At 49.6% G+C, this 47,024-nt stretch carries 46 protein-coding genes, 1 pseudogene and 1 other annotated feature; of the genes and pseudogenes, 3 read left to right on the top strand and 44 right to left on the bottom strand.

Annotated features, from left to right (window positions below; genetic code table 11):
- Positions 1-144: 144 nt before the first annotated feature.
- The 17 genes from ACMP1L_RS09425 to ACMP1L_RS09345 form a co-directional block, all read right to left on the bottom strand.
- On the bottom strand, positions 145-816 hold the full coding sequence (locus ACMP1L_RS09425; protein WP_418452826.1) for an acyltransferase: 672 nt from the start codon (positions 814-816) through the stop codon (positions 145-147).
- Between the two features lie 101 nt (positions 817-917).
- Positions 918-2,969: a DNA topoisomerase gene (locus ACMP1L_RS09420; RefSeq protein WP_418452825.1), complete on the bottom strand. Its 2,052-nt coding sequence runs from the start codon at positions 2,967-2,969 to the stop codon at positions 918-920.
- 25 nt (positions 2,970-2,994) lie between these two features.
- Positions 2,995-3,624, bottom strand: a complete 630-nt coding sequence (locus tag ACMP1L_RS09415; protein ID WP_418452824.1) for a peptidoglycan recognition protein family protein — start codon at positions 3,622-3,624, stop codon at positions 2,995-2,997.
- Positions 3,625-3,850: 226 nt separating this feature from the next.
- Entirely contained in the window at positions 3,851-4,702 is an 852-nt protein-coding gene (gene xerA, locus ACMP1L_RS09410; RefSeq protein WP_118732269.1) for a site-specific tyrosine recombinase/integron integrase, read from the bottom strand.
- 261 nt (positions 4,703-4,963) lie between these two features.
- Complete coding sequence (locus ACMP1L_RS09405) at positions 4,964-5,488, bottom strand: hypothetical protein (RefSeq protein ID WP_418452823.1); 525 nt, start codon at positions 5,486-5,488, stop codon at positions 4,964-4,966.
- Between the two features lie 72 nt (positions 5,489-5,560).
- On the bottom strand, positions 5,561-6,145 hold the full coding sequence (locus tag ACMP1L_RS09400; RefSeq protein ID WP_475544536.1) for an NUDIX hydrolase: 585 nt from the start codon (positions 6,143-6,145) through the stop codon (positions 5,561-5,563).
- A 32-nt stretch (positions 6,146-6,177) separates the two neighbouring features.
- Positions 6,178-6,975, bottom strand: a complete 798-nt coding sequence (gene proC / locus ACMP1L_RS09395) for a pyrroline-5-carboxylate reductase (protein WP_418452820.1) — start codon at positions 6,973-6,975, stop codon at positions 6,178-6,180.
- Between the two features lie 188 nt (positions 6,976-7,163).
- Positions 7,164-8,855, bottom strand: a complete 1,692-nt coding sequence (locus tag ACMP1L_RS09390; protein ID WP_418452819.1) for a DEAD/DEAH box helicase — start codon at positions 8,853-8,855, stop codon at positions 7,164-7,166.
- A 249-nt stretch (positions 8,856-9,104) separates the two neighbouring features.
- Complete coding sequence (locus tag ACMP1L_RS09385; RefSeq protein WP_418452818.1) at positions 9,105-9,893, bottom strand: hypothetical protein; 789 nt, start codon at positions 9,891-9,893, stop codon at positions 9,105-9,107.
- A gap of 82 nt (positions 9,894-9,975) precedes the next feature.
- Positions 9,976-10,668, bottom strand: coding sequence for a response regulator transcription factor (locus ACMP1L_RS09380; RefSeq protein WP_118732275.1), 693 nt, complete (start codon positions 10,666-10,668; stop codon positions 9,976-9,978).
- On the bottom strand, positions 10,643-11,758 hold the full coding sequence (locus tag ACMP1L_RS09375; RefSeq protein WP_118732276.1) for a sensor histidine kinase: 1,116 nt from the start codon (positions 11,756-11,758) through the stop codon (positions 10,643-10,645). The genes ACMP1L_RS09380 and ACMP1L_RS09375 overlap by 26 nt, the downstream gene beginning before the upstream one ends.
- An 88-nt stretch (positions 11,759-11,846) precedes the next feature.
- Complete coding sequence (locus ACMP1L_RS09370; protein ID WP_418452817.1) at positions 11,847-12,620, bottom strand: ABC transporter ATP-binding protein; 774 nt, start codon at positions 12,618-12,620, stop codon at positions 11,847-11,849.
- A complete protein-coding gene (locus ACMP1L_RS09365) occupies positions 12,613-13,497 on the bottom strand; it encodes an ABC transporter permease (RefSeq protein ID WP_418452815.1) in 885 nt (294 codons plus the stop codon). The genes ACMP1L_RS09370 and ACMP1L_RS09365 overlap by 8 nt, the downstream gene beginning before the upstream one ends.
- A 47-nt stretch (positions 13,498-13,544) precedes the next feature.
- Positions 13,545-14,636 carry an ABC transporter substrate-binding protein gene (locus ACMP1L_RS09360; protein WP_418452813.1) on the bottom strand — a complete coding sequence of 364 codons (1,092 nt, stop codon included), beginning with the start codon at positions 14,634-14,636 and terminating at the stop codon, positions 13,545-13,547.
- A gap of 52 nt (positions 14,637-14,688) precedes the next feature.
- Positions 14,689-14,947: a binding site (T-box leader), on the bottom strand.
- A 135-nt stretch (positions 14,948-15,082) separates the two neighbouring features.
- Positions 15,083-17,158: an ATP-dependent DNA helicase RecG gene (gene recG / locus ACMP1L_RS09355; protein WP_418452831.1), complete on the bottom strand. Its 2,076-nt coding sequence runs from the start codon at positions 17,156-17,158 to the stop codon at positions 15,083-15,085.
- 101 nt (positions 17,159-17,259) lie between these two features.
- Complete coding sequence (locus ACMP1L_RS09350; protein ID WP_418452812.1) at positions 17,260-18,957, bottom strand: DAK2 domain-containing protein; 1,698 nt, start codon at positions 18,955-18,957, stop codon at positions 17,260-17,262.
- Between the two features lie 13 nt (positions 18,958-18,970).
- Positions 18,971-19,327: an Asp23/Gls24 family envelope stress response protein gene (locus tag ACMP1L_RS09345; RefSeq protein ID WP_118732281.1), complete on the bottom strand. Its 357-nt coding sequence runs from the start codon at positions 19,325-19,327 to the stop codon at positions 18,971-18,973.
- Positions 19,328-19,654: 327 nt separating this feature from the next.
- Here ACMP1L_RS09345 and rpmB point away from each other — a divergent pair, with 327 nt between their 5' ends.
- Positions 19,655-19,840, top strand: coding sequence for a 50S ribosomal protein L28 (gene rpmB, locus ACMP1L_RS09340; RefSeq protein ID WP_118533668.1), 186 nt, complete (start codon positions 19,655-19,657; stop codon positions 19,838-19,840).
- A gap of 106 nt (positions 19,841-19,946) precedes the next feature.
- On the opposite strand, the gene ACMP1L_RS09335 is transcribed toward rpmB, so the two are convergent.
- From ACMP1L_RS09335 to ACMP1L_RS09290, 10 genes are all read right to left on the bottom strand, one after another.
- Positions 19,947-20,084 carry a hypothetical protein gene (locus ACMP1L_RS09335; protein WP_178716430.1) on the bottom strand — a complete coding sequence of 46 codons (138 nt, stop codon included), beginning with the start codon at positions 20,082-20,084 and terminating at the stop codon, positions 19,947-19,949.
- Positions 20,085-20,218: 134 nt separating this feature from the next.
- Complete coding sequence (locus ACMP1L_RS09330; RefSeq protein WP_118732282.1) at positions 20,219-20,635, bottom strand: GerW family sporulation protein; 417 nt, start codon at positions 20,633-20,635, stop codon at positions 20,219-20,221.
- A gap of 66 nt (positions 20,636-20,701) precedes the next feature.
- Positions 20,702-21,643: a DUF2953 domain-containing protein gene (locus tag ACMP1L_RS09325; RefSeq protein ID WP_418452809.1), complete on the bottom strand. Its 942-nt coding sequence runs from the start codon at positions 21,641-21,643 to the stop codon at positions 20,702-20,704.
- Positions 21,637-21,963: a hypothetical protein gene (locus tag ACMP1L_RS09320; RefSeq protein WP_118732284.1), complete on the bottom strand. Its 327-nt coding sequence runs from the start codon at positions 21,961-21,963 to the stop codon at positions 21,637-21,639. Before ACMP1L_RS09320 ends, ACMP1L_RS09325 begins: the two co-directional genes overlap by 7 nt.
- Positions 21,964-22,043: 80 nt before the next feature.
- Positions 22,044-23,291, bottom strand: coding sequence for a competence/damage-inducible protein A (locus ACMP1L_RS09315; protein ID WP_118732285.1), 1,248 nt, complete (start codon positions 23,289-23,291; stop codon positions 22,044-22,046).
- The gene (gene pgsA / locus ACMP1L_RS09310; RefSeq protein WP_118732286.1) at positions 23,292-23,834 is read right to left on the bottom strand and encodes a CDP-diacylglycerol--glycerol-3-phosphate 3-phosphatidyltransferase; all 543 of its coding nucleotides are present in this window, start codon (positions 23,832-23,834) and stop codon (positions 23,292-23,294) included.
- Positions 23,818-25,158 (bottom strand): 30S ribosomal protein S12 methylthiotransferase RimO, encoded by a 1,341-nt coding sequence (rimO, locus tag ACMP1L_RS09305; protein WP_418452806.1) that lies wholly within the window; start codon positions 25,156-25,158, stop codon positions 23,818-23,820. The genes pgsA and rimO overlap by 17 nt, the downstream gene beginning before the upstream one ends.
- A gap of 88 nt (positions 25,159-25,246) precedes the next feature.
- A complete protein-coding gene (gene rpoZ, locus ACMP1L_RS09300) occupies positions 25,247-25,573 on the bottom strand; it encodes a DNA-directed RNA polymerase subunit omega (RefSeq protein WP_118732288.1) in 327 nt (108 codons plus the stop codon).
- 67 nt (positions 25,574-25,640) lie between these two features.
- Positions 25,641-26,264, bottom strand: coding sequence for a guanylate kinase (gene gmk / locus ACMP1L_RS09295; protein ID WP_418452804.1), 624 nt, complete (start codon positions 26,262-26,264; stop codon positions 25,641-25,643).
- Positions 26,265-26,331: 67 nt separating this feature from the next.
- Positions 26,332-27,210 carry a YicC/YloC family endoribonuclease gene (locus ACMP1L_RS09290; protein WP_418452803.1) on the bottom strand — a complete coding sequence of 293 codons (879 nt, stop codon included), beginning with the start codon at positions 27,208-27,210 and terminating at the stop codon, positions 26,332-26,334.
- Positions 27,211-27,376: 166 nt separating this feature from the next.
- On the opposite strand from ACMP1L_RS09290, the gene ACMP1L_RS09285 reads away from it, so the two are divergent.
- Complete coding sequence (locus ACMP1L_RS09285) at positions 27,377-29,122, top strand: Rqc2 family fibronectin-binding protein (RefSeq protein WP_418452801.1); 1,746 nt, start codon at positions 27,377-27,379, stop codon at positions 29,120-29,122.
- Positions 29,123-29,193: 71 nt separating this feature from the next.
- On the opposite strand, the gene ACMP1L_RS09280 is transcribed toward ACMP1L_RS09285, so the two are convergent.
- Genes ACMP1L_RS09280 through ACMP1L_RS09270 form a run of 3 tightly spaced genes read right to left on the bottom strand, consistent with a single transcriptional unit; the run spans position 29,194 to position 33,176 of the window.
- Positions 29,194-29,727 carry a methylated-DNA--[protein]-cysteine S-methyltransferase gene (locus tag ACMP1L_RS09280; RefSeq protein ID WP_418452830.1) on the bottom strand — a complete coding sequence of 178 codons (534 nt, stop codon included), beginning with the start codon at positions 29,725-29,727 and terminating at the stop codon, positions 29,194-29,196.
- A gap of 45 nt (positions 29,728-29,772) precedes the next feature.
- Positions 29,773-31,440, bottom strand: a complete 1,668-nt coding sequence (gene cydC / locus ACMP1L_RS09275; RefSeq protein ID WP_418452800.1) for a thiol reductant ABC exporter subunit CydC — start codon at positions 31,438-31,440, stop codon at positions 29,773-29,775.
- Entirely contained in the window at positions 31,437-33,176 is a 1,740-nt protein-coding gene (locus tag ACMP1L_RS09270) for an ABC transporter ATP-binding protein/permease (protein ID WP_418452798.1), read from the bottom strand. The genes cydC and ACMP1L_RS09270 overlap by 4 nt, the downstream gene beginning before the upstream one ends.
- A 272-nt stretch (positions 33,177-33,448) precedes the next feature.
- Here ACMP1L_RS09270 and ACMP1L_RS09265 point away from each other — a divergent pair, with 272 nt between their 5' ends.
- Entirely contained in the window at positions 33,449-33,940 is a 492-nt protein-coding gene (locus tag ACMP1L_RS09265; protein WP_418452797.1) for an HD domain-containing protein, read from the top strand.
- Here the strand turns inward: ACMP1L_RS09265 and ACMP1L_RS09260 are convergent.
- The 14 genes and pseudogenes from ACMP1L_RS09260 to udp all read right to left on the bottom strand — a co-directional run bounded on the left by ACMP1L_RS09260 (position 33,937) and on the right by udp (position 46,474).
- Positions 33,937-34,509, bottom strand: coding sequence for an NUDIX hydrolase (locus tag ACMP1L_RS09260; RefSeq protein WP_418452795.1), 573 nt, complete (start codon positions 34,507-34,509; stop codon positions 33,937-33,939). The genes ACMP1L_RS09265 and ACMP1L_RS09260 overlap by 4 nt on opposite strands.
- Positions 34,510-34,561: 52 nt before the next feature.
- A complete protein-coding gene (locus tag ACMP1L_RS09255; protein ID WP_418452794.1) occupies positions 34,562-35,341 on the bottom strand; it encodes a copper homeostasis protein CutC in 780 nt (259 codons plus the stop codon).
- Positions 35,342-35,385: 44 nt separating this feature from the next.
- Positions 35,386-36,729 (bottom strand): MATE family efflux transporter, encoded by a 1,344-nt coding sequence (locus ACMP1L_RS09250; RefSeq protein WP_418452792.1) that lies wholly within the window; start codon positions 36,727-36,729, stop codon positions 35,386-35,388.
- Between the two features lie 80 nt (positions 36,730-36,809).
- Entirely contained in the window at positions 36,810-37,478 is a 669-nt protein-coding gene (locus ACMP1L_RS09245; RefSeq protein ID WP_418452791.1) for a CatA-like O-acetyltransferase, read from the bottom strand.
- A gap of 25 nt (positions 37,479-37,503) precedes the next feature.
- Complete coding sequence (locus ACMP1L_RS09240) at positions 37,504-38,898, bottom strand: ATP-binding protein (RefSeq protein WP_418452789.1); 1,395 nt, start codon at positions 38,896-38,898, stop codon at positions 37,504-37,506.
- 3 nt (positions 38,899-38,901) lie between these two features.
- A complete protein-coding gene (locus ACMP1L_RS09235; RefSeq protein ID WP_118732298.1) occupies positions 38,902-39,804 on the bottom strand; it encodes a hypothetical protein in 903 nt (300 codons plus the stop codon).
- A 36-nt stretch (positions 39,805-39,840) separates the two neighbouring features.
- Positions 39,841-40,230: an NAD(+) diphosphatase gene (locus ACMP1L_RS14075; protein ID WP_475544535.1), complete on the bottom strand. Its 390-nt coding sequence runs from the start codon at positions 40,228-40,230 to the stop codon at positions 39,841-39,843.
- 132 nt (positions 40,231-40,362) lie between these two features.
- A pseudogene (locus ACMP1L_RS14070) lies at positions 40,363-40,824 on the bottom strand (YbaK/EbsC family protein); the annotation flags it as partial.
- A gap of 147 nt (positions 40,825-40,971) precedes the next feature.
- Positions 40,972-42,261, bottom strand: a complete 1,290-nt coding sequence (gene serS / locus ACMP1L_RS09225) for a serine--tRNA ligase (protein WP_118732299.1) — start codon at positions 42,259-42,261, stop codon at positions 40,972-40,974.
- Between the two features lie 280 nt (positions 42,262-42,541).
- Positions 42,542-43,732 carry a phosphopentomutase gene (locus ACMP1L_RS09220; protein ID WP_418452785.1) on the bottom strand — a complete coding sequence of 397 codons (1,191 nt, stop codon included), beginning with the start codon at positions 43,730-43,732 and terminating at the stop codon, positions 42,542-42,544.
- A gap of 10 nt (positions 43,733-43,742) precedes the next feature.
- Positions 43,743-44,162, bottom strand: a complete 420-nt coding sequence (locus ACMP1L_RS09215) for a cytidine deaminase (protein WP_418452828.1) — start codon at positions 44,160-44,162, stop codon at positions 43,743-43,745.
- Between the two features lie 68 nt (positions 44,163-44,230).
- Positions 44,231-44,896 carry a deoxyribose-phosphate aldolase gene (gene deoC, locus ACMP1L_RS09210; RefSeq protein ID WP_418452784.1) on the bottom strand — a complete coding sequence of 222 codons (666 nt, stop codon included), beginning with the start codon at positions 44,894-44,896 and terminating at the stop codon, positions 44,231-44,233.
- 49 nt (positions 44,897-44,945) lie between these two features.
- Positions 44,946-45,656, bottom strand: coding sequence for a purine-nucleoside phosphorylase (deoD, locus tag ACMP1L_RS09205; RefSeq protein WP_373245410.1), 711 nt, complete (start codon positions 45,654-45,656; stop codon positions 44,946-44,948).
- A gap of 38 nt (positions 45,657-45,694) precedes the next feature.
- Positions 45,695-46,474 (bottom strand): uridine phosphorylase, encoded by a 780-nt coding sequence (gene udp, locus ACMP1L_RS09200; protein WP_418452783.1) that lies wholly within the window; start codon positions 46,472-46,474, stop codon positions 45,695-45,697.
- Between the last annotated feature and the right edge of the window lie 550 nt (positions 46,475-47,024).

Raw genomic sequence — 47,024 nt, 5'->3', positions numbered from 1 at the left:
TGAGCGTGCAGAGCACGCGAGTTTTGCTCGCAGGTCTGGCAATAGGCGGCGGAGCGAATGAAGTACAAAATTTCACAGCATCTGCTTATTCTGTATGGTCTGACCGAACCTTCGGACTCTATTGATTATTCATTATATTGTTATTTACTGTCTCTTCGCAACTTCTCCCTGCTGTTTGTAGATGGAGTCTGCATCGACTGCGGTGCGGACGCTGGAGAGCGGGTAGACGCTGCTGTTCTTTCCAATGACGGTCCCCGGATTTAATACAGAGCCGCAGCCTACTTCTACGCAGTCACCAATCATGGCGCCGAATTTCTTTAAGCCGGTTTCGATGTCGCCGTCTTCTGCGTGTACTTTGACCAGTGCTTTATCGGAACGAACGTTGGAGGTGATGGAACCTGCGCCCATGTGTGCTTTGTAGCCCAGAATGGAATCGCCTACATAGTTGTAGTGCGGTACCTGAACACCGTCAAACAGAATCACATTCTTTAATTCCGTGGAGTTTCCTACTACTGCTCCCTTGCCAACGATAACTTTACCGCGGATGAACGCGCAGTGACGCACTTCTGCCTCCGGTCCGATGATGACCGGCGCAATGATGCCTGCGGTCGGTGCGATGTGGGCAGATTTGTGAATCCAGATACCCTCTGCCGGGTTTGCGTACTCATCCTTCGGAAGGGTTTCGCCCAGGCGCTCTACAAAATCACCAATGTGAGCCAGAACTTCCCACGGATAAGTAAACTGTTCTAACAGTTCTTTCGCCACGGTGTTCTCCAGGCTGTACAGATCACTGATCTTCATTTCTTCTTTTTTCATGATCATATCCTCTTTTCTTTCTTAAAGATATATACTCAGCTGCCTTTGAAAAGTGCAGGAGGGTTTCTGTTCTGTATGATTCTTTTCCAGACCAGGCTGCCTTACTTTTTCGAGTAGTTCTGCCCGGCTGTCTCAAAATATTCCCGGAGCTGATACTGGTTGTTCAGGCGCAAAACCCCGTAGGTTCTTCCAGCTACGAAACGTTCCAGTTTTTCCATATACTCGTCCGGAGTGATGGAGCCCTCTGCCACATAGGTAAGCCCCTTCTCCCAGCTTGCCGTCAGTTCCGGATTCAGAAGCTGGCGGATGGATGCGCCGACCACATCAAACACCAGCTCTCCTAAAAGCGTTGGCGTGATGATCTGGGTCTTGCCATTTAACGCCAGGTATTTGATATTGACCAGCTTTTTGAGGATTTCCGCGCGGGTCGCGCTGGTGCCGATGCCGCTTCCCTTGATCTGGGCGCGAAGTTCCTCGTCCTCAATAAGCTGTCCTGCGTTCTCCATTGCCAGGATCATGGAACCGGAAGAATAACGTTTTGGAGGGGATGTTTCCCCTTCCTTGATGGCAAAGCCATCCACCGGAAGCTGCATGCCCTTTTTCAGGGAAGCCAGCATAGCAATGAATGCCGGATTTTCCATATCCTTTTTGTTGATTTCGGACTCGTCCTTGTCATCTGTCTCCCCGTCTGCCACCTGACCGCCGGATGCTGCGGTATCATCCGCTTTCTTCCGCTTCGGCACCTCGGCCACCTTTAAATAGCCCTGCTCTGTAAGCACACGGAAGCTGGTAAAGAAATGCTCCTGGCCACAGGTCAGCTCCAGCGCATACTTCTGATAAATCGCCGCAGGATAAAAAATGCTTAAAAATCTTCTGGCAATCACCTCGTAGATTTTCATGCACAATGGTGAAAGACTGCGCATGGCACCAAATCCCTGCCCCGTCGGTACAATCGCATAGTGGTCCGTGATCTGTTTGTCATTGACATATCGGGTCTTCATAATCCCCTGATAAGACCCCTGGTCCAGGATTTCCTGGGCAAAGCCTTTCATTGGCTCAAAATTTTTCAAACCTCCGATATTCTTTGTTATTTCTTTGGCTACAGCTGTTGAAAGTACGCGGGCATCAGTACGCGGATAGGTTACCAGCTTTTTCTCATACAGTTCCTGCACGACCTTCAACGTTTCATCCGGACTGATCTTGAACATTTTTGAACAGTCATTCTGAAGCTCTGCCAGATTATAAAGCAGAGGCGGGTTCTTGGTTTCCTTCTTGCGTTCCACCTTGCTTAAGGTCCCCGACAGCGGATCTGTCTCTCTAAGCTGGGCAATCAGTGCTTCCGCATCCTCACGCTTTTTAAAGCCATTCTCTTTATATAGCTTCGGAGACCGGAAATAGCGGGAGCCCTCCACACTTCTCCACTCCGCGTCAAACTTCATATCCTGGGATAAAAAGGTACCGATCACCCGGTAAAACGGGGTCTTCACAAACTCCCGGATTTCCCGCTCCCGGCGCACCACCATGCCTAACACACAGGTCATGACACGCCCTACAGAAAGCACCGTGCGGTCTGTCTTTAAAAAGGCTGAGATCGTGGGACCGTATTTTAAAGTCAGCAGACGGGAAAAATTAATTCCCATCAGATAATCTTCTTTCGCTCTCAGATAAGCAGAGGCTGCCAGATTGTCATACGCACTCCAGTCCTTCGCTTCCCGGATTCCGCGCAGGATTTCTTCCTCCGTCTGGGAATCGATCCAGACACGCTTTCTGATCTTGCCCTTTACCCCGGCCATCTGGTCCACCAGACGGTAGATGTACTCTCCCTCACGTCCAGAGTCGGTGCAGATATAGATGGTATCGATATCCGGACGGTTCAGCAGGCGGCTGACAATGGCGAACTGCTTCGAGACGCCGTCGATCACCTGATATTTAAACTCCTTCGGCAGAAACGGCAGTGTCTGCAGGCTCCAGCGCCGCAAAGCCGGGTCATATGCCTCCGGATAGCTCATGGTCACCAGATGTCCTACACACCAGGTCACGACCGCGGTATCGGACTCAATATAACCGTCTGACCGCCTCGCGGAAATCCTGAGTGCGTCCGCAAACTGCTGTGCCACACTTGGCTTCTCCGCTATGTATAATGATTTTCCCATAAAATCAGGATTCCTTTCTGCTGTTTCATTGTTGTATGCCGGCCGCCAGCTTCTTTTTCAATGTCCGCCAGGCATCTTGGTGTTCTACATAATATTTCGGGCAGTTCTTTCCGCTCACATCGTAATGGCGGATGATATGCTTTTCATTTAAAGAGAGTTCCCTGCAGAGCCACCCGGTCAGCCTGATCAGTGATTTGATCGTAGCATCCGTAAAGCGTCCGTCCGAATCCGGGTGACAGCACTCGATCGATACTGTATCGTCATTGCGCGGATAATTGCCGTAAGCCACTTCATCTAATGGGATACACTGCAAAATCGTCCCGTCAGAACCAATGATATAATGACTGCTGGCCGACACCGTCTTTGATCCGCTCTGATCCTTCAGGCCCTCAAAATAGTTCCGGTTCTGTTTCGCGCTTGTGCCCGGGTTAGCCACATAATGAATGACAATATCCCGCACATGTTCCCGCTTTGTTCCCGGCCTTGAATAAGGATTCACAGTAAGGAAATCCTGAGTATACCAGTCCGGCGCCTGAACCTGTGAAAGATGCTGCTCCGTCTCCCGGTTATGACTCCGGTAAAGCAGCAGACCGGACACCAGCAAAATGGCCGCAAGCAAAGCCGCATCCACAGCAAGAAGAATATGCATTCGCATGTTTCTCCTTCTGTTTCTTTCATTTTCCGTATCCCGTTCCATGCCGCATCCGCTCCTTTGTATGCAAACCTTGCTTCAGTATACCACAATTTCAGACCCGCGAGAACCATTTTCTTGCCAGACTCCTGCTTTCTGTCCCCTAAAATGAATTACAGGCGCACGCCCCCGCGCCGCCTGTATGTAATATGGAACTGCTCCGTGCCTTCACATTTACATGATCTGGCTTTTAGTGCTGTTTCTGGATATACCCCTGATAAGCCAGTGTGGTAGCCAGATCTGCATGTCCCAGCATGGTCTGCACAGCCTGAATATCCGCTCCGCTGCTGATGAGATGGGCGGCAAAGGAATGGCGCAGGGTGTGGGGAGTGATATCTGCCTGGATCCCGGCCTTGTCCCCGTAATACTTCACGATTTTCCAGAAGCCCTGACGGGACATCTGTTTTCCGCTGCAGTTGGTAAACAGCCAGGAAGAGTCATTTCCTTTTAAAAGGTCCGGTCTTGCCTTATCCAGATAAGCCCGCAGATACTGGTTCACCTTTTTATCAAATGGGATCACCCGCTCCTTTTCCCCGTCCCTGCAGGTGAGAAACCCAACTGCCAGATTCACATCCTGAAGTTCCAGTCCGATCAGCTCGGAAACCCGGATCCCGGTTGCATAAAGAAGCTCCAGCATTGCCTTGTCACGTACCTCTTTTGCACCTTCGCCCTCCGGCTGCTCCAGAAAACGGTTCACTTCCTCCACACTGAGGATCACCGGAATCTTTTTCTCGATCTTCGGTGTTTTTAAAAGCTCTGCCGGATCCCGACGGATGTTTCCCTCCATCAGCTCATAATGAAAGAACGCTTTCGTAGATGCCAGGATGCGGGAAATGGTCGTGGTGGCCTTTCCCTTCCGTTCCAGATAGGAAATATAAGAATTCAGACAGGTTCTGGTCACCTTGGCCGGTTCTTTAATTCCCTGGCGTTCCAGATACTCCTTAAGCTGCCTTAAGTCTCTCTGGTAGGATACCACTGTATTTCGGGATGACTGTTTCACATCCTCAAGATAATGAATGAAAGATTCTATTTCTGTCGTCATATTCTTAAACTCCAACTTTCCCCAAGCGATATTTCCCACCGTTTCCGCAGGAATGGACAAGAGCCGCTTTGCTGCCCCAAAATCCCATAAAACCTGTCTGTTTCGGTAATGTGAATACCATTATATCCGCATTTTCTCATAAAATCAAACACATATTTCCCACTTTTTTATCCGTTTCAGCATGATTTACATAAAAATACAACATGTTGGAAAAGCAGTTCTTTCTATCTCAACATGTTGTAAATTTTGTATTGTATTTTTTTAAAACAATTTCAAGATCAACGGACTGACGTAAAGCTCCATCCAGATCCCGGCTGCCAGCAGGATGATCGTGATACAAAACAGACGTTCTTTCTGCACAGGGCGGTCCGATCGTCCACAGATCAGCAGCAGAAAGAAACTGGGCAGATAGGCCAGATCCTGCGGAAAACCGGAAGCCAGAAATAGAAAGCCTCCAGAAACGCCGCGGCTCCATACCAGCAGACTTAAGAGCATTCCTCCGCAAACCCCCGCAGCAAGTCCGAGAAACAGGCTTGCTGATCTCCGAAGCCTGCTGCGCATCATGACATAGACGACTGCTGCCTGCAAAATCCGAACTGCCAGAAGCCAGATCCTCCTGGTACGATCCAGCTCAGATCCTTTCGACCAGCAGCCGGCTATTCCCTGATAAAGCACTTCATAATTTACAATATTCCGGTAAAACAGAACATTACACAAAAGTACCGCGATCAGCCATCCTCCCAGAACTGCTGCTGCCAGGACAGATAACGAACGTTCCATTCTCATAAACAGGCTCCACCGTTTTTTCTATCCTATGCAGACAGACAGTCCCCCTATTCTGCTTTTCCGTGTATCGTTTTACTTTCCGTATTTTGCGGCGTAAGCCATAATGCCTGCAACAGTCTTGGCATCTGTCATTTTTCCGGTATAGATCAGCTTCTGAAGGTCTTCGATGCTCCAGCGTTCTACATGGATGACCTCATCCTCGTCCAGATGCTGATGAGACGGAATCAGATTTCTGGCAACAAACACATCAATGGCTTCATCACAGAACGCAACCGTAGTATTCAGGCTCATCAGATATTCCAGCTTTTCACAGCGGTATCCGGTTTCCTCCTCCAGTTCCCGGTAAGCAGACTCGATCTTCGGTTCATCCGGCGCATCCAGCTTGCCTGCCGGAATCTCCAGCGTTTCCCGGTCCAGGGCATTGCGGTACTGGCGCACCATAAGAAGCTTTCCGTCATCCGCTACTGCCACCACTGCAGCCGCTCCGTCATGATGGATATAATCCCAGTGAGCCTCGTGACCATTGGCGATGACAGTGTCCTCATAGATTTTTAAAATATTTCCTGTATATTTCAGCTGACGGTCCTTGCGGATGACCGGTTCGATCTTTGCTCCGTTCTCCATCTGCCCTGCATTCTGATTCTGTGTTTCTTCCATGCTCATGATGAATTCCTCCGTTTTCTGATTTATTACTGGATTCCTTTACATTTTGCGTAGCAGGCATCGGTTGCCTTGAACACGGCGTTGCGCATGCCATACTCTTCCAGCGCTGCCACACCGGCTATGGTCGTTCCGCCCGGGGAGCAGACCTTATCCTTTAACAGGCCCGGATGTTCCCCGGTCTCCAGTACCATCTTCGCACTGCCAAGAACTGTCTGAGCCACCAGCTTGTATGCATCTGCGCGCGGGATTCCATATTTTACGGCACTATCGGCCAGTGCCTCAATGAACATATACACATAGGCCGGAGAACTTCCGCTGGCACATACCACCACATCCATCAGCTTTTCTTCTACTACAGTCATTCGTCCAAAGGAAGTAAAAAGCGTTTCGATCATCTGCTTCTCTTTGTCAGAAAACAGTGCCTTGTCATAGCAGACACCAGTCATGCCCTCTCCCACCAGAGCAGGTGTATTCGGCATAGCACGGACAATGCGGCACTTTTTCCCAAATCGTTTCTGAAGGTCCGCAATGGTAATACCCGGTGCAATAGAGATGATGATCTGTTCCTCTGTCACTGCATCCCGGATTTCTCCAATGACCGTATCAAACTGCTGCGGCTTTACTGCCAGCACCAGACAGGCGCTTTCCTTCGCGCAGGTTCTATTATCTGCAGCATAAGAAACTCCTGTTTCTGCTGCCACCTGTTCCATATGCTCTTTGTTTCTTGCTGAAAAGATGATCTGGTCCGGCACTTTGGACTTTAAAAGACCCTTTAAGATCGCATAGCCCATATTACCCATACCAATGAATCCAAACTGCTTCATGTCCGTATCCTCCTGTCTGCCTGTTAATGCGCTCGTTCCCGTGACTTCGTCACTTGATTTCCTCGCCGTTCGCCGTAACCGTGCAAGCACGCTTCCGGCTCTCTTGCGCTCGTCACATTATATCATAAAAGGCGCATACTTTCCATACGCGCCTTCGTGTTTCATTTTATATTCTGTTTTTCCCGTAATTAACGGCCGTTTGCAGGTTCCATATGAATGGATTTTCCCTTAATGCGGGCATTCTTCATGCATTCCAGTACCTCCTCCGCGCAGTCCTGCGGAACTTCTACGAAGGTGTATTTGTCATACATGTCAATGCTTCCCACCAGACGGCCGGAAATGCCGGACTCACCTGCGATAGCCCCAAGGATATCACCTGGTTTTACCTTCTGTTCTTTTCCGATATTGATGAACAGGCGTGCCATATCTGCGTCATCCTGATTTTTTCTGGCGCTGCGGCCGCCTCGCCCGTCTCTGCCCTTGCCGTCTCTTCTGCCGCGGCCGTTTCCACGGTCACTGCGGTCACGTCTGGAATCCAGATCATCTAAAGATCTTGCCGGACGGTTATCGAAGATGATATCTTCATTTTCCTCACCCATATTCATGCGAAGCAGTGCAGCTGCCAGCTCAAGGGAGGTGTAGTCCTCCTCCAACAGCTTCTTCTCAATGATGTGGGAAATACGGTTCAGATCCATATCTGCCAGAACTTCCTTCGCCTGATCCAGGATTTTTTCTGCCTTGATCTCGGTAATGTCATCCAGGGACGGAATTGCCTGCGGAATGATCTTGGTCTTGCAGTAACGCTGGATGTCGCGCAGCTTGTACACCTCACGGCCAACAACAAAGTTAAATGCGATGCCCTCGCGGCCCGCACGGCCGGTACGTCCGATACGATGTACATAATACTCATCATCCTGCGGGATATCGTAGTTAAATACTGCCTCTACATCATCTACGTCAATACCACGCGCAGCCACATCGGTTGCTACCAGGATCTCAGTTCGTCCGTTGCGGAAGCTGTTCATAACGCGGTCACGCTGTACCTGCTTTAAGTCGCCATGCAGTCCCTCTGCAAAATAACCGCGCCCCTGAAGCTCCGTTACCAGCTCATCGACCTGCCTCTTGGTGTTGCAGAATGCGACAGAAAGCTTCGGTGCGTACATATCGAGCAGCCGGCACATAACCTCTACCTTGGTCTTCGGCTTTACTTCATAATAGTACTGGGTTACCTTCGGCACGGTTAGCTCTTTCTTCACGACCTTGACGATCTGCGGATCCTTCTGGAAATTCTCAGCGATCTTCTGGATGGCTGCCGGCATAGTTGCAGAGAACATTACCGTCTGGCGCTCCTCCGGAAGCTGGCTTAAGATAGTCTCCATGTCCTCTAAGAAGCCCATGTTCAGCATCTCATCTGCCTCATCCAGCACAACGGTATGTACCTGATCGAATTTTACAGTCTTACGGCGCATATGGTCCATAACACGACCCGGAGTACCGATGATGATCTGGGTACCGTCCTTTAAACCGCGGATCTGGCGTACAATATCCTGACCTCCGTAGATCGGCAGGATTTTAATGCCATGCATGTACTTTGCCAGGTTACGGATCTCATCTGCTACCTGGATGGCCAGCTCACGGGTCGGACAAAGAGCAATGGCCTGCAGCTTTTTCTTCTTCGGATCGATCTTCTGAAGAAGCGGGATACCAAAGGCTGCTGTCTTACCGGTTCCGGTCTGGGCCTGACCGATGATATCGGAGCCCTCCAGTTCCACCGGAATGGCCTTCGCCTGGATCGGGGAAGCCTCCTCAAATCCCATATCGGTCACGGCACGCAGGATACGGTCATCTAACTGTAACTCTTCAAATTTTACTGTTTCCATTCATTTTCCTCATTCTATTTACAATCTGTTTTCGAGTTTTACGCAGGACCTGTTCCAGTGGGGGGGACCCTGCGGTACAGGTATGCAAACACCTGCCTCCGACAGATTTTTGCACACAATCGCATCAAAAAAGAAGATTCAGGATGGTATTCTGAATCTTCTTCAGCACAATTTTGTATTCTAACATACGGATTTTGGAATGTCAATTTTCTTTTCGAGTGCAATCCGTAATTCATGATAGAATCATGATCACGAAAAGTTCCCTTCCGGCGACAGTCCCTGGTTTGTTCCATAGGTATTATAAATCTGCTCAAAGGTCCCTTTCGGCGCCTGGGCGATAAAGGATGCGCCGCTGCCGTACTTTCCATACAGCTTCATGATCTGGGCCATCTGGTCCTTCTCGATGGCTACGCAGCCGGAGGTATAGTCCTTAAATACACCGGAGCAGTGTAAAAACAGCGCGGAGCCCTGATTCTTGATGCCGTTCGGATTAAATCCGGCATCAATGGCGTAGTCATAATATCCGGCATAGCCGCTGCCGCCGACCCGCTCGCCTTCTTTGGAAATGTCACGGCTTAATTTGTTGGTATCGTCCTCCCAGACATAGGTGTCATCTACCTGGATATAATCGGAAGGAAAGCCCTCCAGTGCTTTGGCCTGTCCGAACGGGGTATTCATTTTAAATACTCCGATCGGCGTGGTCTTATCGCCAGAGTGCCGGTGATTGCTCATGCCATTCATACCAAGATATCCTGTTGTTTCCACACACTTCTCCCAGCTTCCTGCTGCGCTGCTCCGCTCAAAGGCATAAACATTGCAGCCACTTCCGCCGGTTCCTTCCACGATCACCAGTACCCGGGCTTCTTCCGGAAGCACAAAGCGGGATGCAGCTGCGGTTCCTGCCTCCCCGCTTCCGCTCTCCTGCGGCGCTTCAAAGCTTACGTTTGTTGCAGCTGCCGTGTTCTGTCCGCCTCCCGCTGTTAAAACCGGAGCAGAAAGAATCGCTGCCGCCATATAAATTCCTGCATGGATTCCCATGTTTTATCCTGCCTTTCTGTTACTGTTCACGCATTGCGCAAACAGCAATGAATTTCTTCTATACTAGATAGAGCCTGGTTCTTTATACCTTGAACCTGTATCCCACGCCCCAGATGGTCTCAATATACTGCGGCTTCGCGGTATTGAACTCGATCTTTTCACGGATTTTCTTGATGTGCACGGTTACCGTGGCAATATCTCCGATGGAATCCATATCCCAGATTTCCCGGAACAGTTCCTCCTTTGTGTATACATGGTTTGGATTCTGGGCCAGGAAAGTCAGTAGATCAAATTCCTTCGTAGTAAAGTTCTTTTCTTCGCCGTTCACCCAGACTCTTCGGGCAGTCTTGTCAATTTTCAGTCCGCGAATCTCGATGATCTCATTCTCCGGACTTCCGCTTCCGATCAGACGCTCATAACGGGCCAAGTGAGCCTTCACCCGGGCCACCATCTCACTTGGGCTGAATGGCTTCGTCATGTAATCATCCGCCCCCAGGCCCAGGCCCCGGATCTTGTCAATATCGTCCTTCTTTGCGGAAATCATGATGATCGGTGTATTCTTGGACTGGCGAAAACGCCTGCAGATCTCAAAGCCATCCATTCCCGGAAGCATCAGATCCAGGATCAGAAGATCAAAATCTTCGTTTAAAGCCCGCTCCAGACCGACATCTCCCTGTTCCTCCAGTTCTACCTCAAACCCGCTTAACTCGAGATAATCCTTCTCGAGCTCCGCGATGCTGGTCTCGTCTTCAATGATCAGAATTCTGCTGCTCATTTTGTATTACCTCCTGATATTTTCTCAGCACAAAATGCATCTCCGTGCCGATTCCTTCTTTGCTGGTGGCCCAGATACGGCCGCCGTGATCTTCAATGATCTTTTTCACAATGGAAAGTCCGATGCCGCTTCCGCCCTTGGAGGAATTCCGTGAGGAATCCGTGCGGTAGAACCGGTCAAAAATATAGGGCAGATCCTTGGTAGCAATGCCCCGGCCGTTGTCCTCGATCTCCACCTGAATGAAATCGCCCACGTCCTTGATGCGGATGTTGATGATGCCCTTCGGCTTATCCAGATATTTGACGGAATTGCTGATGATGTTGTTGATGACACGCTTCATCTGCTCTGCGTCTGCAATGACTTCCACGTCCTCATTGACATAGTTAAAATACCCCAGCTCAATCCCCCGGGATTCCATGTCCAGACCGACCTCCTCCGCGCAGTCGCGAAAATAGCTGTTGACATTGATCTTACTGAACGTATAGGGAATCTTATTCGTATCAATCTTGGAATAAAAGGTCAGCTCATCGATCAGCCGGTCCATATCGTTGGCCTTGTTGTAAATCGTGCGGATATATTTGTCCAGCTTTTCCGGCGAGGATGCCACACCGTCCAGAATTCCCTCTACATAGCCCTTAATGGCCGTGATCGGTGTTTTCAGATCATGGGAAATGTTGCTGATCAGTTCCTTATTTTCATTGTCATACTGAATCTTCTGCTCCGCACTCTCCTTTAAACGGATGCGCATCTCCTCAAAGTCCTGGCACAGCTCACCGATCTCGTCATCCTCCTCGATATCCAGCGTGAAATCCAGATTGCCGTCCCGGATCTTTCTGGTTGCCTCCTGAAGCTTGCTAAGCGGGCGCAGAATGGAACGGTACACCCAGATTGTCAGGGAACCGCAGATGAACATCAGCATCAGAACTGCCGTGATCATCAGCTGGGCTACCATAGTTCTTACTTCCGGGCCAAACCGGTCCATCCGGTTGGCCATAAACAGACGGCCCACCGACAGCATAAGACCCACAAACATGATCGGAAGGACACTAAACGTCACAAACGCAATGGCAAGACGCATTTTTAATCTCATAAAAAATACACCTCTCTCTACTGATTAACAGTATACCACAAGAGGTGTATTCCGTGTATTAAACTATTCTAAATTTTCAAACAATTTCTTAGTTTCCGCATTCGATGCTGATCTCATTGAATTTTTCCAGAATGTGATCGATCTGGATCTTCTTTTTCTCCTCACCGGCCTTGTCAATGATGGCATGACCCTGATGCATCATCAGCAGACGGTTGCCGTATTTTACGGCGTAACGCAGGTTATGAGTCACCATGATGGTCGTGAGATGCTTCTCTTTTACCACCTTGTCCGTCAGCTCCATAATGATGTCTGCGGTTTTCGGATCCAGTGCTGCCGTGTGCTCATCCAGGATCAGGAATTCAATGGGAGTCATGGTGGACATGAGCAGTGCCATGGCCTGACGCTGTCCGCCGGAAAGCACGCCGACCTTCACATCCAGCTTATCTTCAAGTCCCAGGCCAAGCATATGAAGCTGTTCCCGGTAAAATTCCACCCGCTGGCGGTTGGTGCCCGGGCGCAGGTTGAAGGGCTTTCCCTTGTTATCGGCCAGAGCCATATTTTCCAGAATCGTCATGGAAGGGCAGGTGCCCATGGCCGGGTTCTGATAGACGCGGCCGATACGCTTCTGACGCTTAAACTCCGGCATGCCTGTAATATCTTCATTTCCGATTTTGATCTGTCCCGCATCCAGCGGAATGCTGCCGCAGATCAGGTTCAGCATGGAAGTTTTTCCGGAACCGTTGGAGCCCACCACTGACACAAACTGTCCGTCCTCAATGGAAAGGGAGAAATCGTGGAACAGACACATTTCATTGACAGTGCCCGCATTATAATATTTATGGATGTGGTTTAACTCAAGCATGCGCCTTTACCTTCCTTTCCTTCCGGTTGCTGGCAACCAGGATGATCAAAAACAGAACTGCCGTGATCAGCTTTAAGTCTGATGCTGCCATGCCCAGGGCGATGGCCAGGGATACGCAGGCCTTATAGACAATGGAACCGAAGATGACTGCGGTAGTTGCCTTCACACCATGAAACCTCTTCAGCAGCTTGGTTCCGATGATCACGCTGGCCAGGCCGATCACCATGGTGCCGGTTCCGGTGCTGACCTCAAAGAAGCCTTTCTGCTGGCAGTACACGCAGCCCGCCAGAGCTACAAAGCCATTTGCGAGAGCCAGTCCCAGGATCTTCACCATGCCCTTATCCTTTGCCAGAGAGGTCACCAGCACCTCGTTATCACCGACTGCCCTCAGCAGATACCCGGCCCGGGTCTTTAAGAACAGATCCAGCAGGATCTTACAGAGCAGGACGATCACGAACAGGATAATGCAGACCAGATACGGATCCAGTGCCTCCGGCACGGCAGCTTCCAGAAATGTATTCTCAAAAATTGTTTGCTTGCTGAAGATCGGCAGGTTTGCCTTCCCCGCGATCCGCAGGTTAATGGAGTAAAGCGCTGTCATCATGATGATGCCGGAGAGCAGGTCCCGTACCTTCAGCTTCACATGGATCAGGCCGGTAATGCATCCTGCCAGCAGTCCTGCCGCAAAGCTCAGGAGCAGAGTCAGTGCCGGATGTACCCCCTTCAGGATCAGCATGGCTGTGACAGCCGCTCCCATTGGGAACGTGCCGTCCACAGACAGATCCGGAAAATCCAGGATTTTGTAGGTAATATATAAGCCAAGTGCCATGATCGCGTAGATCAGACCTTCTTCCATGACGCCAATGATGATAGACATTTGTTTCCTCCGATTTCTAAGAGCATGTATTCTTTTATGAATACCCTCTAGTTGGTGATAATCTCATCGAACAGTGCTGCCGCGTTGTCGGAAAGCTCTGCCGGAATGGTGATACCAAGATTTTCTGCTACCTTGTTGTTCCCATAGAAAGCTGCCTCTTCGATAATCTCAAAGTTCATCTCGCTTGCCTTCTTTTCGCCCTTTAATACTTTTGCTGCCATCTTACCAGTCTGCTCGCCAAGGCTTACATAATCCAGGCCAACCGCTGCAAGACAGCCGATCTTAACCTGCTCGATCTCGCTTCCGAATACCGGGATGTTTTTCTTTGCTGCCTTATCCAGGATTACCGGAAGGGAGCTTACCACGGTATTGTCGGTTAAGTTATTGATACAGTCAACTTTCTCTACCAGGGCATCTGCTGCTAACGGGATGTCTGCGGTAGAAGAAATACCACTCTCTACAATCTCAAAGCCATACTCCGGTGCTGCTTCCTTGTATTCCTCGATCGCGGACACGGAATTGATCTCGCTGGTGCTGTACATGATACCGATGGTCTTTGCATCCGGAAGCATGGTGCGGATCATCTTTAACTGGCTTTCAACCGGAAGCTTGTCGCTGGTACCGGTAATCTCTCCGACCGAGGTTCCGTCTGCGTTAGCAAGCTCTGCCAGTACCGGATCGGTAACTGCGGTGTAGATCACCGGTACGCCAGCATCCTTTGCTGCGCTGTAGGCACTCTGGGCGATCGGGGTTGCAATGGCACAGATCAGATCGGCTTTCTTGGAAAGGAAGTTGTTCATGATCTGGCTTGCGGTGCCGCCGTCTGCCTGTGCGTTCTCGTAAAGAACAGTCAGGTTCTTGCCTTCCACGATACCCTCATCTGCCAGGCCCTGCAAAAATCCGGTACGGCAGTTATCTAAGGAGCCGTGCTCTGCGAACTGGCCGATACCTACGGTGTACTCGCCATCGGCAAGCTCCACACCTGCTGCTTCTGCGGTAGTTTCCGCTGTGGAAGCTTCTGCTGTGGTTTCTGCTGCCTTTGTGTCTGCTGCAGTGGTCTCTGCGGTCTTGCTGCCGCATCCTGCCAATGCCATCATTGCTGCCATTGCTGCTGCCATAACCTTCACACTTTTTCTCATAATCGTTTCCTCCTTAAAATAAAAAAAATCTCAAATACAGAAATAAATCTGTATTTGAGACGAATATACTTAATCCGCGGTACCACTCAAATTGGTTTGCACCCACTCACCCGTATACTAACATATACGCCGCCAGGTAACGGTTGCGGTTTCCGTCAGTTCCTACTTTCTGTGCCTTTTTGCTCACCAGCCTCGATTTCAGATCTGCCCTCGAAAGTCCATTCAGCAATTCCTTCCATACTGCAATCCCACCACCTGCAGCTCTCTGTGATATCAGCGAAGTGCTTACTCCTCTTTCTCATCGGTTTGTCGTTGTTGCTACTTATCATAATGCGGCAGAACGGATTTGTCAATCATTTTTTTCAGACAATTAATTATTAATTATTAATCAGTCCGACAGGAGAGTGCCGTGAAATAGGACTCCCCTGTCTACGTTACTGGCTATATCATAAATTCAGTTTATCGTAGCTCTTACTCAGATACACATCCAACCGATCCTTTAGCGCCCGGTACTCTCCCTGCTCCAGCTCCGGGTCACGTTCCAGAATACGGTTTACTTCTTCTGATACGGTCTTTAACAGATTTGCGTCGGTAAAGATGTCCGCGATCTTAAATTCCATATCACCGCTCTGGCGTATACCGAAAAAGTCTCCCGGGCCACGCAGCTTCAGATCCTCAGAGGCAATGTAGAAGCCGTCATTCGATCGGTTTAAGATATCCAGGCGCTCCTGGGTACCATCCTGGTCAGAGCAGTTCACCATGATACAGTAGGACTGGTGCGCGCCGCGTCCCACACGGCCGCGAAGCTGATGAAGCTGGGCCAGTCCGAAACGCTCCGCATTCTCGATCATCATGACCGTGGCATTCGGAACATTCACACCGACTTCGACAACGGTTGTGGAAACAAGCACCTGGATTTCACCTGAAGCAAAACGCTCCATGATCTTATTTTTCTCTTTGCCCTTCATTTTTCCGTGCAGGTACTCCACAGTAATGCCTGCAGGCAGCTTTTCCCGCAGAAGCTTTGTGTAGTCCAGCACATTTTCCGCCTCGATCATCTCGCTCTCCTCTACCATGGGACAGATGACGTAGGCCTGGCGCCCGGCAGCAATTTCCCTGGCAATGAACTGATATGCCCTGTCCCGGTACCCGGTGTTTACCACACAGTTTTTGACAGGCAAACGCTCTGCCGGCATCTCATCAATAATAGAAATATCCAGATCTCCATACAGAATGATAGCCAGAGTCCTGGGGATCGGGGTGGCACTCATGACCAGCACATGCGGTGTCAGCTCCGGATCATGTTCACTGCCCTTGTTTCCCAGGGCCTCCCGCTGCCCTACGCCGAACCGGTGCTGCTCATCGGTAATGACCAGGGCCAGCCGGTCATAATGCACTTTTTCCTGGATCAGGGCATGAGTTCCCACTATGATATCTGCCTCGTGAGAAGCAATCTTTTCGTAGGCCAGACGTTTTTCCTTTGCCGTCATGGAACCTGTCACCAGAACCACCTGCATTTCAATCCCGTAAGTGGAAAACAGACCGGTAATGGATTCGTAGTGCTGCTTTGCCAGAACCTCGGTCGGAGCCATCAAGGCCCCCTGACAGCCGTTCATAGCCGTTTCCAGAAGGGCCAGTACTGCCACAATGGTTTTTCCGGAGCCCACATCGCCCTGTACCAGACGGTTCATGACCAGTCCGCTTTCCAGATCCCTCCGCACCTCTTCCAGAACCTTTTTCTGGGCACCGGTCAGCTCATAGGGCAGAGAATCCAGGAGTTGATCGACCTTCGCTGACCGCGGGATCACATAGCTGCTTTTTAAGTCCTGACGTTTTTCCTTTAACTGGCGCACAGAAAGCAGAAAGAACAGAAATTCATCAAACACCAGGCGCTTTCTGGCAAAGAGCAGTTCCTTCCGGTCTGCCGGAAAATGGATATGCTCGATCGCATAATTGTATTCTGCAAGTTCGTAACGGCTGCGAAGCTCCTCCGGCAGATACTCCCGCTCCATCTGCCGCTGTTCCAATGCCTGCTGCACTGCACGGGTGATGGTCTTATTGCCCAGTCCCTTTGTCTGTCCATACACCGGCTGCATGGAATGCATGATGCCGCGATACTGTTCCGGTGTAAATACCTCCGGCTGCTCCATAGTCAGCCGTCCGTTCTTTTTTACCACACGGCCTCGAAAAATGAGGATCTGGCCCATCTGCAGAACAGTGCGCAGATAAGGCATATTATACCAGGTCAGCTGCAGTGCCCCGGTCATATCCCGTACGTCCGTGATCACAACCTGGATATTCTTAAAACGGCGCACGGACGGCGTCTTCATAAGCTGGCCGGATACCGCAAACATCCCCTTTTCCCGCAGTTTTCCAACGGGAACCGGTTCTTCGTAGGCATCGTAGGCACGCGGATAATCGTGAAGCAGCTCCTCTACTGTCTCAACTCCCAGTTTTGCAAACAAGCCTGCCGTTTTTTCCCCAATTCCCTTCAGGACGGTAATTGGCTGCTGATTCATAATCATTCTCCTATATTGCAAAAGGAGAGTTATCCGTAAAGACAACTCCCCTCATATTTTCGCCTTACAGTAAAGTGTCCGTTTCCGGCTGCATGCAGCTGCGGCTACTCTACAGAAATCAGATAATAGTAGATCGGCTGACCGCCCTCCTGAAGCTCAATTTCCACATCCGGGCAGCTTTCCTGAAGCTTTGCTGTCAGGGCCTGCGCGTCTGCTGCACTCACATCGCTTCCGTAGTAAACGGTAACCAGCTCGGAATCCTCATCCAGCATAGCCTTTAAGGTGTCAACGGTGGTCTTCTCAAGACTGGTGCTGACAGCCAGCATACCGTGGTCACCGATTCCCATGATATCGCCCTCATGGATCTCCATGTCATCTATGACGGTATTGCGCACCGCATAGGTAATCTGACCGGTTTTCACACGGCCCATCTCTTCCACCATGGTTGCCAGATTCTCCTCCGGAGTCTGATCCGGAATAAAGTTAATCAGCGCGGTAATGCCCTGCGGTACTGTCTTAGACGGAACTACGATGATCTGCTTGTCCTCTACCAGATACTTTGCCTGCTCTGCAGCCAGAATAATGTTCTTGTTGTTCGGAAGGATATAGATGGTATCCGCGTTCACGTGGTCGATCGCGTTGACCATGTCCTCGGTACTCGGGTTCATGGTCTGACCGCCCTCGATCAGGTAATCTGCGCCAATGCCCTTAAAGATCTCGCCCAGCCCGTCTCCAACGGATACCGCAATGAAGCCATATGGCTTTCTCGGCTCATCCTTTGCTGTCTCTGCCTTTTCTTCCCCGGCTTTCTGCTCTGCTGCCTTGCGCTCTGCGTCCTGGATCACGCGCTCCTGGTGCTCCTCGCGCATATTGTCGATCTTCATGCGGGACAGGGAGCCAAAGGTCAGTGCCTTCTGGATGGCAAGCCCCGGATCATTGGTATGAACATGTACTTTTACAATATCATCATCGGAAACCACCACGATGGAATCACCGATCGACTCCAGATAAGCCTTGAACTCATGTTCGCTGTTTTCATCGTAATGCTGCTCCAGATTGATGATGAACTCGGTACAGTAGCCATATTTGATATGTGCCGTGTCAATGTCAGTGGATGCCGCACCCTTTGCTTCTGCCGGTGCACCTGCCGCAGGTTTGGCATCCGGAACCGTGATATCCACTTCCTTGCCGCTGATGCCGTCAAATGCGCCCTTTAATACCTGCATCAGTCCCTGACCGCCTGAGTCTACCACACCTGCCTGCTTTAATACCGGAAGCATCTCCGGAGTCTGGCTTAACACATAATCACCATGTTCAATGACCCTGCTGCCGAACTCCAGGATGTCATCTGTCTCCTCGGCAGCCTCTACTGCCTTATCTGCCATGCCCTTCGCAACCGTCAGGATCGTACCCTCTTTCGGCTTCATAACTGCCTTATAAGCGGTCTCAGTGGCATGGACAAAGGCCTGGGCCAGCGTCTTGACATCTACAGCCTCTTTTCCCTTGATCTCTTTGGTAAAACCGCGGAACAGCTGGGATAAGATAACGCCGGAGTTTCCTCTTGCGCCGCGCAGGGAGCCGGAAGAAATTGCCTTGGCCAGGGAATCCATGGTTGGGTCCTTTACAGCTGCCACCTCTCTGGCCGCGGCCATGATCGTCATGGTCATATTGGTTCCGGTATCGCCGTCCGGCACCGGAAATACATTTAATTCGTTGATCCACTCTTTTTTTGCTTCTAATCCCTTTGCTCCGGCAAGAAATGCCTTCTGCATCAGACGGGCGTCTATTACCTTCACACTCACCGTCAGGTCCTCCTTAATCAATCACTCGTACACCTTCCACATAAATGTTGATCTTGTCAACCTCCATGCCGGTGAATTCTTCTACTTTGTATTTCACACTTGCGATCAGATTGTCTGATACTGCGCAGATGCTAACTCCATAAGCCACGATCACATGAAAATCGATGGAAATATGGTTATCCTGCACTTCCACAGTGATGCCGTGGGTCAGACTCTCACGCTTTAACAGCTTAACCAGTCCGTCCTTCATGCTGACCGCCGCCATACCAACAATACCAAAACACTCTACTGCCGTCATGCCCGCATACATGGCAATGACATCGGAGCTAATCTGAATCTCGCCCAGTTTGTTGTTGATGCGTCCTTTCATAGAAACCCCTCCATATCTATCTTATTTGCTGCCGGAAAAAGCCAGGCTGCATTGTTTTCAGATATGCCATTTCGGAAAAAGGCATTATTTAACTAATTAATCATATCACATATCCTTATTTATGTCCATTATGACTTTTCTCGAAAGCCGGTCCGCAAACAGTCATACATGAAAACATTTTCCCACGTTTTCTTCATTTATTTCCCCGCTTTTATATTTTTTCTCAAAAAAATGTGAAATTTCACTTGCCAAAATGGGGACTTTCTGCTATCATACTTTATGTTGTGGTTCCTTACGGGACCAAGTACCGGTTAAGGAGGTGCAATCATGGCTAAATGTGCAATCTGTGAAAAGGCTGCTCACTTCGGAAATAACGTGAGCCACTCCCATAGAAGATCCAACGCGATCTGGAAAGCAAACGTTAAATCTGTTAAGGTTAAAGTTAATGGAGGAGCTAAGAAGATGTATGTATGTACTTCTTGCTTACGTTCCGGCTTAGTTGAAAGAGCATAATTGGAACTGATGCTGAGGACATGTCGTTTGACATGTCCTCTTTTTCGTTTCACACTTTCTGCACAGTCTCTTATTTCACATACTTCTGCTATTTTCTGTATGGATCTCATCCGCAAAAAAGATAATAGCCCAGAGTCAGGCATCCAATGATAAAGATCAGCGTAGACAGTGTTTCCGGAATAAACAAAAGAAGCGTCATTCCGATCCCAAAGCAAAAAAGCATAAGCCCCAGAACACGCCTCATGGCAGCCTCCTGATATGAAAATACGGCTGTTTCTGCGCACTCAGACCAGAAACAGCAGCGTAAGCTTCCACTATCAGTATATGCTGTCTTCCATGAGGTATGAACCGGGGCTTATGTTATATCCGTGTCAACTGTTATTCCGCCTTTGCGTCCGCTTCCTCGCCGGCTGCCGCAATCTCCTGCGCGGTTTCCATAGCCTTTTCCGAAACCTCTTCCTTTTTTCCGCCAGCAAATTTATTCACAAAATCCGGCACCATATCAAGAACCTTGGTCACTGCATCCTGCTGCTTGATATTCACCAGCTTGGTCACACCATTCTGGATCACGAGCACGGCACTTGGGCTCATCTTGGCACTCATGCCGCCGCCCCCATTGTGCTTTGCATTGTCCGCAAAGGAACCGGCTGCCATACCGCAGGTCACATCCACCAGCGGGAGGATGATCGCATCATCCACCTTTACAGCATCTCCCACTACGGTCTTTGTCGTTACAAACTGATCCATCCCCTTAAACAGGGCCTCTACCGTTGAAACAAATTGATTTTCTGCCATATTGTCCTCCTTTATGCGGATGGCCAGATCATTCTGGGCCTTACAATTCCCGCCATATCATACAGCTTAGGCTTTCTCTTTGCGGCCTCTCGCCGCCCTGATCCACAATCTGATATTTTTATCCAGAAGCATCCGGAAAGCCAGAAGCAGAATGGTTCCCAGCCGGATATGTCCCTTCAGCTTCCATTCCCCTTCCAGGCATGGCTCCAGAAAATCCGGACATATCTGAAGGTGACGGCCATACAGGCCGTAAAACGGGCTGATCCAGGTAAGGACCTGCCCGGTCATATAAGGATCAGCAAAACCAAACCTGATCTTTCCTTCTGACTTTCTCGGCAGAATATGCCGGATAACAGCAAAAATCTGCCGTTTTGCCAGACGAAACGTTTTTTTGTTTTCCTCATTCCGGAGGAAGGAAAGGATCGTCTCCCACCGGTTTTTTCCCGCCCGAAGCTTCTTTGCCGCTTTTTTCAGATTCCTGTGGATCCCCTGGACGTTCAGCTTCAGAGCCGATAGAAAATGCCTGAAACGCGCTGCAATTTTACCAGCCCCGGCATTTTTCCCTTCGTGCCGGTCTGTCCCCGGCGTAGCGGATACCTGCGCAGTTTCCACCCGCTCCGTCAGCTCCTTCTCAAATGCATCAGCCTCTGATTTTTCTGTTTCATCTGCTTCTTCCGGGAAATCGGCACAGGCTCGCCCGGTCACAGGCTCTGCCCTTTCCGATGTTTCCGCTCTGTCCTGCGCTTTTTCTGCCTTTTCCCGTCCCGGATGAAACCAGAGGACCCGGACATCCACCTGCGCTTTTTCATCATAAGAAATCTTCAGGGAAATGAGATGCAGAAACCAGCTTACCGAAGCACTGCCCTTCAGCTTCTCATAAAAGCTGCCCTCTGCCCGGTACCGGAGCGGAACAAACAGCACGCTTATGATCACAAACAGGAGCAGTCCCAGAATTACAAGGAGCAGAATCCCGATTATTTTTAAGATTCCCAGTACGATTGCTACCATACGTCAATTCCTGTAAAGCGGGCAAACGCCTCCGCCGATACCTCTCCTGTTTTCTGATACAAATCATCCACCATCCTGCGCACCACCTCCAGAGCTTCCCAGTATGTAACCGCAATTCCCAGGATCATGCGCTCCTTCTTCTTTTCCGATGGAACCAGAAGCAAGGCAGAAGGATAGATGTCACAAAGATTCTCTCCATTTTGCGGGGAAGTAATCACATAAACCTCCGGCTGCAGCCTTTCTTCCCGAATGCCCTGAATGATGGCATACCGGTGCCGCTTTGCCCGCCTGCCCACATACAAATGACTGTACCACTGCATCACATCTTCTCCTTTTGCCTGTCACAGCATTTTTTCACAACGTTGCGAAGGTTTCCGGCTTTCACCGGCACACAGGATTTCTACCGGTAATTATCCAGAATAGAACGGCGCAGAAGATCCAGTCCCTTTACCACTGCCTGCTCCCGGATCTTGGCCCGGTTGCCCTTAAACTGATACCTCTGGACATTGACCTTGTCCTTCATATAGGTTGCGATATACACCAGCCCCACCGGCTTCTCCTCACTGCCGCCGTCCGGGCCGGCCAGACCGGTCACTGCCACACAGGCATCGGAATCGGTAGCAAATACACCGCCGGTTGCCATCTCTCTGGCAGTCTGCTCACTGACTGCGCCGTATTTCTTTAACGTACTCTTGCTGACATCCAGGTATTTACGCTTTGCTTTGTTGGAATACGTGATAAAGCCCTCGTTATAAACCTCGGAAGCCCCGGGTACATTGATGATGCGGCCTGCCAGCAGTCCGCCGGTGCAGGACTCCGCAGTTGTCATGGTCAGGTCATATTTCTTTAACAGCTTCACCACCGCCTGCTCCAGCGTTTCCTCTTCCTTCGTGGAATAAACATAATCGCCAAAGCGGTTTTTGATCTCCTTTACCACCGGCTTTACCAGCTTTCTGGCCTCTTCCTCGGTGGCGGCCTTTGCCGTCACACGGATATGAACCTCACCGGTCTTCGCATAGGTAGCAATGGTCGGATTCTTCTGTTTGTCAATGAGATCCAGGAGCTTATCTTCTACCTGGCTTTCTCCCACACCACAGATCTTTACCATCTGGGAACGGATCACCTCCGGCTGCAGCTTCTGCAGATACGGAAATACCTGATTCATAAACAGCGGATACAGCTCATTTGGCGGTCCCGGAAGAAGAATGGCAGACTTGCCGTACTTTTCCAGGATCAGGCCAGGCGCAGTGCCGTTATCGTTATCCAGAACCATGCAGCCCTCCGGAATGATCGCCTGTTTCCAGTTATTATCCGGAATCACCTTATAAATGTTGTTCCGGAAATACTCCTCGATCCGCTCACGGGTGTGCTTATCCTCCACCAGCGGGAAGCCCATTACCTCCGCACAGACCTCCTTGGTCAGATCGTCCTCGGTCGGTCCAAGACCGCCGGTCAGGATGATGACATCTGAGCGCTTCAGTGCTGTCCGGATCACCTCAGCCAGACGGTCGTGGTTATCTCCGACTGTAACCTGATGATACATGGTCAGACCCAGAAGCGCGCATTTTTCCGCAAGAAACTGGGTGTTGGTATTCACAATGTTTCCGAGCAGAAGCTCTGTTCCGACTGAAATCAGTTCTACTACCATTTAAATTGCCCCCTCTGTAAGCACTTTATGATTCTTTGCAATGTAATCCACCAGTGAAACCACAGTCAGCACCAGTGCGATCCAGGTGCAGGCCACCGTCAGAATGTGCAGGACCGGAAGATCCACGATCATTAAGATGACTGCGATCATCTGAAACGTGGTCTTAAACTTGCCCCAGTAGCTGGCGGCAATGACAATGCCCTGCTCTGCGGCGATCAGGCGGAAGCCGCTGATGATGAACTCCCGGCTGACAATGATAATGACCATCCAGGACGGAAGCTGTCCCAGTTCAATGAGACAGATCAGCGCGGAGCAGACCAAAAGCTTATCTGCAAGCGGATCCATAAATTTTCCAAAATTTGTTACCAGGTTATATTTTCTTGCAATCTTTCCATCCAGCATGTCAGTGAGACTGGCTACAATAAAGATGGCAGCTGCCAGGTTGCGAAGCAGGCGTACCTCCCCATGAAATGCCAGCAAGCTGACTACAAAAAAAGGGATCATGATCACCCGCAGCACGGTCAGTTTATTCGGCAGATTCATCGTATACCTCCCCGATCAGATCATAGTCATTGGAACCGGTGACCTTCACCCGGACAAAATCACCGGACATAAAGAGCTCACCACTGTTAACAAAGATATATCCATCTACATTCGGGGCATCCATGTAGGTTCTTCCTACATAAGCAGCTTCGTCAGCCACCTTGCCCTCGATCATAACATCCAGAACGCGTCCTACCATAGATTCGGACTTTTCAAAGGCAATTTCCTGCTGGAGCTCCATGATCTCGTCGCGGCGCTCCTCCTTCACCTCCTCCGGAATCTGATCCGGGAAAGCTGCTGCCGGAGTGTCTTCCTCTGCGGAGTAGGTAAATACGCCAAGACGCTCGAACTCCATCTCATCTACAAAGCGCATGACCTCTTCGTGATCTTCCTGAGTCTCGCCCGGGAAGCCGGAGATCATGGTGGTGCGAAGCGCAATATCCGGGACTGCGGCGCGAAGCTTTCCAATGATCTCGCGAAGCTGCGCCTGGTTGGTACGGCGGCCCATACGCTTTAAGATGCGGTCACTGGCATGCTGGATCGGAACATCCAGATAATGGCAGACCTTTTCTTCCGTACGGATGGCCTCAATGAACTCATCGGTGATCTCCTCCGGATAGCAGTACTGAATCCGGATCCAGTAGATGCCCGGGATCTCAGCCAGCTTATGGAGCAGCTCCGGAAGCATCTTCTTTCCGTATAAATCCACGCCGTACAGAGTAGTCTCCTGCGCTACCAGGATCAGCTCGCGGACACCCTGGTCTGCCAGCTCATTAGCCTCTTTCAGTAAGCGCTCCATCGGCACGCTGCGGTAATTGCCGCGCAGGCTCGGGATAATGCAGTAAGTACAGTGTTTATCACAGCCTTCCGCGATCTTTAAAAACGCGTAATGACCGCCTGTGGTAATGATACGCGAGGTCTCCACCTCCGGAAGCGCATTTAGATCGTGGAAGCAGCTGACATGTGCTTCTCCGCCAAGAGCCTGCTTTAACACATTGGAAATCTCATCGTATGTGGATGTTCCAAGAATACCGTCCACCTCCGGGATCTCCTCAAGGATCTCCTGCTTGTAGCGCTGGGCCATACAGCCGGTCACGATCAGAGCCTTGCATTTTCCGGTCTTTTTCAGTTCTGCCATCTCCAGGATGGTGTTCACACTCTCTTCTTTTGCGTCATTGATGAAACAGCAGGTATTGATCACAATGATATCTGCCTCGTTTTCATCGTCTGTAAAGGTATGGCCGTCCCGGTTTAAAAGTCCGAGCATCATCTCAGTATCAACCAGGTTCTTGTCACAGCCAAGAGAAACACATAAAATCTTCATAAATTTCAAACTCCTGTTTTATGGAAAAAGCCATCTCTGACATATGAGACGGCCTTCTCCTTTCTTTTATCCCATTATACTTTTATTTCTACTCCTCAACCTGCTCAGCTTCGATTCCGAATGCTTCCGGATCTCCATCTGCTGCAGCTTCGATCGCTTTTGCCTCTTCCGCTTCTTCGGCATCGTTATCGCCGAGGATTTTTACCTTACCCTCGTAAAGCTCCTGGACTGCGATGGAAAGCGGCTTTTTGCCTGCTGCTCTCGCGATGAGCGGCTCATCTCCGCCGATGATCTGTCTTGCACGCTTGGAGGTTGCAAGAACGATGGAATAACGGCTCTGTACGACCGGCTGCTCACCCGGCTCAACCTCGCTGTTTACTGCGTTGATCAAATCTGTATAGGATGGATGTAACATAATAAAACTCCTTTCTGGGGATATCTCTTAATCTTGTATAATAGCTTTATGATAAAAACAGCCTCATTTAAAACTGTTTTAAATCCTCTTTCATTTCCACGATAAACTCCTGATTCTGGGAAGTTTTGTGGCGCTGCGCCTGGATCAGCTCATGCATTTCCTGCACACAGGTCTCAAGGTCATCATTCACCAGAATGTAATCGTAGCGGTCCATGAACTCAGCCTCTTCCACCGCGCGTTTTAAGCGGCTTTTGATGACCTCATCTGTTTCTGTGCCGCGGCCCCGCAGTCTGCGTTCCAGTTCTCCAGCGCTTGGCGGTGTCACAAACAAAAGCAGTGTGTCCGGAAACCTTTCCTTCACCTTTAAGGCGCCCTGGATCTCAATTTCCAGAATGACGTTCTTTCCGGCTTCCAGCCGCTCCATGACATAGCTCTTCGGAGTCCCGTAATAGTTTCCTACATAGCAGGCATGCTCGATCAGCGCATCTTCCGCGATCATCTGCTCAAACTGGTCTTTCGTTTTGAAGAAATACTCTCTTCCATCCACTTCCCCCTCACGCGGTCCGCGTGTAGTGGCAGAAATAGATAACGCATACTGGTCTGCATGTTCTGAAAGCAGTGCTTTCATCAAAGTGCCCTTTCCTGCTCCCGAAAAGCCGGAAACAACCGCTAAAACTCCTTTACGGCTCATATTTAATCCTCGATTCTTTACTCGTTCTGTGATTATTCGTAACTGTTCAGTATCTTCACAGTCACGATTATTCAATATTCTGAATCTGCTCTCTGACTTTTTCGATCTCAGTCTTTAATGCAATGGCCTTATCACAAATCTCCAGATCGGTGGATTTGGACAGTGTGGTATTGGCCTCACGGTTCATCTCCTGTGCGATAAAGTCCAGCTTGCGGCCTACGCTGCCGCCTGCTTCCAGCTCTTTTCTGGTAGCATCAATATGACTGTGGAGACGCACCATCTCCTCATCTACACAAATCTTGTCGGCATAGATGGTAACCTCGGTAGCAATGCGCCCCTCATCAAGCGGGGTGCTGCCCAGAAGCTCTCTGACCTTATCCTCCAGTTTCTGGCGGTATTCGGTCAGGATGACCGGGGAGCGTTCCTCGATAAAAGCCACCAGACTGCTCATGTAATCCAGCTTGCCAAGCAGATCTTCCTTTAATTTTTCGCCCTCCTGAACGCGGGAATCCACAAATTTCTTTGCGGCCTCCTCGACGGCTCCTGAAAGCTGCTGCCAGATCCGGTCTTCATCCTCCGGGACCTGGTCCATGGTCAGGACCTCCGGCATGCGGGCCAGTCCTGATACGGTAACGTCGTTTTTGATGCCGAACTGTTCCTCCATCTGTCTGAAGCAGCTCATATACTCTGCAGCAAGGGAGCTGTTATACTTTAAGCACATCTTCTCTTCTGTGTAGTCTTCGTAGTTGATGAATACATCGACCTTTCCACGCTGAATATAAGTTTTTAACAGATTGCGGATGCCTGCCTCAAAGTAGTTGAACTTCTTTGGCAGCTTGATGCTTAAATCGAGATAGCGATGGTTGACTGCCTTCATTTCTACGGAAATCTTGCATTCCGCAGTGACAATCTCGCACCGGCCAAATCCAGTCATGCTCTTTATCATGATGTCCTCTACTCCTTTGCCATAGATAAAAGTATTATAATTCAAATGGAAAAACAAGTCAACGGCTTCGTGGCAATCGGTTTTGCGTTCTTGTAAATTTTCATGGAATCCTGTATAATTGGAAGAATCGTAATATCCACTTCATATAAAGGAGCTGTATTGTAACATGGCATTTGACGGAATTGTAATCGCGAATCTGGTCCATGATATCCGGCAGAAGTTAGAGGGCGGCAAGATCAACAAGATTGCCCAGCCGGAGAAGGATGAGCTGATGTTCACGGTAAAAAATAATAAAGAAACCCTGCGTCTCTCGGTATCGGCCAGCGCAAGCCTGCCCCTGGTATACTTCACTGAGACCAACAAGCCAAGTCCGCTGACCGCACCGAACTTCTGTATGCTGCTGAGAAAGCATATCGGAACCGGACGCATCGTCAAAGTATCCCAGCCGGGACTTGAGCGTATCATCGAGTTTGAGATTGAGCACCTCGATGAGCTGGGAGATCTGAGAAAGAAGCGCCTCATCATAGAGCTGATGGGCAAGCACAGCAACATCATCTTCTGTAAGGAAGACGGCACCATCTTAGACAGCATCAAGCATGTCTCTGCCCAGGTCAGCTCCGTGCGCGAGGTCCTGCCGGGCCGGATGTATTTCATCCCGCACACCACCGATAAAGAAGACCCACTCACCATTTCCGAGGAGACCTTTGCAAATGTCATCGGCAGCACCCCGGCTCCGGTTCAGAAGGCCCTGTATCAGAAGCTTACCGGAATCAGTCCCATCATTGGCACGGAAATCTGCCATCTCGCCTCCATTGACGGGGACCGTTCCGCCAACGAGCTTTCTCCGGCAGAGCTGACTCATTTATACCACATGTTTGATCTGCTGATGGAGGATGTCAAAAACGGCAGGTTTACGCCGAACATCATCTACCGCGGTGAGGAACCGGTGGAGTTTGCTTCCGTCCCACTGACCTGCTATAATTCTGCGGAGTATCAGGCCAAGTCCTTTGACTCCATCAGCCGCCTATTAGACTCCTACTACTCCGAGAAGAGCGCTGTGACCCGCATCCGCCAGAAATCCGTAGACTTAAGAAAGATTGTCCAGACTGCCCTGGAGCGGAACTATAAAAAATACGACCTGCAGGAAAAGCAGTTAAAGGATACCGAAAAGCGTGACAAATATAAGGTATACGGCGAGCTGTTAAATACCTACGGTTATGAGTTAAAGGGCGGGGAAAAAGAGCTGAAATGCCTGAATTACTATACCAATGAAGAGGTAAGGATCCCGCTGGATCCACAGCTTTCCGCACAGGAAAACTCCCAGAAATTCTTTGCGAAATATAATAAGCTGAAACGTACCTTCGAGGCCCTGAGTGACCTGACGTTAGAGACAAAGCAGGAAATCGACCACTTAGAATCCATCAGCACCGCCCTGGATATCGCACTGAAGGAGGATGATCTGGTACAGATCAAGGAAGAGCTGATGGAATTCGGCTTTGTGAAGAAACGTCCCTACGGCGCCAAAAAGCCGAAGATCACCAGCCGTCCGTATCACTACCGCTCCACAGACGGATTCGATATTTACGTTGGAAAGAACAACTACCAGAACGAGGAAGTGACCTTCAAAATTGCCAACGGCAATGACTGGTGGTTCCATGCCAAAGGAATTCCGGGTTCCCATGTAGTAGTCCGGACCGAGGGCAAAGAGCTTCCGGACCGTACCTTCGAGGAAGCCGCTGCCCTGGCTGCCTGGTACTCCAAAGGCCGGGACAATGATAAGGTCGAGATCGACTATATTCAGAGAAAGCATGTAAAAAAGGCGGCCGGAGGTGCTCCGGGATTCGTCATCTATCATACGAATTATTCGCTGATGGCTGAGCCGAGACTGGTGCTGCAGGAAGTAACCAGCTAACAAGATGCGCCTCCGGGCGCACACCCAAAGAGGGACCGGGCAGATTTCAACTCTGCCCGGTCCCTCCAAACTTACAGCGCTGTTCCCTTCTTGGGAATGAAAAAGTGGCTCATATCAGTATGTTCCAGCTTAAGCAGTGCTACTTTTTTCTCTATGCCTCCTGCATATCCCGTCAGGCTTCCGTTACTTCCGACCACCCGGTGACAGGGAATGATAATGGAAATCGCATTATGCCCCACTGCACCGCCTGCCGCCTGCGCAGACATACCGGGAGTCCTTTTCACGGCAGCCAGCTGTCTGGCAATCTCCCCGTAGGTTGTGGTCTGCCCGTATGGAATCTGCAATAAAATCTGCCATACTGACTGCTGGAAAGCTGAACCGGCAGGATGAAGGGGCGGGGTAAAGGCCGGCTCTTTTCCAGAAAAATATACATCCAGCCATTCTTTTGCTTCTGACAGAACCGGTGTTTCCCGGGAAATATGTTCGTCCGGAAGTGTACTGGCAAAATACTTCTGCCCGCTAAACCATAAGCCGGTAAGTCCGATTTCATCCGCAGCCAGCAGAATTTCTCCCAATTTTGATTTGTATATACAAGTGTATACCATATTTTTCATATTTTACAACTCAACCGATGGATTATAAAAGCAGAACTAATGCCGGAATTTCTCTGCATTCAGGATCCGCTCACATCCTGTCAGCGTGCTTGCACGGTGAGAAATCAACAACAGCGTCTTTCCCGCGTACTCTGTCTCCAGAGTATGCAGCAGTTCCTTCTCATGCAGTGCATCCAGCGCGCTGGACGGCTCGTCCATCAGGCAGACATCCGGATTTCTGAGAAGCACCCGCGCAATGCCGATACGCTGACGCTCTCCGCCGGAAAGCCGCGCGCTCATCTGTCCCATATCGGTGTCATAGCCATCTGGCAGAGTTTCAATAAACTCTGCGATTCCGGCACGTTTTGCTGCTATTTTGATCTCTTCCACCGCAGCATCCGGCTTTGCAACACCGATATTTTCCGCGATCGTCGCGTCAAACAGGTAGGTATCCTGTTCCAGGAACGCGATACGCTGATGCAGTTCCGTAAAGCTGATCTGCTCAATCGGGATACCATTGATGAGGATCTGCCCTTTTGTCGGCGCATAAAACCGCAGAAGCAGACGCAGGATCGTGGATTTTCCCACACCGGACTCCCCGGCAATTCCTACCCGGTCTCCCTTTTTGATGACATAATCAAAATGCTCCAGAATATTTTTCTGTGTGCCCGGATAAGCAAAGGTCACATCCCGGAACTCAATGGTCTCGATCTCACCGCAGGGAACCGGATGTTCCGGTTCCCTGGTCTCCGGCTCTGCATCTTCAATTTTAAAGATACGTTCTGCCGCCGCATAGCTCTCCAGCAGGCTCGTCACCACAAAGGTCAGGCTGAAAGTAGAGGACAGTGATGCCGTTGCCGCAAAAGACAGGGCAATGGTTCCCACCGGATGATTGATGCCGCGGGATGCCAGCACGCCGGCGCACACCAGGATCAGGATTCTTGCCAGGTACACGAAAAAGTTCGGGAAGGATGCTATGGTCTGGCGGTGCAGAGTCAGTCCCAGAGCCGCCTGATTCACCTTCAAATTCGCTTGTTCCACCACCTGCATGCGGCGCTGTCCGGCACCGAAAATCTGGATATCCCGGATGCTGTAGACACTCTCCAGAATCTTGGATTTCAGATCCCCAAGCCGTTCCCGATAACGCATGCCGATCCCCCGGCCGGCCTTTAATGCCACAAGCGGAAGCACCACGCTGATGATCAGGTAGATTGGGATCAGCACCAGGGCATACAGCGGATTTACGCACCAGGCGATCACTACCGTTGTCGTCGGAAGCAGAATGACCGTAAACATCGGCCCGATGGTATGGGCAAAAAAGTATTCCAGCGTCTCAATGTCCGACACCGCGATGTTCATCACATCACCGGTCTCCCGCCCGATCAGATACGCCGGAGCGATGCGGTCGATGGCATTGAACAGATGCACCCGCATCTTTGCCAGAATGCCATAAGCACCCAGATGGGAAAACACACCCTCCAGATAGCGGCAGACCGCGATCAGGACCGCGCAAACTGCCGTCAGGGCCGCATAAATTCCGGCTCCGTCACTAAATCCGGCCGCAGCCAAAAGCCACAGGGCTCCAAAGCCCATCAGTCCCATATGTGACAGGGCTCCAAGGGTACTGGCCAGCGTGGAGATGCCAATATATTTCCAGATTGGGCGTCCCATCATCAGAAGGCGGTAATTCATCTCTTTCATCGAATAACTGAATTTCCGTTTCATTCTGCCACCTCCATTGCCTGCTGGCGCACCACCAGTTCTTTGTAAAGTCCGGCCTCTGCCATCAGGACTTCATGAGTCCCATGCTGGGCCACCCTGCCATCTCTCAGCACATAAATGCAGTCTGCATTCTGCACGGAGGACATGCGATGGGAAATAATGATGAGCGTCCGGCTCTCGGCCAGATGTCCGATGGTTTTCCAGATTTCTTTCTCACTCTGCGGATCCACGCTGGATGTTGCCTCATCAAAGATCATGTACTCTGCCCTGGAAAGCAGCGCCCGGGCAATGCCCATCTTCTGGCGCTGTCCGCCGGATAAAGAGCTTCCGGCATTTCCAACATCGGAATCCAGCCCCTTACTCTGGGAACGGATAAAAGCGCCAAGTCCTGCTTCTTCCAGTGCCTCTAAAAGCGCAGCATCCTTTGCGTCCGGGTCCGCTAACAGCAGGTTCTCCCGGATCGTACCGGAAAACAGATTGACCTGCTGCGGCACCATGGCAATGTGTTTTCGCAGCTCCTCCGGCTTCATGCTGCAGTAATCTTTTCCTTCTATATAGATTTTTCCGGATAGCGGGTCGCAAAACCGCATCAGAAGAGATGCCGTTGTGGATTTTCCGCAGCCGGATAAGCCCACCAGCGCAGCCACCGTTCCTTTTGGAACCGTCAGGGAAATATCCTGCAAGGCTCTGCTTCGGCCCTCGTATCCATAGGAAACATGATCCATGCGGATTCCCTCAAAATGCTTCGGATCTTCCGGAAGGGACGGCTCGTACGGACGGGAGGTATCGGTATCCAGGATCTCCTCCACCTTACCTGCCGCAGCGATCGCTGTCAGTGCGCTGTGGGAAGCGTTCATCAGCTCCTTTGCGGCAGAGAAATAGCTGTAGGAAAGCATCAGCACAATCAAAGCCTGAGCAATGGTCATGCTGCCATCCGCAATGCGGCCAGCGGAATTTACCAGTGCAAACAGAATGGCCGCGTAAATCATGGCTTCCGTTACCAGGAAGGACGTAAAGTTGACTTTCATAAAACAGTTGATGTTGTAGTTTAAAATATCTGCCTTCTCCCCCAAAATCCGGGAATGCTCCTGATCCCGGTTAAAGAGCTTCAGCGTGGTCAGACCCCGCAGGCTGTCCATGTAATAGCCGGTCATATCATCCAGGGATTTCCAGTAAGTCTTTCGGATCTGCTCAATCCGGCAGCGGAACAGATTATTCACCGGAAGCAGCACCAGAGAAACTGCCAGAAGCAGCAGAGCCACCGGCATGGAAATGTTCTTTAAATGAAAGAACAGATAAATCGGCGCCAGAATGCTGCAGATCAGGCTCGGCAGATAAGTGCTGAAATACATCTGCATCTGCTCCACCGCATCCACCGAAGCAGTGATAGCCGAAACCGGTCCGATCTTTTCAATGCCTCCTGCATCCAGCTCCAGTACCCTGGAAAAAATCATACGGCGCATACTGGTTCTCGCTTCGGCTGCCGTCTTGTATTCCAGCAGGCCCTTCCCCATCTGTGCGCAGAACGTGAACAGCGCCACCACAAGTGCCCCACGGATGGCACTGCCCGCCGATGACAGCGCCTCCTGCGGCTCAAACAGACTGCCCAGGAATCCGGCAATGATCTCAGCCAGCGCTGTAGTGCCGACCAGCGTCAGAAAGCTCACACCGGCAATAGCCAGGATCCAGAGCCAGAGACCACGGGCCAGGCGCAGCAGTGTTTTATTCATGAAAAGCATGTTTTGTTTCCCCTCAACTTTCTCTTATTTTCTCAGTATATGCGGCGCAAAAAGCGGCGCAGGGATCGTTCCCGCTCCGCTTTTGCCGCAACGCATTTATTTATTAGTATATCCGTTTTCACCGGATGCAGCAATATCAAATGCTCTCTGTTAAGAAATAAATTTTAATTACCACAAACTGACCATTGCCATCTCTCTGAAATTGATTATAATACGGGTTGTAAAAATATGAACCATAACGAAATCTCAATCTGAGAGGTGATCCGCACCCTATGAAAGCAAAAATTTTCTTATCTTCCAGACTCCAGAGACTTCTGGCCGACACCATCCGGGAACTGGCAATGCAGGGAAGATTCTACGAAGAAAAGGAGGCCATGCAGCATGGCTCTACAACCATCTACCGGCACAGCGTCCATGTGGCATACGTCAGTCTTTTTCTCATGGAAAAATGGCAGTTTCCGATGGATGATGCCTCCCTGGTGAAGGGCGCTCTGCTGCACGATTATTTTTTATATGACTGGCATGAAAACGATGCCTCCCACCGGCTTCATGGCTTCCGCCATCCGGGAACGGCCTTACGAAATGCCACGCGGGACTACGCCTTAAATCAGCGGGAGAAAAATACGATTGCCCGGCATATGTTCCCGCTGACGCCCATCCCGCCGCAGTGCCGGGAGGCATGGCTGGTCTGCCTTGCGGATAAATGGTGCGCCATGGAAGAAACCCTGCGCCCGGCATACCGCAGATTTTTTTGTAGAAATTAATCATTTTTCTTCATCTTCTCCACAAGCTTTCCATATACCCGATCCACAAACCAGGGCTCTGTGGATTTCTTCAGGGCTTCCTCCGGTGAGAACCAGCCCACACCGCTGTTCTCATCTTCCTTCACAAAAACCTGCTCTTCTGAATCTGCTTCCAGAAGATATGTCACATTCAAATGCAGATGGCTGGATACATATTTTCCCCGCTTCACATGTCCGTCTACCGTCAAAGATTCCAGAGAAAAAATTTTCTCTGACACCGGGCGCACACAGGAAATTCCGGCCTCTTCCTTCACCTCCCGGATCGCCACTGCCAGCAGATCTGTCTCACCGTCTGCATGACCGCCCAGCCAGGACCAGGAATCATAAATATTGTGATACACCATCAGAACCCTGCTCCGATCCTTATTGACCACCCAGGCCGAGGCTGTCATATGCGCCACGGTATTATCCCGGGAAAATGCATCGTCCTGAGTCTCGATCCAATTCAGGATCAGGGACTTGTCCATTTCCTCCTGCTCGTTAAAAGGCTGATATGCCCTTATTGACTCCATCAGTTCCTGTCTGTTCATTCCAATACGCTCCTTTTTCATGGTTGGTAAAAATGCTTCGCAAAATCCTGCCTCATCTGCCATCCTCACCGAGAGTCCGCAGAATTTCCGCAGCACGGCGGATTTCTGCCTCATCTGTGCGATAGCATTCAAATTCACTCAGGCTCCCGAGTCCCATATGTACACTCTCATTCCGATAACGCATACCGCTCTCCAGCAGCCTTTTTCCGGACATATGAAAGGCACGCACTCCTGTTTTTTTCGCGATTTCTGCAATATTCACAGACGTCACGCCTGCCCCGGCAAGGATAGTCACTCTGCGGCTGTCTGACCGGCTTTGATCGGTAAGCTGCACAAGCTTTTTAAGGAGCCCGCATCCGGCGAGGCAGTCTGCCTCCTGACCGGATGTCAGGATCGTATCCACGCCCAGTTCTGCTGACTTTTTTAAAGCTTCAAACGGATCTGCACACACATCAAAAGCACGGTGCATGGTAACTGCACAGCTGCCTGCTGCTTCCATCATCTCCTGCATCTGCTCCGTATTCAGTGTTCCATCTGCATTCAGGCTTCCAATCACAACTCCTTCTGCCCCTTCCTGCGCAAAATGGCGAATATCCTGAAGCATCTGCCGATGCTCATATTGCGTATATAAAAAGTCACCAAACCTTGGACGGATCAGCGTCCGGACCGGCAGTCCTGTTTCTTTTTTTACCTGCTCAAATAATGGATAGCCGGGCGTCGTTCCCCCAATTACAAGGTTAGCGCACAATTCCAGGCGTGTTGCACCACCCCGTTCGGCAGCCAGTGCCGATTCCACGCTGTCCACGCATACCTCTAATATATAATCCTTCATTTACTAAGATCTCCTATGAAACCAATGTCCTTGTTACAACCTGCTTAATCCGTAAAACAAAACAGGCTTTGTTTTCTGATTTTATAATACAACAGTCCCACGAGGTCTGCCAGTGCCCATCCGATCGGAACTGACCACCAGATACCGACCACACCGATCTCCGGTATTGCAGATAATATATATGCCAGAGCCACTCGGGTTCCCAGTGAAAAAACGGTAAGCACTACACTCATCCCGGGTCTTCCTAAAGCCCGGTACAGACCATATAGCAGAAACAGCCATCCGATTCCAATATAGCATGCTCCTTCAATACGCAGATAGCGTACCCCCTCCATGATGATATCCGTTTCTCCGGCATCTATAAATATCATCATAAGCGGCTTTGCAAAGACATACACCAATGCAGATATCACCACACAGAAAATTGCGGATATCCGCACAGCTTCTTTCAGTCCCTGCTGTATTCTCTTCTTTTCTTTTGCTCCATAATTCTGTGCAATAAACGTAGAAAATGCATTTCCAAAATCCTGGACAGGCATATATGCAAAAGCGTCGATCTTTACAGCAGCCGCAAATGCAGCCATAATGACTGTTCCAAAGCTGTTTACAAGTCCCTGGACCATAAGTATTCCAAGATTCATGACCGACTGCTGGATGCATGTCAGCATGGAAAAAGAGAGGATTTCACGGATCCGTTCTTTTTTCAGATAACCGATTTTCCGGATCGCACGCACCTGCTTATGATTTACGAGTGTATAGAGCATGATACCAAGTCCTGACAGATACTGTGAAAGCACAGTTGCCTGCGCTGCTCCTGCCACTCCCAGCTCCAGACCGATAACAAACCAAAGATCAAGTATAATATTCAACACAGATGACAGGGCCAGAAACACAAGTGGTACAACAGAATTACCGATTGCCCTGAGATATGAAGTGAAATAATTGTACAGAAAAGCAGCCGGAATCCCCATAAAGATCACAAACAGGTATGCTCTCATGTCTCCCCACACTTCATCCGGAACTCTGAGAAACGATCGAAGCCCGTCAAGGCTCACGTAGGCAATCATATTCAGTAATACCGTCACAGCAGCAATAAAGAAAAACGAGGCACAGATATCCTCTTTCAGTCCATTTTCATCACGCTGGCCAAACCGGATAGAAAACAACGCACCGCTTCCCATGCACAGGCCCAGAAGAATGGATGTTATAAATGTCATAAGTGTAAATGAGGAGCCTACCGCAGCAAGCGCCTTTTCGCCCAGAAAGTGCCCGACAATCAGTGTATCTGCTATGTTGTAACACTGCTGCAGCAGATCTCCAAGTATCATCGGAATGGCAAATAAAAGCATTGACCTTACAACAGGTCCTTTTGACAAATCTCTGTTCACCTTGTGCCTCCAAAATGTAAGTTTTATATTTCGTCACGCATCAAAGATATCAAAGGCTTGCGGCTGTAAAAATCCATTTTTTATTCCGGATCCTGATTCCTCACGGACAGGCAGTCAACAGCTTCCTGAAGTCTCTGAAAAAACATTCCCGCATGATAGCCGTCTGCTACCGCATGGGCTATCATCAGGTTCACAGGCATCAGAATCCGGTCTCCTGATTTTTCATATTTTCCCATGGTAATGATCGGAAAATACATCAGTTCTGTACTGTTAACCGTCCTGCTGCCAAATGCCGTAAATGCAGCCCAGGGCACGCAGGAAATGCAGTAAAAATTGGCTGGCTGTCCTGCTTTTACCTTGATTCCTCTTTTCTCCTGTCCCTTTTCCATATCCTCTGTGATTTCCCGGTAAAAGGTTTCAAAATCATCAGAATAGCCCGTCCAGCAATCGGAAAAGGTTTTATCATCCTCATGAAAAATCGTATAATTCGGTACCACCTGATCCCACACACATAAATTTCCCTCCGCATCTCGAAACATGCGGAAATTCTCCATCTGGTTAAGTACCTTTGTTACCAGATAAATGATAGACGGATAAAATTTATGACCGCTCTCATGACAGAAATCCAGCAGATTTTTCACATTGATCGGCACCGTCATATTGCATTCGATTTTTAATTTTTCCGTATAATATTGATAGTGTTCCCTGCGCGGCCAGGCAGCCATATCTATTTTTCTGTAGCCAGTCATGGTATCCTTACTCCCTTCCTATTATTTACAGCAAATCCAGCAGTACAGCATAAAACGGCTCATTCTGCTTTACCACCAGCAGCAACTCTTCCTTGGCGCCATTTAACTGGTGAAATAAGCGCCTCACCGATCGGTCATCGGAGCGCAGATAATTCTGTCTGTCATAAAAATACCGCTGATCCAGTACCATGGCAAGACGGCCTGCGCAAATGGCCGGTTCCGCTTCATTCAAAATTACCTGATAGCCCTGATGCTGCGCATCACTCAAAAGAACGTCTGCCTCCCGGTCATCGTTGGCATACAGCAAGGTAACATGCGGAAAATGTCTTCCCTTTTTGCGTTCTGGAAGACACATCATGTTCTGGATAAAAGAAGAAATCTCTGCATTTGTCCGGATCCTGTTTGTGAGCCGGAAGCTCTGAATTCCGGAGATTTGTTCCAGCGCATGTACTGCTGCCCGGTCCAGTTCCTCCGGAGATAGCATATTCTCATAATCGCTTGAGAAGATGACCGGCCGGTTCCCGCAGTACCGCAGCAGATATTCCAGTTTTTCCTGAGAAAGGAGATGCGCTTCATCTACAAGAACAGCACTTGCGCCTGAAAGAATATCTGACGTAATCTGAGCGTCCGCCAGGTACTTTACCCGCCTCAGCCGCTCATGCAATACCTTCCACTGCTCCACAGCCTCTCCACAGTGGATCAGACAGACCTGCTGTCTTACAGAAAGCTTCATGGCCATATCATAAAGAAGCAGAGTCTTCCCCGTTCCCGGAAGCCCCTGAAACCAGTAATATCCGGTTCTTTCCAGACGGATCTTCTTTAAGATCTGCCGTTCAATATCCCGCTGCTGCGCTGTCAGAAAATACTCTTTTTTTAAGAATCGGGAGGGCTCCGTCAACGGGGAGATCAGAAACAGTTCCGCCTGAAACAGTGCTTCCGCATTCCCCCTATAGTCTTCGCTTTCATTCTGCAGCTCACTGCACAACTGCTCCCAGTCCGTATCCGCAAGATGGTCATGGTTCGTCAGGCGGACCAGACGGTTCTGGCTGCTGATATACGTATACGACCGGATCGGTTTCCCCAGTACTGACAGATAATACCGGTTCTGCAGAAGCTGACGACGCATAGCCTCCTCCGACACTGCTCCGCTTTTCAGCTCAATATTGACAATCTGGTCTTCCTTGATCTGAAGAAGATCAAATTCCTTTCCCAGCCGCGGAATCTGGAAAGAATAGAAAAAGCGCAGTTCGCAGACATCCGGCATCCGGCTTTCCAGCTGCTCCACCAGATTTTTCAGACTGTCTAACTCCCATTCCCGCATTTTTAACGGCTTTTCCCGTTTGGACAGCTGACGCTCCATTCTGGAAAGCTGTGCCAGATTCTGTTTTCTTGTAATGGCATAAATTGAAATTGATTTCATAGATTAACTCCGGATTTTTAGTGAACTTCCACTCATATCTAAATCCAAAAACACCTTAATCAGCCAGAAAAACACCAGCAGTACCAAAACCGGAATCACACAGGAAGTGATAAGCATCACGGCGATGGCTTCTGCAAAACGGCTTAAGGAATGTTCAATCTTCTGCAGCAGTTCTTCGGAAGATAATGTCACATTTTCCACGACGCTGGTCGCCGTTTCTTTTGCGCTTTCAAGAGCGCCTTTGGCTTTTTCCCAGAGACTAGCTACGCCCGTACCCTTATTTTCCAACTGATCAGAAGACTGGCCAGTCTGTGCTCCACTGTTTCTCTGTTGCACCTCTGCTCCTTCTCCCGATTCGCTCTCCAGAATCTTCTGCGTTCCTTTTGCTTCTTCCAGGGTCATCTCAATCTGAGCATGATAGGTATTATCGATCAGATCAGACAACTTTACACTGGCAGGAACCACCAGAAAAATACAGATACCAAACGCCAGCAGTCTCCTGGCCAAACGGCCAATACTGCGGTTTTTCAAAATCAGATTTCCAGCAAACAACACGCACGCTGCCGGAATGAACAGCTTAAACGCCGCGTAACCAGTCAGCGTTACCAGATACTTTTCCAGATATACAGCACAAAGTACAATAAGCAGATATCCGCTCAAATCCGCAACCTTTTCTGCAATCGGTGTTCCCACATCACCCGGAATCAGCGTGATCAATGCCGATGTAGCGGTAGCTGCCACTGTCAATTCCAACACCGTACCTTTTTTCTCATCCAGTGCTGCAATAGTCGCTTTATGATGTTCCGGGGCTGATGCATATTTTGCTCCTGCGCTAAATGATAAAATCGCAAATACAAGCAATAGCACAATTCCAATCCATTTCTTTTTATCATAGGTAAGATCCATCTCATTCCTCCCTCTGTCCATCCTCTGGTGCCCGGTTTACTTTATTTTCTCATCCAGATACGCATCCAGAAACCATTCCGCGAGACTGTTCGGCCGGATATTCGCTCTCGCTTCTTCTGGCGTAAACCACTTGCAGCGGTCGATTTCCTGATTGATATGCAGTGCTTTCGCATTGTCTACATAGGCAGTAAAATTGCACATCAGCGTATTAGACGGCTCAAAAAAGCGGGTGCGGTTGAATTTCATGTGGGTTACATGAAGCCCGGTTTCTTCCCGAACTTCCCGTACCGCAGCATCTTCCTCTGCTTCGCCCCGGTTCACATAGCCCGCCACCAGAATATAAGTCGGCTTTCCATACTGCTGGATCAGAAGGATCTTTCCTGTCTCTTCATCCGTCACGATCATGCTGACCGCCACGTTATACATAGGGAAACGGTACTGCTGGCACTGCGGACAGTAGGGAACGATACCTTCTCCTTCCAGATCTTTTTCAATGAGTTCCGTACCACATTCATAACAATGTTTCTGAATCATACTCGTGCACTCAGTTTCCTCCGGCTCCTTACATACATCTACCCATCCTTTCGCCCCAGCTACTTCTTCCAGTTCCGGAATCGTCAGTTTTACAGCGCTGTGGTCGTTGCCTGCTGCCGGGTAAACCACTTCAAACTGCTTCAGACTTTCATCCAGATACACTTCCACACCTTCGTTGATGCCAAAGGGGCACACACCGCCCGGCGCATGACCTACATACTGTTCTACCTCATCAAACGGGATCATTTTCGCTTTCACATGGAAGGTATCTTTGTATTTCCGGTTGTCTACCTTTGCCGTTCCCTCTGTCAGAATCAGCACCGTTTTCTCTCCCTGCAGAAAGGACATGGTCTTTGCAATCATGGCGGGCTGCACGCCCAGCGCCTCTGCGGCCTCGTTAACGGTTGCCGTTGAATCCTTCAGTTCGATAACATGATCCAGAAAGCTCTTGCTTTCCAGATATGCCTTTGCTTTCTCCAGTGACATGTTCTTTTGTTCCTCTCTCGCTCGCAATATTTCAAACCTGAATACAGCGAAAGCCACCGCATACGAAACGTGCGGCGGCCTTCTGCCATCGTCTTACAGTCTGCAAATGCCTCTGGCATTCACAGGCCTGTTTCAACATATTTCTTTCTATTTATGCTTCGGTACCATAACTTCCATACCGCCCATATACGGCTGCAGCACCTTCGGAATCTTGACAGTTCCATCTTCCTGCAGGTTGTTCTCCAGGAATGCGATCAGCATACGCGGCGGAGCCACTACGGTGTTGTTTAAGGTGTGAGCAAAGTACTTTCCATCCGGTCCGTCTACGCGGATCTTTAAGCGGCGTGCCTGTGCGTCTCCTAAGTTGGAGCAGGAACCTACCTCAAAGTACTTCTTCTGACGCGGGGACCATGCCTCTACGTCGCAGGATTTTACCTTTAAGTCTGCCAGGTCACCGGAGCAGCACTCCAGAGTGCGGACCGGAATGTCCATGGAGCGGAACAGATCTACGGTATTCTGCCACAATTTGTCATACCACATCTTGGACTCTTCCGGCTTGCAGACAACGATCATCTCCTGCTTCTCAAACTGATGGATACGGTACACACCGCGCTCCTCGATGCCGTGTGCGCCCTTTTCCTTACGGAAACATGGAGAATAGCTGGTCAGGGTCTTCGGAAGTTCATTCTCCGGAGTGATGGTGTCGATGAATTTACCGATCATGGAATGCTCACTGGTACCGATCAGGTACAGGTCCTCACCCTCGATCTTGTACATCATGGCGTCCATCTCAGCAAAGGACATAACGCCGGTTACGACATTGCTGCGGATCATGAACGGAGGGATGCAATAGGTGAAACCGCGGTTGATCATGAAATCACGTGCATAGGAAATCACTGCAGAATGCAGTCTTGCGATATCACCCATCAGATAGTAAAAGCCGTTTCCGGCTACCTTGCCTGCTGCGTCTAGATCAATACCGTCGAAGGTCTTCATGATATCGGTATGATACGGAATCTCGAAATCCGGTACAAACGGATCGCCGAATTTCTCGATCTCTACGTTCTGGCTGTCGTCTTTACCGATCGGTACGCTGGGATCGATGATGTTCGGAATGGTCATCATGATCTTTAATACCTTTGCCTCCAGCTCGGTCTCCTGAGCCTCCAGCTCTGCCAGGCGTGCTGCGTTTGCTGCTACCTGAGCCTTAACCTCTTCTGCCTCGTCCTTCTTGCCTTGGCCCATTAACTGACCGATCTGCTTGGACAGCTTGTTGCGGGATGCGCGAAGGTTATCAGCCTCAGCCTTCGCTGCGCGGTTCTTCGCGTCCAGCTCGATAACCTCGTCAACCAGCGGAAGCTTTTCAAACTGGAACTTATTCTCGATATTTTTCTTTACGATGTCCGGATTTTCACGGACAAACTTTAAATCTAACATTTTTTCCTCCTGTATACGTTTCCCTGTTCCCGACCACCAAGCGCGACTGGAAACAAAAAATGTAGTATAATCAAATCGATTATACTACATTTCTATCGGGTTGGAAACCCCTAATTCCGGGAATCCAGCCCGTATCATTTTTATTTTGTTACTGTTCACGCGTTGCGCAAACAGCAACGGATTTTGCCGATGCTTCGCATTCCAGATCGGCAAAATCTGCTACCAGAACTATATCGTACGGAATTTTCAGTTCAGAAAATTCCTACCATGTACAGTAACTTTATTTCAGCCGGTTAAGGATCGAGTATCCGATGGTTCCATCCGGCATCTTTACGCCAAAATCCTCTGCAATGGTCGCTCCGATCACGGCAAAGGTATCTGTCTCCGGAAGTTCTCCGTTTTCTTTGAGTGCTTTTGAATAAGCCAGAAATGGCACCTTTTCGCGGGTGTGGTCTGTCCCGGTATAGGTCGGATCATTTCCGTGGTCGGCAGTGATGATGAGAAGATCATCCTCCCGCAGGGTATCTAACAGTACACCAAGATTTACATCAAACTTTTCAATCTCCTGTGCGTAGCCGGACGGATTTCTCCTATGGCCCCACAGAGCATCGAAATCTACCAGATTTACAAAACAAAGTCCATGAAAATCTCTCTTTGCCACATCGATGGTCTGCTCCATACCATGCACAGAGCTCTTCGACTTATAGGCCTCCGTGATGCCCTCGCCTACAAAAATGTCATTGATTTTTCCGATTGAAATGACATCAAAGCCTGCATCCTTTAATGCATTCAGCGCAGTCGGGCCAAACGGCTTTAACGCATAGTCGTGGCGGTTGCTGGTACGTCTGAACTCACCCTTCTTTCTGCCCACGTACGGTCTGGCAATGACTCGGCCAACTTTCCACTCATCCTTCATGGTCAATTCTCTGGCAATCTCACAGCAGCGATACAGCTCATCGAGGCCAAAGGTTTCCTCGTTGCCGCAGATCTGAAGCACAGAATCTGCTGAAGTATACACGATCATGTGCCCGGTTGCAATCTCTTCCTCCGCAAGTTCATCCAGGATTTCCGTACCGCTGGCGCTTTTGTTTCCGATAATTTTATGCCCTGTACGCTTTTCAAGTTCTTTAATGAGCTCCGGCGGAAATCCGTGCTCTGTGAAGGTCTGGAATGGTTTTTTCACCTCCAGTCCCATCATCTCCCAGTGTCCGGTCATGGTATCTTTGCCGAGGCTCTTTTCCCGCAGTTTTCCATAGTAGCCAAGAGCATTTTCCACCGGAGCCACCTGCTTAAGCGGGGTCAGGTTCGCCATGCCAAGCTTCTGAAGATTCGGGATCGTAAAAGTATCTACGGACTCTGAAATATGTCCCAGTGTGTTCACGCCGATATCACCGAAATCAGCAGAATCCGGCATGGCTCCCACTCCAAGGGAATCCATGACTACTACAAATATACGTTTGAATTTCTCCATGTTTTGCTCCTTATGTTAAATTATCCGGTCCAAAGCCCAGCGGCAGCAGTTCTTTTAAGGAAAAGATCTCATATTGCTTCTTTGATGTTGCCAGAATAATCTGAAACTCCTCCGGATCACAAAACTCCACCATCACCTGACGGCAGACGCCGCAGGGAGCTGCATACTTGTTTAATTCCTTGTTCATGCCGCCAACTATGCAGATGGCATCAAATTCCAGCACACCTTCGCTGACTGCTTTAAAAAACGCAGTGCGTTCTGCGCAGTTGCTTGGGGTGTAGGCTGCATTCTCAATGTTGCAGCCGCCGTATACACTGCCGTTTCTGGCAAGCAGCGCTGCGCCCACATGAAAATGGGAATACGGTGCATAAGAATAATCCATCATGCCGATGGCCTGATCGATCAATGCCTCAATCTGGTTCTTTTCCATTTTCTTCATAAAACTCAAACTCCTTTATTGCTTCATCCGCTAAGCTTTCCCAGAAGCCGGTCCGGTAATCAATAGCCGGTTGCCTCCTCCTGCTTTACCAGCTTGATGATACGGCTGGTGCCAAGACGGTCAGCACCCAGAGCAAGGAACTTTTCTGCATCATCCAGGGAAGAAATACCACCTGCTGCTTTCATCTTCACATTCGGTCCAATATGCTCAGAAAACAGCCTGATATCATCAAAGGTTGCTCCTGCTTTTGAAAATCCGGTAGAGGTCTTGATGTAATCTGCTCCTGCTCTGGTCACCACCTCGCACATGCGGATTTTTTCTTCCTCAGTGAGAAGACAGGTTTCGATGATCACTTTCAGAATTTTAGCTCCGCATGCTTTTTTCAGGGTACGGATTTCCTCCTCAATACAGTCGAACCTGCCGTCCTTCACCCAGCCGATATTGATCACCATATCGATCTCATCTGCGCCGTTGGCCAGTGCATCCTTTGTTTCAAATTCCTTGACAGCAGTAGTCATATAGCCATTCGGAAAACCGATGACAGTGCAGACTTCCATCTTATCCTGAAGATATTCTTTTGCCTGTTTTACATAGGACGGCGGAATACAGACAGAAGCAGTCCCGTAAGCAACCGCATCATCACAAATTTGTTTAATCTCAGCCCAGGTTGCAGTCTGAGTCAGCAGCGTATGGTCAACATGCTTTAAAATTTCTTTTATATCCATTGTATGGATCCCCCTTATATATTATGAATTATTTGGACTGCCGATATGATCAGGCCAGCTCCAGTGCAATCTCCATCATCTTGTTAAAACCAAGCTGACGTTTTTCTGCGCTCAGGCGTTCGCCTGTATACAGATGATCGGAAATCGTCAGCAGGCAAAGTGCTTTCTTTCCGGCCTTCGCCGCATTCATGTAGAGGGCAGCCGCCTCCATTTCTACTGCAAGCACGCCCATGCCACGCCATAGATCATTGACATTTCCCATCTCATTGTAGAAAATATCGGAGGAAAGCACGTTTCCGACTACAACATCGGTTCCCTGGCGTTTTGCTGTCTCAACAGCCCGGCTTAACAAATCGTAATCCGCGATTGGTGCAAACGTTCCCGGAAGGCCATACTGATATGCGTAATTGGAATCGGTACAGGCACCCATTCCGATCACTACATCCATCAGCTTCATGTGATCCTGCAAGGCACCTGCAGAACCAATGCGGATAATCTGGTCTACCCCATAGAAGTTAAAAAGCTCATAGGAATAGATTCCCATGGATGGCATGCCCATACCTGCGCCCATAACGGAAATCTCTTTTCCTTTGTAGGTTCCGGTATATCCGAACATATTGCGGACCGCGGTTACCTGTCTTGCATTTTCCAGATATGTCTCTGCAATGTACTTCGCACGCAGCGGATCTCCCGGCATCAGTACGGTTTTTGCAAAATCGCTGGCTTTTGCACTATTATGCGCAGTTGGTGTGTTCGTCATAATCATCTTTTCCTTTCTTTCCATAAGATTTCGTTTTTTCAGACTTGTGCTGCATCTTCCAGGATCAGTTTCCGGATCGACTCGATTGCTACCCGAATTGCCATATCGGTATCATGGGCTACCGGATTCGGCAAACCCTGTTTCTCACGCTCCTGATTTGCCATCACTAAAAACACAGATCCACAGCGTACATGAAGCGTACTTGCCACAATGAAGAGTGCCGCAGACTCCATCTCGGACGCCAGACAGCCCAGACGTTTCCAGGCCTCCCATTTGTTCAGAAGCTCATAACTCACCGGCATGGCTTCCGGCGAATGCTGGCCATAGAACGCGTCCTTGCACTGCACCACACCAACATGACAGGTCTGGCCCAATTCTCTGGCGGAAGCCCGCAGTGCATTGGTGATGTCCAGATCCGCAATGGCCGGAAATTCGATCGGTGCATATTCCTTGCTGGTTCCTTCCATGCGAATGGCACCGCTTGCCACAACCACATCCCCGCTCTTGACATCCAGCTGCACGCCGCCGCAGGTACCCACACGGATAAAGGTATCTGCACCGCACTTCACCAGTTCTTCCATAGCAATGGATGCAGACGGACCGCCAATACCGGTGGAAGTCACACTAACTTTCACGCCGTCTAAATAGCCTGTGTAGGTTACATATTCACGACTGTCTGCCACCAGCCTGGCATCGTCAAAATAAGCTGCAATCTTCGCACAGCGTTTTGGGTCTCCCGGAAGGATTACGTAACGTCCAACCTCTCCTGCTCCAACCTGAATGTGATACTGCTTATCCGGATTTTCTGAATACTTCATCTTTCATTCCCCCATTTCATTGATCTGAATGCCTGCCACAGGCTGATAGTGTCTTCAGCTTCGTTCATTTTCACATTTTATATCTTTATTCTACCATATTTATATCACATTTTTCATAAGCAAGAAAGGACAAATTACTATTTAAGGGAATAGCACGAAACTTCTGCTTTACTGACTATTCTACGATAATGAATAACGCAGCCAGAACGATATTAACGAAAGTCTGTAAAAATAGACTTTTCCAAATATCATTCTGGCTGTGTTTTGTTTTTTGGTAGAGTGAATGCCTGACTGTAGCCATTATCTTCATTGGCTCCACTAGAGATAAAAAATCACGCAAGCACAAGGTATTGGTTTAAAACTCTTACGATTGCTTGCCATAGGATACCTGAAAAAACGGACACATCAAGGTTATAACAAGCGCTCACGCGACCTTGGTCAGTATCCTTATGGTTGCACGGTTTTAATTATCGTAACGGAGCCAATAAGGTAGAAGTTCCGGAAACCGCGTACAGAATAAGCAGAAACATTGGAATTTGCTTTGTGAGCG

Origin of the sequence: Ventrimonas sp. (assembly GCF_048380235.1) — a bacterium.
In the GTDB taxonomy this organism is placed as follows: domain Bacteria; phylum Bacillota; class Clostridia; order Lachnospirales; family Lachnospiraceae; genus Brotaphodocola.
Note: the sequence above shows the minus strand (reverse complement) of the source record. Positions and strands in the feature narration are given on the sequence as shown.

Coding starts and splice junctions, on each gene's coding strand:
- deoC (WP_418452784.1), bottom strand. CDS start 44,896: ATGGATATAAAAGAAATTTTAAAGCATGTTGACCATACGCTGCTGACT.
- ACMP1L_RS09390 (WP_418452819.1), bottom strand. CDS start 8,855: ATGGAAACAGTAAAATTTGAAGAGTTACAGTTAGATGACCGTATCCTG.
- ACMP1L_RS09325 (WP_418452809.1), bottom strand. CDS start 21,643: ATGGTAGCAATCGTACTGGGAATCTTAAAAATAATCGGGATTCTGCTC.
- ACMP1L_RS09285 (WP_418452801.1), top strand. CDS start 27,377: ATGGCATTTGACGGAATTGTAATCGCGAATCTGGTCCATGATATCCGG.
- ACMP1L_RS09375 (WP_118732276.1), bottom strand. CDS start 11,758: ATGAGATTAAAAATGCGTCTTGCCATTGCGTTTGTGACGTTTAGTGTC.
- ACMP1L_RS09415 (WP_418452824.1), bottom strand. CDS start 3,624: ATGCGAATGCATATTCTTCTTGCTGTGGATGCGGCTTTGCTTGCGGCC.
- ACMP1L_RS09425 (WP_418452826.1), bottom strand. CDS start 816: ATGAAAAAAGAAGAAATGAAGATCAGTGATCTGTACAGCCTGGAGAAC.
- ACMP1L_RS09400 (WP_475544536.1), bottom strand. CDS start 6,145: ATGGAAGAAACACAGAATCAGAATGCAGGGCAGATGGAGAACGGAGCA.
- ACMP1L_RS09370 (WP_418452817.1), bottom strand. CDS start 12,620: ATGCTTGAGTTAAACCACATCCATAAATATTATAATGCGGGCACTGTC.
- ACMP1L_RS09220 (WP_418452785.1), bottom strand. CDS start 43,732: ATGGAGAAATTCAAACGTATATTTGTAGTAGTCATGGATTCCCTTGGA.
- ACMP1L_RS09380 (WP_118732275.1), bottom strand. CDS start 10,668: ATGAGCAGCAGAATTCTGATCATTGAAGACGAGACCAGCATCGCGGAG.
- serS (WP_118732299.1), bottom strand. CDS start 42,261: ATGTTAGATTTAAAGTTTGTCCGTGAAAATCCGGACATCGTAAAGAAA.
- ACMP1L_RS09360 (WP_418452813.1), bottom strand. CDS start 14,636: ATGAGAAAAAGTGTGAAGGTTATGGCAGCAGCAATGGCAGCAATGATG.
- pgsA (WP_118732286.1), bottom strand. CDS start 23,834: ATGAATCTGCCGAATAAACTGACCGTGCTGCGGGTGATCATGATCCCT.
- ACMP1L_RS09235 (WP_118732298.1), bottom strand. CDS start 39,804: ATGGATCTTACCTATGATAAAAAGAAATGGATTGGAATTGTGCTATTG.
- ACMP1L_RS09420 (WP_418452825.1), bottom strand. CDS start 2,969: ATGGGAAAATCATTATACATAGCGGAGAAGCCAAGTGTGGCACAGCAG.
- rpoZ (WP_118732288.1), bottom strand. CDS start 25,573: ATGTTACATCCATCCTATACAGATTTGATCAACGCAGTAAACAGCGAG.
- ACMP1L_RS09270 (WP_418452798.1), bottom strand. CDS start 33,176: ATGCTTTTCATGAATAAAACACTGCTGCGCCTGGCCCGTGGTCTCTGG.
- rimO (WP_418452806.1), bottom strand. CDS start 25,158: ATGAAGATTTTATGTGTTTCTCTTGGCTGTGACAAGAACCTGGTTGAT.
- ACMP1L_RS09265 (WP_418452797.1), top strand. CDS start 33,449: ATGAAAGCAAAAATTTTCTTATCTTCCAGACTCCAGAGACTTCTGGCC.
- ACMP1L_RS09255 (WP_418452794.1), bottom strand. CDS start 35,341: ATGAAGGATTATATATTAGAGGTATGCGTGGACAGCGTGGAATCGGCA.
- ACMP1L_RS09260 (WP_418452795.1), bottom strand. CDS start 34,509: ATGAACAGACAGGAACTGATGGAGTCAATAAGGGCATATCAGCCTTTT.
- ACMP1L_RS09290 (WP_418452803.1), bottom strand. CDS start 27,210: ATGATAAAGAGCATGACTGGATTTGGCCGGTGCGAGATTGTCACTGCG.
- ACMP1L_RS09215 (WP_418452828.1), bottom strand. CDS start 44,162: ATGGAAAAGAACCAGATTGAGGCATTGATCGATCAGGCCATCGGCATG.
- xerA (WP_118732269.1), bottom strand. CDS start 4,702: ATGACGACAGAAATAGAATCTTTCATTCATTATCTTGAGGATGTGAAA.
- proC (WP_418452820.1), bottom strand. CDS start 6,975: ATGAAGCAGTTTGGATTCATTGGTATGGGTAATATGGGCTATGCGATC.
- udp (WP_418452783.1), bottom strand. CDS start 46,474: ATGAAGTATTCAGAAAATCCGGATAAGCAGTATCACATTCAGGTTGGA.
- ACMP1L_RS09320 (WP_118732284.1), bottom strand. CDS start 21,963: ATGCAGTGGTACAGTCATTTGTATGTGGGCAGGCGGGCAAAGCGGCAC.
- ACMP1L_RS09330 (WP_118732282.1), bottom strand. CDS start 20,635: ATGGCAGAAAATCAATTTGTTTCAACGGTAGAGGCCCTGTTTAAGGGG.
- gmk (WP_418452804.1), bottom strand. CDS start 26,264: ATGAGCCGTAAAGGAGTTTTAGCGGTTGTTTCCGGCTTTTCGGGAGCA.
- ACMP1L_RS09280 (WP_418452830.1), bottom strand. CDS start 29,727: ATGGTATACACTTGTATATACAAATCAAAATTGGGAGAAATTCTGCTG.
- ACMP1L_RS09335 (WP_178716430.1), bottom strand. CDS start 20,084: ATGAGGCGTGTTCTGGGGCTTATGCTTTTTTGCTTTGGGATCGGAATG.
- cydC (WP_418452800.1), bottom strand. CDS start 31,440: ATGAAACGGAAATTCAGTTATTCGATGAAAGAGATGAATTACCGCCTT.
- ACMP1L_RS09315 (WP_118732285.1), bottom strand. CDS start 23,291: ATGGTAGTAGAACTGATTTCAGTCGGAACAGAGCTTCTGCTCGGAAAC.
- ACMP1L_RS09245 (WP_418452791.1), bottom strand. CDS start 37,478: ATGACTGGCTACAGAAAAATAGATATGGCTGCCTGGCCGCGCAGGGAA.
- deoD (WP_373245410.1), bottom strand. CDS start 45,656: ATGACGAACACACCAACTGCGCATAATAGTGCAAAAGCCAGCGATTTT.
- ACMP1L_RS14075 (WP_475544535.1), bottom strand. CDS start 40,230: ATGTATAACGTGGCGGTCAGCATGATCGTGACGGATGAAGAGACAGGA.
- ACMP1L_RS09240 (WP_418452789.1), bottom strand. CDS start 38,898: ATGAAATCAATTTCAATTTATGCCATTACAAGAAAACAGAATCTGGCA.
- ACMP1L_RS09385 (WP_418452818.1), bottom strand. CDS start 9,893: ATGGGAATCCATGCAGGAATTTATATGGCGGCAGCGATTCTTTCTGCT.
- ACMP1L_RS09405 (WP_418452823.1), bottom strand. CDS start 5,488: ATGAGAATGGAACGTTCGTTATCTGTCCTGGCAGCAGCAGTTCTGGGA.
- rpmB (WP_118533668.1), top strand. CDS start 19,655: ATGGCTAAATGTGCAATCTGTGAAAAGGCTGCTCACTTCGGAAATAAC.
- ACMP1L_RS09365 (WP_418452815.1), bottom strand. CDS start 13,497: ATGTCTATCATCATTGGCGTCATGGAAGAAGGTCTGATCTACGCGATC.
- ACMP1L_RS09345 (WP_118732281.1), bottom strand. CDS start 19,327: ATGAAAGGACGCATCAACAACAAACTGGGCGAGATTCAGATTAGCTCC.